At 42.0% G+C, this 41,300-nt stretch carries 29 protein-coding genes and 1 pseudogene (1 of these 30 only partly in view); 13 read left to right on the forward strand and 17 right to left on the reverse strand.

Features of this window, described 5'->3' with window-relative positions; translation table 11 throughout:
- From JMX13_RS08620 to fmt, 4 genes are all read right to left on the reverse strand, one after another.
- On the reverse strand, window positions 1–108 hold the beginning of the coding sequence (locus JMX13_RS08620; RefSeq protein WP_227686267.1) for a LysM peptidoglycan-binding domain-containing protein. 990 nt of this gene lie to the left of the window's left edge; only the first 108 of its 1,098 coding nucleotides appear in the window; its start codon is at window positions 106–108; its stop codon lies beyond the left edge, outside the window.
- Window positions 109–454: 346 nt separating this feature from the next.
- The gene (thrC, locus tag JMX13_RS08625; protein WP_201612115.1) at window positions 455–1,876 is read right to left on the reverse strand and encodes a threonine synthase; all 1,422 of its coding nucleotides are present in this window, start codon (window positions 1,874–1,876) and stop codon (window positions 455–457) included.
- A 41-nt stretch (window positions 1,877–1,917) separates the two neighbouring features.
- Window positions 1,918–3,492, reverse strand: coding sequence for a transcription antitermination factor NusB (locus JMX13_RS08630; protein ID WP_201612116.1), 1,575 nt, complete (start codon window positions 3,490–3,492; stop codon window positions 1,918–1,920).
- A 70-nt stretch (window positions 3,493–3,562) separates the two neighbouring features.
- Complete coding sequence (fmt, locus tag JMX13_RS08635) at window positions 3,563–4,654, reverse strand: methionyl-tRNA formyltransferase (protein WP_201612117.1); 1,092 nt, start codon at window positions 4,652–4,654, stop codon at window positions 3,563–3,565.
- Window positions 4,655–4,887: 233 nt separating this feature from the next.
- Between fmt and JMX13_RS08640 the strand changes: the two genes are divergently transcribed.
- Window positions 4,888–7,839, forward strand: coding sequence for a response regulator (locus tag JMX13_RS08640; RefSeq protein ID WP_201612118.1), 2,952 nt, complete (start codon window positions 4,888–4,890; stop codon window positions 7,837–7,839).
- Between the two features lie 47 nt (window positions 7,840–7,886).
- Here the strand turns inward: JMX13_RS08640 and JMX13_RS08645 are convergent, their stop codons facing one another.
- From JMX13_RS08645 to rpmH, 8 genes are all read right to left on the reverse strand, one after another.
- Complete coding sequence (locus JMX13_RS08645; protein ID WP_201612119.1) at window positions 7,887–8,561, reverse strand: riboflavin synthase; 675 nt, start codon at window positions 8,559–8,561, stop codon at window positions 7,887–7,889.
- A gap of 476 nt (window positions 8,562–9,037) precedes the next feature.
- Window positions 9,038–10,093 carry a bifunctional diaminohydroxyphosphoribosylaminopyrimidine deaminase/5-amino-6-(5-phosphoribosylamino)uracil reductase RibD gene (gene ribD, locus JMX13_RS08650; RefSeq protein WP_201612120.1) on the reverse strand — a complete coding sequence of 352 codons (1,056 nt, stop codon included), beginning with the start codon at window positions 10,091–10,093 and terminating at the stop codon, window positions 9,038–9,040.
- 125 nt (window positions 10,094–10,218) lie between these two features.
- Window positions 10,219–10,677 (reverse strand): transcriptional regulator NrdR, encoded by a 459-nt coding sequence (gene nrdR, locus JMX13_RS08655; RefSeq protein ID WP_149490272.1) that lies wholly within the window; start codon window positions 10,675–10,677, stop codon window positions 10,219–10,221.
- 113 nt (window positions 10,678–10,790) lie between these two features.
- A complete protein-coding gene (gene mnmE / locus JMX13_RS08660) occupies window positions 10,791–12,236 on the reverse strand; it encodes a tRNA uridine-5-carboxymethylaminomethyl(34) synthesis GTPase MnmE (RefSeq protein ID WP_201612140.1) in 1,446 nt (481 codons plus the stop codon).
- Between the two features lie 208 nt (window positions 12,237–12,444).
- Window positions 12,445–14,127: a membrane protein insertase YidC gene (gene yidC, locus JMX13_RS08665; protein WP_201612121.1), complete on the reverse strand. Its 1,683-nt coding sequence runs from the start codon at window positions 14,125–14,127 to the stop codon at window positions 12,445–12,447.
- A gap of 216 nt (window positions 14,128–14,343) precedes the next feature.
- Entirely contained in the window at window positions 14,344–14,718 is a 375-nt protein-coding gene (gene yidD, locus JMX13_RS08670) for a membrane protein insertion efficiency factor YidD (RefSeq protein WP_201612122.1), read from the reverse strand.
- A 1-nt stretch (window position 14,719) separates the two neighbouring features.
- Window positions 14,720–15,091 (reverse strand): ribonuclease P protein component, encoded by a 372-nt coding sequence (gene rnpA, locus JMX13_RS08675; RefSeq protein WP_201612123.1) that lies wholly within the window; start codon window positions 15,089–15,091, stop codon window positions 14,720–14,722.
- 200 nt (window positions 15,092–15,291) lie between these two features.
- On the reverse strand, window positions 15,292–15,426 hold the full coding sequence (gene rpmH, locus JMX13_RS08680) for a 50S ribosomal protein L34 (protein ID WP_007394757.1): 135 nt from the start codon (window positions 15,424–15,426) through the stop codon (window positions 15,292–15,294).
- 639 nt (window positions 15,427–16,065) lie between these two features.
- On the opposite strand from rpmH, the gene dnaA reads away from it, so the two are divergent.
- The 5 genes from dnaA to JMX13_RS08705 all read left to right on the forward strand — a co-directional run bounded on the left by dnaA (window position 16,066) and on the right by JMX13_RS08705 (window position 24,157).
- On the forward strand, window positions 16,066–17,511 hold the full coding sequence (gene dnaA / locus JMX13_RS08685; protein WP_201612124.1) for a chromosomal replication initiator protein DnaA: 1,446 nt from the start codon (window positions 16,066–16,068) through the stop codon (window positions 17,509–17,511).
- 206 nt (window positions 17,512–17,717) lie between these two features.
- The gene (dnaN, locus tag JMX13_RS08690; RefSeq protein WP_201612125.1) at window positions 17,718–18,893 is read left to right on the forward strand and encodes a DNA polymerase III subunit beta; all 1,176 of its coding nucleotides are present in this window, start codon (window positions 17,718–17,720) and stop codon (window positions 18,891–18,893) included.
- Between the two features lie 83 nt (window positions 18,894–18,976).
- The gene (gene recF, locus JMX13_RS08695) at window positions 18,977–20,227 is read left to right on the forward strand and encodes a DNA replication/repair protein RecF (RefSeq protein ID WP_201612126.1); all 1,251 of its coding nucleotides are present in this window, start codon (window positions 18,977–18,979) and stop codon (window positions 20,225–20,227) included.
- A 595-nt stretch (window positions 20,228–20,822) separates the two neighbouring features.
- On the forward strand, window positions 20,823–23,408 hold the full coding sequence (gyrB, locus tag JMX13_RS08700) for a DNA topoisomerase (ATP-hydrolyzing) subunit B (protein ID WP_201612141.1): 2,586 nt from the start codon (window positions 20,823–20,825) through the stop codon (window positions 23,406–23,408).
- A 140-nt stretch (window positions 23,409–23,548) separates the two neighbouring features.
- Window positions 23,549–24,157: a manganese efflux pump MntP family protein gene (locus tag JMX13_RS08705; RefSeq protein WP_201612127.1), complete on the forward strand. Its 609-nt coding sequence runs from the start codon at window positions 23,549–23,551 to the stop codon at window positions 24,155–24,157.
- A 107-nt stretch (window positions 24,158–24,264) separates the two neighbouring features.
- On the opposite strand, the gene rlmF is transcribed toward JMX13_RS08705, so the two are convergent.
- On the reverse strand, window positions 24,265–25,302 hold the full coding sequence (gene rlmF / locus JMX13_RS08710) for a 23S rRNA (adenine(1618)-N(6))-methyltransferase RlmF (RefSeq protein ID WP_201612142.1): 1,038 nt from the start codon (window positions 25,300–25,302) through the stop codon (window positions 24,265–24,267).
- Between the two features lie 65 nt (window positions 25,303–25,367).
- Window positions 25,368–26,105, reverse strand: a complete 738-nt coding sequence (locus JMX13_RS08715) for a LysE family translocator (protein ID WP_201612128.1) — start codon at window positions 26,103–26,105, stop codon at window positions 25,368–25,370.
- Between the two features lie 204 nt (window positions 26,106–26,309).
- Here JMX13_RS08715 and JMX13_RS08720 point away from each other — a divergent pair, with 204 nt between their 5' ends.
- The 4 genes from JMX13_RS08720 (at window position 26,310) to JMX13_RS08740 (ending at window position 32,262) form a co-directional block, all read left to right on the forward strand.
- Complete coding sequence (locus JMX13_RS08720; protein WP_201612129.1) at window positions 26,310–27,137, forward strand: crotonase/enoyl-CoA hydratase family protein; 828 nt, start codon at window positions 26,310–26,312, stop codon at window positions 27,135–27,137.
- 45 nt (window positions 27,138–27,182) lie between these two features.
- Window positions 27,183–29,330, forward strand: coding sequence for an McrB family protein (locus JMX13_RS13680; RefSeq protein WP_227686268.1), 2,148 nt, complete (start codon window positions 27,183–27,185; stop codon window positions 29,328–29,330).
- The gene (locus JMX13_RS08735; RefSeq protein WP_201612130.1) at window positions 29,314–30,723 is read left to right on the forward strand and encodes an McrC family protein; all 1,410 of its coding nucleotides are present in this window, start codon (window positions 29,314–29,316) and stop codon (window positions 30,721–30,723) included. The genes JMX13_RS13680 and JMX13_RS08735 overlap by 17 nt, the downstream gene beginning before the upstream one ends.
- Before the next feature lie 363 nt (window positions 30,724–31,086).
- Window positions 31,087–32,262 (forward strand): MalY/PatB family protein, encoded by a 1,176-nt coding sequence (locus JMX13_RS08740; protein ID WP_201612131.1) that lies wholly within the window; start codon window positions 31,087–31,089, stop codon window positions 32,260–32,262.
- On the opposite strand, the gene JMX13_RS08745 is transcribed toward JMX13_RS08740, so the two are convergent.
- The 3 genes from JMX13_RS08745 to JMX13_RS08755 all read right to left on the reverse strand — a co-directional run bounded on the left by JMX13_RS08745 (window position 32,255) and on the right by JMX13_RS08755 (window position 37,361).
- Complete coding sequence (locus JMX13_RS08745) at window positions 32,255–33,823, reverse strand: FGGY-family carbohydrate kinase (RefSeq protein ID WP_201612132.1); 1,569 nt, start codon at window positions 33,821–33,823, stop codon at window positions 32,255–32,257. The genes JMX13_RS08740 and JMX13_RS08745 overlap by 8 nt on opposite strands.
- Window positions 33,824–33,867: 44 nt before the next feature.
- Window positions 33,868–35,532, reverse strand: coding sequence for a glycerol-3-phosphate dehydrogenase/oxidase (locus tag JMX13_RS08750; RefSeq protein WP_201612133.1), 1,665 nt, complete (start codon window positions 35,530–35,532; stop codon window positions 33,868–33,870).
- A gap of 80 nt (window positions 35,533–35,612) precedes the next feature.
- Window positions 35,613–37,361 carry an FAD-binding oxidoreductase gene (locus JMX13_RS08755; protein ID WP_201612134.1) on the reverse strand — a complete coding sequence of 583 codons (1,749 nt, stop codon included), beginning with the start codon at window positions 37,359–37,361 and terminating at the stop codon, window positions 35,613–35,615.
- Between the two features lie 670 nt (window positions 37,362–38,031).
- Between JMX13_RS08755 and guaA the strand changes: the two genes are divergently transcribed.
- The 3 genes and pseudogenes from guaA to JMX13_RS08770 all read left to right on the forward strand — a co-directional run.
- Window positions 38,032–39,609, forward strand: coding sequence for a glutamine-hydrolyzing GMP synthase (gene guaA / locus JMX13_RS08760; RefSeq protein ID WP_227686269.1), 1,578 nt, complete (start codon window positions 38,032–38,034; stop codon window positions 39,607–39,609).
- A gap of 142 nt (window positions 39,610–39,751) precedes the next feature.
- Window positions 39,752–40,798: an RES family NAD+ phosphorylase gene (locus tag JMX13_RS08765; RefSeq protein ID WP_201612136.1), complete on the forward strand. Its 1,047-nt coding sequence runs from the start codon at window positions 39,752–39,754 to the stop codon at window positions 40,796–40,798.
- Window positions 40,799–41,022: 224 nt separating this feature from the next.
- A pseudogene (locus JMX13_RS08770) lies at window positions 41,023–41,283 on the forward strand (transposase); the annotation flags it as partial.
- Between the last annotated feature and the right edge of the window lie 17 nt (window positions 41,284–41,300).

A 41,300-nucleotide genomic window follows, 5' to 3' on the forward strand; every position in this document is an offset into this window, starting at 1 on the left:
TTTAATGGTCGGCGGTGGATTATTAGCATGGGCAGTGGTCATCAGCATTGCACCACTAAATGTCGTCACCAATAGTGCTTTTACTATCTTTTCTAAGCTCATCTTCATTGTTATATCCACAATATGTACCGCTATTAATGCCATAGTTAGGGATATCTAAGTTTATTTTTTACGTCTATGGCTTATTTCTAATTAATAAGTATCAGAAAACATAAATGTAAAAGACTTAAAATACCGCTATCATAATGTCTATAAAGCAGCTATTCAGTATTATTAACTGATGTGATTGACGGGTTTGATTGCTAAAAAAGCGTCTAGCTTAATGATGACCTGCCGACGCTGTTTCTAATATTACAATTATATCTACCATAACACAATCATAAACACTTTATTACAATAGCGTAACCTTCAATTGGATATTAATTTCAACGAATATTCGATATATATGGTCTGACTACACTGGATTTGGCGTAACATGTTGGCGTATTTGCTCAGCGACCAATTCGGCATTATTATCTAATACCACTACGTGCTGCGGTAAATCCTCTAAGCCTTCGGTATGGGTTGGGCGGGCGATTTCTATTTGACCAATAGCCTCAACGATAGTATCCGCAAACTTAACTGGCAATGCCGTTTCTGCACAGACAATCACCTCGCCCTCGCGCTGCAATTCTTTAGCGACTTTAATACCATCAGCAGTGTGAGGATCGACTAGCTCACCATGCTGCTCATAAAGCGCTTTAATGGTTTGCAGGCGGTCACTATGGGTCGATTTACCCGCCGCAAAACCATAACGTGTATTAACCGCTTGCATCAAATCAGACAAGTCAAAACCTTGACCGGATTTCACTCCTTCAAATAACTCATGAACACGCGCGCTGTCTTTATCTAATAAGAGATAGACAAAACGCTCAAAGTTAGAGGCTTTAGAGATATCCATTGAAGGACTTGAAGTGATATAAGTTTTGGCAGTCGGACGCGGCTGATAAGCACCTTGATTAAAGAAGTCATTGAGCACGTCGTTCTCATTGGTCGCGACGATTAAACGCTCAACTGGCAGCCCCATTTCACGGGCGATATGACCGGCACAAATATTACCAAAGTTACCTGATGGTACACTAAAGCTAACTTTTTCATCATTATTCGTAGTAACGGCAAAATAGGCTTTAAAGTAGTAAACAATCTGCGCTAGGATACGACCCCAGTTAATCGAGTTGACCGTACCTAAGTTATAAGCGGCTTTAAATTCTGCATCTTGCTGTAATGCTTTGACGATATCTTGGCAATCATCAAACATACCATCGATGGCGATATTATGGATATTTTTATCAGTCAGGCTATACATTTGCGCGCGCTGGAATTCGCTCATTTTGCCATGCGGTGACAACATAAAGACTTCGATATTTTCTTTACCGCGCAGTGCATATTCCGCCGCACTACCCGTGTCACCACTGGTGGCACCAATGATCGTTATACGCGCGTCTTTTCTTTTCAGCACGTATTCAAAGGCGTTACCTAAGAATTGCATCGCAACATCTTTAAAGGCTAGCGTTGGACCATTCGACAAGCCTAAAATATACAAACCATCTTCAAGCTTGCGGACAGGAACAATCTCATCAGAACCAAATACCTCAGAGGTATAAGTGCGCTCAATAATATCCTGTAAATCAGTCGCAGGAATATCAGTGGCAAAACGCTGCATAATCGCCATTGCCAACTGTGGGTAGCTAAGCGCGCGCCATTCCGTAAGCGTCGCACTATCAATATTCGGATAGTGCTCAGGCAACATCAAACCACCGTCTGGTGCAAGACCCATTAATAACACATCACTAAAATCCATCGGCGTTGTCTGACCACGGGTACTGATATATTTCATTAGATTGTCCTGTCTACAATGAGATGATTAATTAAAACAGTTTATTCAGCAGTTTTTTGCAGCAAGGCATAATAAAAGCCATCGCCGCTTTCGCTATCTATTGGTAAGCACTGGCGACCAATCGCTTGTTCTATACCCCAATTGCAATCGTCGCTAAATTCAACGGCTACTACATTATTATAGTAAGTCATAAAATCCTGCATCTGCTCGACGTTCTCTTGCTTCAAGATAGAACAAGTGACATACAATAAATAACCACCAACTTTAAGTTGTGGCCAAAGGTTATGCAAGATATCAGCTTGTAACAATGCCGTTTGCTCGACGTCTTCTTCGGTACGCAAGATACTGATATCAGGATGACGACGAATCACACCAGTCGCCGTACAAGGTGAGTCTAATAATATAGCGTCAAATACGAGTTTGCTCTTTTTCTTGCCAGCCCCTTGCCATGTCGTCGCGTCAGCACAGACAATATTGAGCTCAATATTTTTCTCAGCTTGCTGCAAGTCATGCTGACTTAAGTTTAGGCGCTGTAAATTAGTATGAATACGCTCGATACGTGGCGCTTCATTATCTATCGCAGTCAGCTTTACTTTCGAAATCACAGTCGACGTTTCAGCATTGTCTTGTTTCACGTGAAACAACGGAGACTCATTTGAGCTGATTAATTCTAACCAATGAGCTAATTTACCACCCGGCGCGGCACAAGCATCTAAAATGCGGATCTCGTTGTTATTCGTGTCTGTATCGCCGTCTGCATCATCGTTTTTAACACTCAGCTTATTAAGTAGCGCACTACGGATAAGCGGCGCTGCAAGCTGGGCATGCATGTCTTGTACGCTAGCCGCCCCTTCAGCGAATTGCGGTAAGGCATTGACTGCGGTACTTTGATATAATCTTAACCCTTTGGTTAATATGCTATTAGCTGTGACTGTATCAGATGAGTTGGATAAATTAAAGCCACTTGTTAGCTCAACCAAATCCGCCTCAACTTCAGCTTCTACTAGTGCTTGCTGATAATCCTCTACCGAGGTAACCGCTGTATTCACGCGCAAAAACATAGGTGCAGGTTGACGTAGACCCTGCATCAGATCGTCATACTGCTCACTCCAATCTTGCTTAAGCTGATAGGCAAGCCAATTCGGTAAGCTGTGCTTTTTATCACACTTCTTACGGAACTTACTTGGGTTCTTAGCCACTTTACGCAAGATGGCATTAATTAAACCCGTCGCATGCGCAAACTCAATTTCTTTCGCTGCTTCAACCGTTTCGTGAATTGCCGCATGATCAGCCACTTGCAAATAGAGCAGCTGCGTCAAACCTACTTGAATAGTCGTACGCACTTCTTTTTCATCAATCGGGTTATCAGCCAGACTATCGAGTAAGCGCTCAAGGGCATACCATTGGCGCAACGTTGTGAGCAATAACGCATGAGCAAAACCTTTATCCCCATCATGCAAACTGTTTAATAGCGGATCAAGGACGCTCGCTAGCGACTGACCATTCTGAATCGCCAGTAAAGTGCGAATGACGCGAACGCGGACGCTACCATTCATGATAAGGTTGCTTGACGGTTTAAGCTTATTGTTTCTTGGCGCAGTACTGGTTTGTCTCATTAAATTGAATTTCCTTGACGCCTAATAGTTAGCGTCTTGTGCGATTTGGATTGTGTGTAGTTAGATTAAATTATTTCGTTTCTTTACTGAACTGGTCGCCATCATTGAGCTGATTTCCATGGCAAATTTGTTCGGCGCTCACCGGCTTGCTACCTGAAAACTGTAGCTGAGTAATAGCTAAAGTAGTAGCTTGTTGATCATGATTACTTTCTTTGCCACAAGCTACTAAAATCGCCTTGCGTCCAACGCTTATAACCGTGCCTGCTGGTTTATCGGTTAGCTGCGATGCATTCACAGGCAAGCTGGCTAAAATCTTGACACGCTGTCCTACCAAAAAAGTATAAGTACCAGGCCAAGGGGTTAAGCCACGAATTTGTCGTTCAATTTCAGTAGCTGATTGTGTCCAGTCAATTTCGCCTTCAGTTTTGACCAGTTTTTCAGCATAATTGGCTTGGCTGTCATCTTGTACTATAGCCTGAGCTTGATAATATGGTAAATCTTTTAGCACAGTAATAATGGCGGTCGCACCAAGCTCAGCGATTTTATCATGTAGGCTGGCAGCCGTATCATCAGACTCAATAGGTGCGCTGACTTTATAAAGCATGTCACCAGTATCGAGTCCTTTATCCATCTGCATAATAGTAATGCCAGTCTCACTATCACCTGCCAGTAATGCGCGGTGAATAGGTGCCGCACCGCGCCAGCGTGGTAATAAGGAAGCATGAATATTCAGGCAACCATAAGTAGGTGTGGTTAATACGCCAATCGGTAAAATAAGCCCATAAGCAGCAACAATCATCATATCTGGCTGATAACTACGCAGGGTCTCGCGCGCCGCCAACCCTTCTATGCTAGATTTTTTAAAGGTAGCAGGTTGTTCCACTACAATATCATTTGCCAATGCCACTTGCTTGATCGCCGACGCGGCCAGCTTTTGCCCGCGACCTGCCTTACGGTCAGGCTGCGTATAAACGGCAACGATATCTATATTAAGCGCTGATTGCTGCTTGATAAGCGCTTCAAGGCTAACAGCAGCAAACTCAGGCGTTCCAGCAAAGACCACTCTGAGTGGCTTAGCGACAGCCGGCACTGCGATTACGGCGCTTTGCTGAGGTTGAGTGGCGTCAGTAGATACATCAGTTTGTGCAGCAAGTGTGGTCATAGTCAGGCATTATTTATGGTTAATTTGCCTATTATAGGTGAGTTTGTGGTGTTGTGCCATGATTGTAATAGCAGCAATCATGCGCTACTAATGAGGCGTTTTATCTCTATAATAGTAAGTAAGCTCAGCTATTTATCTATCACATAAAGTATAGCCAGAAAATCTGTCAGATTTATCATTATTTTACGACGCGCTATCACACCGACTTACAGTCGATTTAGGGTCATGCTTTTATGCAACAATTTCAATCTCTACAACGCTTGCTGATTTTTTATACACTGACATTATTGGCGATGTTGACGGTGTATTACGGCACCATGTTTTATGAGATGAGGCAGCATAATGAGCAGCACAGTATAGAGAGCTTTTATTCATTAGAGCATGAGGTTACTGGACTTACTAACCCTACGAATGCTGAGATTAAAAAGATATTAGAAAAGCCTTTTTTAAAAGATATCAGCTATCAGCTAATTTTTATGAAGCCGTCTGGACAGACATATATTCACCGTCATACCCGTCCTAATGAACGGGAATTTACCGTTATCACCTTTCCCAATGTCATCACCTCACTACCTTCTAACAGCAATCACTATAGTGCCTATACGCTGAGAAATCGTAATTTGGTCGGTACCATTGAGCTCAAAAGTGGTCATAAAATTTACACGATATTGCGTCATGAGCCGCTTGATATTAATTGGATATCGTATCGCTATTGGCTACCTTTGATGATAGCCATTATGTTTTTCACCCTAGCATTATTATATACGCTAAAGCGCAGTGCTAATTGGCAACAATTGCTTATTTATACCGATGAGTTAAGTAGCCATGCCAAAGATGCTTACATCACGCCGCCATTTATTGAAAAGAAAACCACGGCTGAGTTTTTGCGCTTGGGGCATGCGCTCAGCCGTATCAGCTATCAGTTGCATAATAACCATCGACACATTACCACGCTAAAACACCGTCTAGAGCGTTTGGTTGATCATGCCCCACTGCCGATGCTAATGATTATGAGACACGGTCAAATCAGCTTTTTTAATCAGCGTTTTGAGCAAGTATTTGCAACGCCTTTTCAAAGCGATAGCCATTATCAATTGACCGACTTTGTCTTTGCTGAAGATGAGGCCACTCAGTCACTACTACAAAAATTGGCAGATTTGCGGGTCACGCGCACGCTGCTGGTTTATGGATTGCATAATAAAAAAGCTTATCAGTTGCATGTTACCCCGTGGTTTGGCGAGCATGGACAAGTACATGGCTTTACAGTACTGCTAAATAATATCCATGAGTTGGTCAATCAAAGCGAGCAATTACAACAACAAAACCAGCAGCTACAACGCCAACTTGATGATTTTAATACACTTAAATCAACCATGGGTCACGATTTACGCCTACCGTTAGAGGCAATGATTGACACCTTAGAGCCGATTGACCCCGAAACGTTAACAGTTGCTCAAAATGAGATTTTAAACACCTTAATTCAGACCAGTCATTCGATGCTTACCATGCTGAACGATATGCTAGATATCGGTGAGATAGAGGTCCGTAAAACACGCTTAAATATTAAAGCAGTCGATATTTATAAGCTTGGGCAAGAGGTCAGTCAGTCACTCATAGATAGAACTAGGCAGCAAGGGTTAGAGTTACTTTATTTCTTTACACCTAACAGTCCGCGTTATATTGATACCGACCATAAGCGCCTGCAACAAATCTTGCACAATCTATTAGACAATGCGGTTAAATTTACCAATTCTGGTTATGTGGCATTAACCATTGATACGGTAAGTAACGCAGAAGTATTGGCCACTAAAAACAGAACTTTGATAGGTGTTAATAAAGACCCTAACATTTCTAAAATCAATAAAGATAATAGCAGTCATGCAGCATACGACTGGGTTCGGTTTAGTATACAAGATAGCGGTATAGGCATCGATATAGCAAAGCAGCATCAGCTGCTGACTTATCTCAATCAGAACAGTAATAACAGCCAGAACAGCAATCAAGTCAATAACCCAAGCAGAAGTCAAAGCGTTAACTACATGCAAAGATATACGACTGAGAAAGGACTTGGGTTAAATAACGCCAATAGTTTTGCGCGATTACTAGGTGGTTTTATTGAAATAAAAAGTACGGTGACTAAAGGCAGTACTTTTAATCTTTATCTACCTTGCAAGCGTCCAAATTATCAGCCAATTTACCATCTTAATCCCCATCTAAGCCAGATTCATCTGCTTGCGGTAATCAAGCAGCCACTACGTGCCAAACATCTTCGCGATTTGTGTGCTTACTTATCTATACCAGCCACTATTTCGACCTTTATAGACAGAACAGCGCTACAGCAAATAAATGATAAATTGACGCAAGATGAGCAGAGACTTGCTCCTATTTTGCTACTAGATTATGAATATTATGAAGAAATCACGCTCGCATTATCGCCTCAAATAATCGCTGACGATAAAAATATAAAAGCTGAAAATGAATTAGAAGAATTAGAAAAGAAAGCACGCGTAGATATTGATAGACAGCAAGCTTTAAACAGCTTACTGGCTAATGCTTCATTGCCAAAGATATTAGTTAGCATGAAAGCTGAACGGCGCATTCCGTCTATATTGTTAGATAGATGTGATGGCTTTTTAAACAAACCGCTAGATGTGGCGTTATTACTCTCTGAATTATTGCGTTTGACGTTGTCCGTTAAACAAACCCTAATACAACCAGAAAATATTCAAGATAATACCAAAGATGAAACCAAACAGAACAGCCAAGAAAATACTAGCCAATTAGACGCAGTTATAAATGAATCTAACAGCGAAACTCTAGCGCCATTGATTTTAGTAGTAGAAGACAGTTTAACCAACCAAAAAATAGCCTGCAAAATTTTGGAAAAAATCGGCTATCGTAGTGTGGTCGCAGAAGATGGGCAGCAAGCGCTAGATAAATTAAAAGAGCAGCGCCAAGAAATTGCGCTTATTTTGATGGACTGCCGGATGCCAGTGATGGATGGACTACAAGCAACCCAAGCGATTCGCGCGCAAGGTGATGATATTCCTATCGTGGCATTGACGGCAAATAATACCGAAGAAGATCGCGCCGCCTGCTTGCAAGTCGGCATGAATGAGTTTTTAGCCAAGCCTATTAATAAACTTAAACTACAAGAGATTTTGCAAACGTTTATTAAAAGCTAGGGCGTGTCCTGAATTCAATCGATAGACATTACTTTAGACTTTAGCCGCTACTTCATAAAACCATTATCTGCCAAAAATGCCTCGGTAATCTTGCTCTCTGGACTGCTTGTATTTGAGCTATCCGCTTGTGATTTATTCAATAGTCGCTCTAAATAACGCGCCACGATATCCACTTCCACATTGACTTTATCACCTACCAACCAATGCTGCGCTATATTGGTCACTTGCGCGGTATGCGGAATGATATTCAGGGAAACGATATTGTCACGTACTAAATTAGTGGTCAAGCTGATGCCATCAAGGGTGATAGAACCTTTGGTCGCCGTGTAATGCGCCAACTCGTGTGGTATCTCAATTTCGATATAAAGTGAGCGCGCATCTTTTTGCAGCTTACTGACCACGCCTACGCCATCGACATGACCGGCGACGATATGCCCACCAAAGCGCGTGGTGGGTAGCATGGCTTTTTCTAAATTCACGATATAACCCGGCTTTAATGCCGCTAAAGCAGTACGAGCTATCGTTTCACGTGAAACATCAACAGAGTAATAATTACTGCCAAATTCGACCACAGTCAAACAGATGCCATTAGAAGCAATCGAATCTCCCAGTTTTACATCACTAAAATCCAAACCATCCGATTCTATCGTCAGACGGATATCACCGCCAGTCGGCTGCATAGATTTTACTTTTCCAACGCTTTCTATAATTCCGGTAAACATATCAACCTCTTTTCATTTTTTATTGCCGTTATAGGCAGAATATATTATTTGAACCTATTGTTTCATCTGAACTCATCAATCAATCCATCAATAATGGCAACTGTCAGCCTTTATGCTAGCCATGACATTTATTATATGCTTAACAAAAATAAGAATAATTATGGGATAAGTTGTGGATAACTAAGAATAATTCAACACAGCGTGGTTAAAACCTTGGTATTTAAATAGTTATCCACAGAAAGTCTATTTCTTGCTCAATTATTAACCAAGCTCAAATACTAGATGCAAGTATTTGATTTTGAATTAATTATTATAGAAAACCATTACAATAACTCCTCATAAGTTTCATGTGAAACAGAGTTATACACAGTTTCATGTGAAACCTCTGATAAATCATTATATTTATCCACACCAGTCGTTCATGAGTGTAATCTTGTGGATAAAGTATTGAAAAACAAGAGTTTCCGTTAGAAGGTTTATAAAGGCAGTAAGGTAAGCTTAATATCAGAATCCAGTTGCTCATGCCTTTGAATATCAAAACGCAGCTGCTGTGCTAAAAGTAACGGATTAATATCAACCATAGGCCGTGCTTGTGCTCCTAATAAGCAAGGCGCTTGATAAACAATGAGCTCATCCACCAGCTGCTGTTGTAAGAAGCTACCAGCCACGCTTGCTCCTGCCTCTACCAATACGTCATAACATTGATACTCAGTCACTAGGGTTTTTAATAACTCAGTCAAACTATCTTCACGCCAATATAGCGTATCTGCTTGAGTGCATAACTGATAGTCAGATTGCAAATCGTATTTTAGTCGCTCTCGTCTATCAAGTATCACCACCTTAGCAGATGGTATCTCCTCAGGCGCTATACCCAATCGGCTTGAACGTACGTTTAATTGAGGGTTATCGACGATAACGGTTTCGCTACCAGTGATAATAGCGCCACTCTGCGCGCGTAATTTCTGCACATCTTCACGTGCGGCTGTACCCGTAATCCATTTCGACTCTCCAGATGCCATTGCTGTACGACCATCAATACTGGTGGCAATCTTAAGTCTGATATAAGGCATTTGGCTGCGCATCGCCCTTAAAAAGCCTTTATTCAACGCTTCTGCTTGCGCTGTTAGCACGCCAACGGTAACAGCGATGCCCGCTTGTTCTAACAGTTCCACCCCGCGACCAGCCACTTGAGGATTAGGGTCGAGACCAGCGATGACTACACGTTTCACACCAGATTCAATAAGCGCTCGCGCGCAAGGCGGAGTACGTCCAGTATGACTACAGGGTTCTAACGTCACATAAGCGCAAGCACCCACGGCGTGTATACCTGCATCTTTTAAGGCGAAAACCTCAGCATGCGGCTGCCCAGCTTTAGGGTGAAAGCCTTGACCGACTACCTGGTCTGCTTGCACAATCACACAACCTACTGCTGGATTGGGGCGTGTCGTATACAAACCACGCTTGGCCTGCTCAATGGCAAGCATCATAAAATAGCGGTCTTTGGCATCTTGAGAGTGATTCGAGTTCGGCATAAAGGCGTACTTAATAGAGTTTGGAAAATGGTTTTTATAAATATTTAATAGTTCCAGAAAGTTTGAATTAAGAAAGTTATTCAATATTTAGTCAAATTTCTCGACTGATTAATATTTAAATCAGTCTATTTTTCGTTTGGGCGGATGTTAGCAATTTCTTGATGAAAGGCGTCGATATCTTGAAAGTCTCGATAGACACTGGCAAAGCGCACATAAGCGACATCATCGAGCGTTTTAAGCTCGCTCATAATAATTTCACCCAACACTTTACTGCTCACCTCGCGCTCACCCATTTGCCGTACGCGCTTTTCGATACGGCTAATCATTGCTTCTTGTTCATCAATAGTAATCGGACGCTTTTGTAAGGGTAACAAGATCGAGCGGCGTAGCTTGTCATTATCGTAAGGTTCGATTTTGCCACTCGATTTGATAATACGCGGCATCACTACTTCTACCACTTCAAAGGTCGTAAAGCGTTCCTGACAGCTATTACATGAACGGCGACGGCGTACTTGCGCGCCTTCAGCAGCTAACCGTGAGTCGATAACCTTAGTATCTGACGCATTACAATATGGGCAATGCATACGCTTTTCCTTAGTTTAATAATGAAGGCACACATAATTATTGATAAAACTAAATTTTCTAGAAACTGATATTTCTTATCAGGCAATTCAATATACAAAGAGCCTTTTGCTCATTATTTACCAATACAAAAACTACCAAAAATCTTACCTAATAAATCGTCAGCGCTAAATTCACCGGTAATCTCACCCAAACTATTCTGCGCTTGGCGCAAGCTTTCTGCGACCAACTCTCCCGCTTTAAATACCGTGAGCTGCTCATGCGCCTCTGCTAACGAATCAGCGGTACGTCTTAGCGCGTCTAGATGACGCGTACGGGCGATTAAGCTGTTTTCTGGCGGATGAAAACCTACTTTAGCACATAAGCTTTCGACTAAGTCATCAATCCCTGCCCCTGTTTCACATGAAACATTGACCTGTTCGTAGCCACGATTTTTTATTTCAGCCTGCGAAATAGACGTTATTTCTTTGCTGCTATTATCGTTTAATAAATCGCTTTTATTGGCAATAATCAGTAAGCGCTTGGCTTCTGGCAACTCACCGAATAACTGCTCAGCGAGCTGTAGCGGTGTGCTGTCACTTTCAAGATCACGAGTCACATCATAGACCATCAGCAGCATATCAGCCTGCGTGATAGCCGTACGAGCACGTTCAATACCGATACGCTCGACCGTATCCTCTGTCTCGCGCAGACCTGCCGTATCGGTTAGATGCAACGTCAAACCATTAAGAACCACGGTTTCTTGCAGGGTATCGCGCGTTGTCCCAGCCACATCGGTAACGATAGCACGCTCTTGCCCTGCCAGACGATTCAGCAAGCTTGATTTACCAGCATTTGGTCTACCAGCAAGCACCACATGAATGCCGTCGCGTAATAGCTGACCTTGCTTAGCGGTCGCTAGCACTTGCTGTATTTTAGCTTGTGTTTGCTCAAGCTTATCTTGAATAACCCCATCAGATAAAAAATCAACGTCTTCTTCATCGGGGAAATCAATCGCTGCTTCAACATGTAAGCGCAGATGAATCAACTGCTCTAATAACTGATTAATTTTTTGTGAAAACTCACCGCTAAGTGAGCGAATCGCACTACTGGCAGCGGCGGCGCTGGTGGCATCAATCGCGTCAGCGATGGCTTCTGCTTGCACCAAATCCAATTTATCATTATCAAAAGCACGGTAAGAAAACTCCCCTGCGCTCGCTTGTTTTGCGCCCAATTCAAACACCCGCGCTAGCAGCTGATTTTGCAATATAATGCCACCATGACCTTGCAGCTCAATCACATCTTCGCCAGTGAACGAGTGCGGACCTTTAAAGTACAGCACCAAACCTTCATCAATGGTTGTACCATCAGCCTGATAAAAACGGCAAAAACTAGCCATACGCGGCGTGAAAGCCGACTTACCAGTGAGCTGACAGGCAATATCATAGGCACGTGCGCCCGATAGACGAATAACACCAACGCCACCACGCCCAAGCGGTGTTGCAATCGCCGCGATAGTCGGAAGGCGAGATAAATTAGAATTTTTAGGTGACTCATCTAAATTATCAGCGGCTAGTGCCATCTCTAAAGAATCCACAATCACTCTCAATAAGTAAAAACCCCATTATAGACGGCTTGACGCATACTGACAAAGCAAACTTTAATAAGCTGTTTTCTAAAAAATTAGAATATGGCGGTTTTCGTCAGTCATTAATGGAAGAAAATACTAAAATTTAGTACATAAAAAAACCACCGCCGTAGCGATGGTTTTTTATCAATTTAAAAGCTATTTAATCTAGAACCTTAACAGTACGACGTTTTTGCTCTTCTTCAACTTTACGGTTGATTAAGTACTGCTGCGTCATACTGAATAAGTTATTCACAGTCCAGTATAAAACCAAACCTGCTGGGAAGAACAACATAAACGCGGTGAAAATAATCGGTAAAAATTTCATCACTTTCGCTTGCATTGGATCAGCTGGTTGCGGGTTTAATTGCTGCTGCACAAACATCGACGCACCCATTAGCAGGGGTAAAATGAACCACGGATCCATCGCTGATAAATCTCGAATCCACAAAATCCAAGGCGCATGACGGAGCTCAACACTTTCAACCAATACCCAATATAGCGCTAAGAAAATCGGCATTTGCATTAAGATAGGTAAGCAACCCGCCATCGGATTGACCTTTTCTTCTTTATAAATGGCCATCATTTCTTGCGACATTTTCATACGATCGTCGCCGTGCTCTTCTTTTAATATAGCAAGCCTTGGGGCAATTGCTCGCATCTTCGCCATTGAGTAGTAGCTTTTATTAGAAACCCACATCAAAGCGATTTTAACCAGCAGCGTCAACAGGATAATTGACCAGCCCCAATTACCGATGACTTTATGAATACCATCCAAAATCGCAAACAATATCTTTGATATTGGCCATAGCAATCCATAATCGACGGTTTGGTTCAGTCCTACCGCAACTTCTTTTAGCTCCGACTGGACCTTTGGACCCGCGTACAAGGTTGCTTTTAAGGTAATTTGCTTGTTTGGCGCCACATTAATAGGCTGGCTGTTAAAGCCAATAAAGTAATCATTACCTGTTTCACGGCTAAAGAACTTACCAGTAAAGTTTTCAGGCGTCCAAGCAGAAACGAAGTAATGCTGTACGATGCCCACCCAGCCTTTATCACTGCTAGTGGTCAACTCACCATCATTAAACTTACCAAACTTCAGCTTATTATAAGGATCGTCAGGTGTGCCCCAAGCGCCGCCCAAATACGTCGCCATGCTTAGCGCGCCTTTATCAGACATCCCAGGATCTTTACTATCGTCACGCTTTAACTGCGCAAACATCTGCCCTTGCCATGAATTGGCAGAAGCGTTTTGGATTTGATAGCTAATATCAATCGGATACTTATCTTGAGTGAAGGTAAAGGTTTTAGTAACCGTCACACCGTCTTTTTGATAAGTAAGCGGTACGGACAAGGTTTGCTGACCCTTTTCCATCACATAATTGTTAGCCGTGTGGCTGTAGGTGGCGCGACCTTCTGCGGTATCGATACCGTTTTGACCAATCAGACCCGACTGAGCCACGTAAACGCGATTGCTGTTATTTTCTAGCAAGACAAAAGGCTTATCGCTATCGAGCGTCGCATCATACTGCTTTAGCGCCGCGTAAACGATATCACCGCCTTCTGGATTGATTTTGATGTCATAGCGATCAGTCGTGACCGTGATTAGGCCTGTATTTTCAGCAGGTGTCGCTGTTACAGTACCGGAATCAACTGGCAATGTCTGTGTTGGAATATCGCCTGCTGCACCAACCGTAGAAGGAATATCAGCTCCTACCGAGGTTGCAGTTTTTGGCACCGTGTCTACAGCTGGCGCATCGGCATAATCATCTCGCCATGCCAAAATCAGCAGATAAGCGGTGATTAGCATCGCAATGATGATCATCACCCGAAATATCTTTTGCATAAACCTTTCCTAGATTAAAAAATTAGGGAATGAAAAATCAGGCATGTATCATGACCACCACACAGTATCAACCCCTGTTCTCAGCGGTAATATCAGCAGTCAATCACATAAAATGTTCATCATTTTACTAAAAAACCACTCTAAATGATACCAAGAGTGTGGATAACTTGTGGGTAACTCCATAGATATCCACAACTGCCCAGTGCATAACAAAACTCAAATCAATTTCATCAACTGATTTAGGCGTGAAACATAGCTTGTCGTATCTCTAAAAACACATAAACCTTGGGCTTTGACGCTAGCAAGTGCGATAGGGGGCAAATATTGATAATAATAAGAAGATAAAGGTAATGGCACAAAATCAACGCCATGTCCGCCTAACGGATGACAGCTGCTAATACGTTTTAATAACAGCCAACTGCCTGACCAAACCCCATGCCACGCTAAAGCTTGTTTACCATAATTTGAGCACGTTGGATAATAACGACATCGAGCAGGTAAAATAGGACTAATTATCTTTTGATAGAAAACAATAAAATAATAAAATAAAATATAAAAAAAATTATTTATTGTTTTCAATAAATATTTCATTCTATTTTCTTTCTATTTTTTTAAAAATATTATTAATTTCATTAATCAATTCTTTAGTACTTAAATCTTTTATAGATTTTTTGACAATGAAAACAATATCTTTGTTTTCTAAGTTACTAGCTTTTACGCGAAATTGCTCACGTACTTGACGTTTGATTAAATTTCGCGCAACAGCAGTAGGTACTTTACGTTTAGTAATCGCCATACCGACTCGAGGTTGCTCATGAGTATTGGTACGTACAAACGCCATTAGGTGGCTCTGATGAAGCTTACGCTCAGGTGCATCAAATACCTCACGGAAGGCAGTAGGCGTGAGTAGGCGCTGCGCTTTGGTGAAGCGAGCATTAGGTAGGTCTGAAACAGTATTAGACATAGTACAACCTAGTGTAGGAGCTAATAATATTAGCAGAAATAATAGCGTAGAAACGAAGGTAAATTATAGAGACAAAAAAAGCGCCGATATGGGCGCTTTTAATATATGACTAAGTGTCAGTTGTGATGATTGACGATCGCAATCTATAAATAATAGATACACAACAAGCACTAACAGCCATGCTTATCGCAATCTACTGATTATACAGTAAGGCGATGACGTCCTTTAGCGCGGCGACGAGCTAAGACCTGACGGCCTTTTTTAGTTGCCATACGAGCACGGAAACCGTGAGTACGTTTACGCTTGATCACGCTTGGTTGGAATGTACGTTTCATAACTCACCTATCAAAATAATGGACTAAATTCGTAATAGCGAAGGATTATACCACTACACAGTATTTTGGTCAATAAACTAATTGAGCTCATGTTTTTACATGATGGGTTTTATAACAGATAAAATGTTTTCAAAGTTATTCATATTTACTTATTTGGTGTTAAGGATATTAATCGTTACTAGCTCTATTTAACTTCTTAGAAAATCTATTTTAGTTTTTGAGTGATGGAAGTTATCCACAGTTTGTTTCGGTCTCTATAATAATTAATTATTAATATAGATATAGATATTGTTGTTGTTGGGAGCGGTATTATCTGTGGTTAAGTCTATTTTTCTCTTTAATATCAAAAAACTAGACTATGGGTAAGGTTGTGGATAACCTGTGGGTGAAATATGGATAACTCATGTTGTTTACTTATCCACAAAACTATCCACAGTCTTATCCACAAAAAACAAGGTGTTATCCACAGGCTGTTTGTGTTAGATTAGCCCCCTAGCTGGTGTATGATTTTAAGTAATCTCACCGTAGAGACTTTTAGTTGAGAAACGAGAAGCTCTACGGGTAAAAATTCAGTGATTTTCACAATAAAAAAAGTTGTTTTTTGACCAATTATTTTGGACTATGGGGTTAGTATTTTTCATGATTGATACAGCAACTATTTGGGATAAATGCCTAAATGATCTACGTTATCACGTTAAAGACAATGTCTTTACGATGTGGTTGAGACCATTATCCGCGCATCAAGAAGCCAATAGCTTGATTATTCTTGCTCCTAATGATTATTTTGTAACCTATATCAAAAAGAATCATTTGCAAGATATCCAGCAGCTAGTCACTAAACATAGCCAAGGTAGTATCGAAGAGGTTATTGTACGTGTTGATAATGCTGGTCGTGACATAGATGACATCAATCAATCACAGTCAGGCTCATTGTTTGAAGACGATAGACCCTCCCCTTCCCCTGCAGATCACAATTTCCAAACCACGCATAATAATATTGCTAGAGCCGATATTGATGCCAATATGCGTCATGCAGAACTGATTGAGTCTGCCGATGCCAAATCATTAAGCTATCTAAATCCTGATTTTACCTTTGAGACCTTTGTTACTGGTAAGTCTAATAATCTGGCTTACAAGGCTTGTTATGAGCTTGGAAAGCGCCAATCAAAAAATCGGCACAATCCTTTATTTATATATGGACCTTCTGGTTTGGGAAAAACGCATTTAATGCATTCTGTAGCGCATCGCTATTTAAAAAACAATCTAAGCTTTTATTATTTCACTTCTGAAAAATTTATTAATCAATTGGTTTATTCATTAAGAAATAATAAAATTGAAGATTTTAAAAAGAAAATAAAAAAAGTAGATTTATTAATTGTAGATGATATTCATGTATTAGCAGGAAAGACAAAAAGTAGTAATGAGTTTTTGACTTTGTTTGCAGACTTTACTAGCGGTGACAAACAATTGATTTTGGCATCAGATCGCCATCCATCACAAATGACGGAGTTTGATGAACGTTTTAGATCGCGCTTTTCGTGGGGCTTAACGGTTGCGGTTGATCCTCCTGAGATTGATACACGCGTGCAAATATTACAAAGAAAAGCCGCATCGTACGGAATGAGTCTTCCTAAAGAATGTGCCTTATTTATTGCTCAAAATGTGGTTTCTAACGTCAGACGTTTAGAAGGTGCGCTAAATCAAGTATTTGCCAATGCCAATCTAACCGGCGCGCCCATTACGCTTGAGATGGTGCAATACGCGCTAAAAGACATCGTTGCGATGCGCGTACAAGCGGTAAATATGGATAATATTCGCAAAGTAGTCGCTGAATATTACGATATTACGATCAAAGATATGATGGGACGAAAACGTACGCGCAGTATTGCAAGACCGCGTCAAATTGCAATGGCATTGTCACGCGAGCTAACCAGTGATAGTTTTCCTGAGATTGGGCAGTCATTTGGTGGTCGCGACCATACGACAGTGATGCATGCTTGTGATAAAGTAAATGAGCTACGCGCCGCCGATCCGGCGTTTGATAAGGATTACAAAACCTTAGCTTTGATGTTGCAAGCAGGTTAACAGCTTGTGGTGTGACGATGTTGTTATGAGCAGTCATAGTTTATAATAATTAGATTATCAGCAGACATAAGCTGTATGGATTATCATTAGTAGACAGGGTATTATTGAGCAATCACTTTAAGACCATATAATTTAAAATCATATAATCTAAGACCATATAAAAAATCCTTTTAATAAGAGCAACTAATAAACAAGAGTAACTAAGCATGCAATTATCGATTAATCGAGAGTCGTTATTAAAAGCTATTAACTTGATCGCCAAGGCTGCTGACAAGCGCCACAATATGGTTATTCTGGGTAATATTAAGCTTCAGTTGTCTGAATCAGCGCTGATTTTGACCGCATCTGATTTAGAAGTAGAGCTGACATCGACGTTGAAATTGCCTGCTGGTGCTTGTATTGAAGCCGGTACAACGACGTTACCTGCGACCAAACTTAAAGATATTTGTAAATCACTGCCGTCGCAAGCGCAAGTCAATCTTACCACTCAAGAAAATGAGCGTTGCTTGTTGACCAGTGGCAAAAGTCGTTTTACTTTAGGGACATTACCTAGCGAAGATTATCCAAGCCTTGGTAATCCTGAAAATATCACGCCTTTGACCATTAGTCGTAGCCGTTTAACCGACTTGATTCATAAAACCCAATTTGCGATGGCTATCCAAGATGTCCGTTATTATCTAACAGGTATGTTGTTTGATGTTTCACAGCAGCAGTTGACGACGGTTGCAACCGACGGCCACCGATTGGCGTTAGCACGTAGCGTTATTGACGTTAGCGCAGATTTAAATATGCAGGCGATTTTACCACGTAAAGCTGTAATTGAGCTTGAGCGCTTAGCTTCTGAGCTTGGCAAGATGTTAGGTGATAAAGACAATGCAGTCACACTAAGCTTTGGTCGTGAATTCTTGCAAGTTAGCTTGCCGTTTGGTGATGTGGATAGTGCAGGGCAGGTGAGTGATAACTTAATGGTGACCTTTACCGCACGTCTCATTGACGGTAAATTCCCTGATTATCGCCGCGTTATGCCAAGCAATACCGATAAATTGGCGTTGTTTAACCAAGAAAAAATGACTGATGTGCTGCGCCGTGTATCGATTTTAAGTAATGAGAAATCTCGTGGCGTGGTATTTAACTTTGCCAGTGATGGTATGGTAGAAGTACGTGCCAATAACGCTGAGCAAGACGAAGCAGTTGAGATGATACAAGCGAAGTATCAAGGAGAACCAATGGAGTTGTCCTTTAATGCCGCTTATCTACAAGACGTGCTTGGTGTCATCCAAGGTGACTTACAAATGCATATGAGCCAATCAAATGCTTCAGTACTGGTCAATCAGCTCAATGACGACTTCCATCAGTATGTCATTATGCCAATGCGCATATAGTGCGATTCTATTATAAAATTATTTTTTTTAATAAACTTTTGCCTGCTTATTAGTAGGCGGTAATATAGGCGGTTATCACTGTTATGATTGAACGTCTACAAATTTCAAACCTGCGTAATCTAACTCAAGTGAATCTACAATCTGCTGCTTGCAACGTTATTATCGGTACAAATGGCAGTGGTAAAACATCCTTACTTGAAGCGATATTTTTGCTTTCAAGAGGTAAAAGTTTTCGTCATCATCAGCCTAAACGCTATATTCAACATCATCAAAAATACGCAACGGTGCATGCTAGGCTCAATGACAGCAGTACCTTGGCTATCCAAAAACAAGCCGATGCGACGACGGTTCTACGTCTAAATCAAACCACGGTTTATAACCAAAGCATCTTAACTGAGCAGCTACCCACACTACTGATAGATCCATCGACGATGGATATGCTAGAGCAGGGTAGTGCCAGTCGTCGGCAGCTATTAGATTGGCTAGTGTTTCACATGAAACAAGGTTTTCACCCACAGTGGGTAGCCTATCAACGTTTACTAAAACAGCGCAATAGTTTGCTAAAAAAGAGCCGCCATCTAACACAGGTACAGCTTGCTGAGCTAAAATCCTGGGATAAAGGGCTTAGTAATCATGCTGCGCTTATTCATCATTACCGTGAGCGTATCTTTACAGAATGGCAGACTTACTTTGCTGATAGTATCGCGCAATTATTGCCTGCCTACGCAGAGCAATTAAGCCTGAGCTATAATGCTGGCTATGACGCCAGTGTAGCGCTTGAGGTGCAGCTTAACGAGCGCTTAGAACAAGATTTACAACTGGGTTATACCCGTATTGGTAACCATCGTGCTGATATTCATGTACATTGGCGCTCTAGTGATTTGTCAGAAACGACAAGTGATGATAAAAAGGATGTTAGTTCGAATCCCACCGCAAACACAGACCTCAATACCAAACTACCAATTTTAAAAGAACAAGCGGCCAATGTGTTGTCTCGCGGTGAGAAAAAATTGTTAATTACCGCTCTACGCTTATCACAATTGCCGTTATTGCTTAATGACGAAAAGACCGCGCTTGCTATAGAAAAAAATACTAATAGTACGACTCTATCAAACGACCATATGAAATCAAGAGCCACGCCAGTGGTGCTGCTCGATGATATTACAGCAGAGCTAGATGATAGGGCGATAGATATTTTATTATCGACGTTAGCGCAGCTGCCATGTCAGGTGTTTATGACCAGTTTAACCGAAGATATTTTGCCGTTGGTGCATAAGTATTGGTCAGAACCTAAGATGTTTCATGTGAAACAAGGAAGTGTGACACTTTTATGAACAACAATTTATAAAAGTCATTTCCAATGACCAATATCAGCTGAATTTGCGCTTAATTCTTAGCATATGTTACTTATATTCCCCCTCAATTATCATTATTCTGCTTATCTTTTTAGCAAAGTAATGACCATCCCAAAATACTTGCTCAATATCGATAAAACTGTCAGTAAACAGTGACTTAGCGGCGAAAAAATGCTAAAATAGAGCTTTATTTTTGTCCTATTATCAGCAAGTTATCTTACAAATTTTCATCAGTATTGTTTAAGGTTTTCTTAACACTTATAAGTACCTAAGTGTTTGATAAATATATGCTTAATTTTACTTGTCTTTAACGATAGGTAAAATAAAATAGAAGCAGATATGAAAAACGGTGATCTAAAAATAGATTAGGCTTAGAGCTGATTTTATAATCCTTTAAACAACATCTGATAACGTTTTAGCGAATACTATAACTAAATATTTTAACCCTAAACGTTAAATCTAAGATAACGTCATTCAGTATTGCCGCCGTGGTGAACTGATGACAAATAGCTGACGATGGCTAGATTAAGGAATGCACATGAGTGATTCATTACCTACCGACCACGAGCAACTGATGCCAGACAATGCTCTAGATACTATTGCACCCGCTGCCGTCCCTCAAGGATTACCCTCTGATTATAGCTCCAAAGATATTCGTGTATTGCGCGGATTAGAAGCGGTGCGCGTACGTCCTGGTATGTATATCGGTGATACCGACGATGGTACCGGCTTGCACCATATGGTCTTTGAGGTGGTGGATAACTCGATTGATGAGGCGTTGGCTGGTCATTGTGACCAAATTGACATTATTATCCATGAAGACGAGTCTGTCAGTGTCATGGATAACGGTCGCGGTGTCCCTGTGGATATCCATCCAGAAGAAGGGGTGTCGGCAGCACAGGTTATTATGACCGTACTGCACGCCGGTGGTAAATTTGATGACAACAGTTATAAGGTATCAGGCGGTTTACATGGCGTCGGTGTTTCTGTTGTTAACGCCTTATCTAAAAAGCTTGAGATGAATATCTGGCGTGAAGGCTATCATTATCATCAAACTTATACCGATGGCGTTCCTGATGCTGATATTCAGCAGATGGAAGCGACGAATAAAACCGGTACCCAAATCCGTTTTTACCCAAGTAATGATGTCTTTACAGGCACTATCTTTGAATATGATATTTTAGCTAAACGTCTACGTGAGCTGTCTTTCTTAAACTCGGGTGTGCGCATTGTTTTGACCGATGAGCGTATCGATAAGCGTCATGAGTTCGAACATAAAGGCGGTCTGTCAGAATTCGTCAGCTATATTAATGCCGGTAAAGACGGCATCAATGATGTCTTTCATTTTGTCAGTGAGCAAGATGACGGCATTAGTGTCGAAGTGGCGCTACAGTGGACAGATACTTATAACGAAAAAGTATTGTGCTTTACCAATAACATCCCGCAGCGCGATGGTGGCACGCATTTATCAGGCTTCCGTTCGGCGCTGACACGCGTTTTAAACAGTTATATGGACCGCGAAAACTTATTTAAAAAAGAAAAAGTGGTCGCGACTGGTGATGATGCGCGTGAAGGTTTGACGGCGATTGTTTCTGTGAAAGTGCCAGATCCTAAGTTCTCAAGCCAGACCAAAGATAAGCTGGTTTCAAGCGAAGTAAAATCTGCTGTTGAATCAGCAATGCATGATAAGTTTAACGATTATCTGTTAGAAAATCCAAGTACTGGTAAAGCAATCGCTAGTAAGATTATCGATGCTGCCCGTGCCCGTGATGCGGCGCGTAAAGCCCGCGAGATGACACGTCGTAAGACCACGTTAGACATCGCAGGTTTACCGGGGAAATTGGCGGATTGCCAAGAAAAAGATCCCGCATTGTCAGAGCTTTATATTGTGGAAGGTGACTCTGCTGGCGGATCAGCAAAGCAAGGTCGTAGCCGTAAGACCCAAGCAATTTTGCCGTTAAAAGGTAAGATTCTTAACGTTGAGCGTGCTCGTTTTGACAAAATGCTGTCTTCTGCTGAAGTGGGTAACTTGATTACGGCGCTTGGTTGCGGCATTGGTCCGGATGAATATAATCCTGACAAAGTACGCTATCATAAAATTATCATCATGACCGATGCGGACGTTGATGGCTCGCACATTCGTACGTTGCTGTTAACCTTTTTCTTCCGTCAAACGCCAGAATTGATTGAGCGCGGTTATATTTATATCGCTCAGCCACCGCTATACAAAGTGAAAAAAGGTCGTCAAGAGTTGTATTTAAAAGATGATGAAGCCCTTAAAGCATATTTATTATCATCAACGATTGATAATACTAGGCTGCATATCAGTGCTGATGCGCCTGCCATTACTGGGCAAGCGCTTGAGACGTTGTTAAATGACTATAACCAAACCCAGCTTATCAAAGCTCGTTTGCAGATTCGTTATCCAGCGGTGTTATTGGATGCGCTGACGCATACGCCAAAGCTCAGCACCGATATGACCTATGATAAGTCAGCGATGGAAGCGTGGAAAGCATCATTACAAACGCAGCTTGAGCACTTCGGTAGTGATTTAAATCCTGAGATTGAACTGATCAATATACATGCGCCGCAACCAAAAAATATGGATGCTGCTGCGGCTGATTTATTGGGTATGAGACCTGTCATCGAGCCTGAACAGAGCGTCGCGTTAGATAATGACGGTGAAGCTCAGTCTATTAAAGCCCAATGGTTGCCACGTATTACCCTTTATGTGCATCAACTGGCGCATCATTATCTGCTAGATGCCAGCTTTATCAATTCAGGCGAGTATACCAAGCTGCTACGCTTATCAGCTGAATGGAATACATTACTTGCAGAGGATGCCTTTATCCGCCGTGAAGCAACTGTAGGTACGATCAAAGACATCCCAGTACGCGACTTTGATTATCTATGGCAGCAAATGATGCTTGATGCGCGTCGTGGTCTGGCGATTCAGCGCTATAAAGGTCTGGGTGAGATGAACGCTGATCAGCTGTGGGATACCACGATGGATCCTGAAAACCGTCGTATGTTACGCGTAACGATTGAAGATGCGATTGCCGCTGACCATATGTTTACCTGCTTAATGGGTGATCATGTCGAGCCACGTCGTATTTTCATCGAAGAGAATGCGTTGACAGTATCTAATTTAGATATCTAAACTGGCTGTGAAAAGTTGCTTAATGATTATTAATTGATTAATAAAAACCACCGTCTTGGCAATCAAGGCGGTGGTTTTTTAATGTTAGAGTTGTTTCACGTGAAACTTATGGTAATAAGCAAAAAGAAGCGAAGAATAAAATGATTGAAGTCATATTACTTGCCATTGCGCTTGCGATGGATGCGTTTGCCGTCGCGATTGGGCTAGGGGCTAAATCGCAAAAACAAGATAAGCAGTATGTGCTGCGCTTAGCCATTTATGCTGGTTTGTATTTTGGTATCGCGCAGGGCGTGATGCCACTGATAGGTTATTTATTGGGCGCAGCCTTATTAGGCTGGTTGGCTGCAGCTGCACCTTGGATTGGCGGATTTATTCTTGTCGGTCTTGGTGGCAAAATGCTTTATGAAGTGTTTTTAGGAGATGGGGAAGAGGCTGTAGATAAGGCGCTGCATATAAATAGTGATGCAGTTTCCATAAGTGAAAGTATAAAGAAAAACATCAATCATCGCACCATGTTTACCCTTGCGATTGCGACCAGTATTGACGCAATGGCGGCAGGGTTTACTTTAAACTTACTGGCGCTTAATGCATGGTTAGCTTGTTTAATTATCGCTATTATCACCGCTGTTTTTAGCATCTTTGGTATTTACTTGGGTAAAAAATCAGGTACGCATCTTGAGGATAAGGCGGAAGCACTTGGTGGGCTGGTTCTTATAATTATTGGCTTAAAAGTAATGTTTTTCAGCTAGTTTATTAACTTCTATCTTTTACTCTATAAAAAAACACCGCTTTGTTTATCAAAGCGGTGTTTTTTTTGTTTCACGTGAAACTATAACCGTTCTATATTAATTATTGTTTATTCTTCGTCAGTATCAAAACGCCATGCCAATATACGCGTGCTTTTTTGACCTTGGCTCATCTCTATGATACGCATTTGGGCAACACCAAGTTGTTTTAATAGCAATTGCATTGGTTTCACGTTTTCTGATTTTGACACTAAACTTGTGAACCAGCCAACATGCTCAGCAAAGTCTTGACTCTCTTTTGCCATCTTGGTTAAGAAGGCAATCTCACCACCCTCAGACCACAGCTCTTTATGCTGACCACCAAAGTTTAGGTTTTGCGCGGCATTGCCAGACTTTGTTGAGCTACGGCTAATTTGTGCGTTCTCATTCTTACCACGATGTCGTTGCAAATTATGCTGCTTACGACTATTGGCTTCCATCGCTTCTTCCAAAGAGGCGTGGAATGGAGGGTTACAAACCACCACATCAAAGTAATCTTGGCGACCGATGATATTTTTAAAAATGCGCTTAGGCTCAGGTTGTAGTTTTACTTTAACTGCGCTTTTGAGCTTTGGATTGGTTTCACAAATCAGCGCTGCAGTATTGACCGATATTGGGTCAATATCGGTGGCGGTAAAGCGCCAGCCATAACTTTGACTACCAACAATAGGATAAATAGCACTGGCACCGGTACCGATATCAAGGGCGTGAATTTCTTTGCCAGTTGGCGGCGTATTCTCTTTATTAACATGCGTGGTTTGCGCGAGTAGGTCAGCAATATAATGAATGTAGTCGGCACGACCAGGGATCGGTGGACAGAGATAACCTTCAGGAATATCCCAAAATTTAACCCCATAATAATGAGCTAGTAACGCCTGATTAAGGACGCGCACGGCTGCACTGTCCGAGAAATTAATCGTCGACTCACCTTTAGGATTGGTAATGGTGTGCTTAGCAAGCTCAGGTAAGGCACGGGTCAATAATTCAAAGTCATAGCGACCTTGGTGTGGATTGCGCGGGTGTAGCTGCCCTAATTTTTTGGCAGTTTCAGGCGATCTGTTTCTGTGGTTGTTGGCGGTCGGGCGATGGTTCATAGGCTTACTGGTCATAGTATCGGGCTTTGATGTTTGAATATAATGCACCATTTTAGCAGATTTCACGAGTCACTAGCGCCTTATCGACTACGTAAAATAAGATTTAATCCCAGTACTATCATCGCTGTACCCAATATGCGGTCTATCCAATGCTCAAAGCGCTGAAAGCGACGATGAATGGCAGGAATAGACAGTAACATCACCACGGTACTAAACCATGCCATCTGTAAGACCATCATCCATACGCCATAAATAGCCAATTGCCACAGCGGTATATTGGGTGATAGTACGAGAGTAAATATCGCCACAAAATATACCGGCGCTTTTGGGTTAAACACATTACAAAAAAAGCCACGGCGCAGAATGGCAGCGGCCGATTCAGTGTCAGTAGGCGGTCTTTTGGTCGAGATGGCTTTATCAGAAAGCGCTGTGTGAGTGTTAAGCGTCGTTTGCTTGGCAAGTGCGTCTTGTGAAATATCGAGGCTTGAATCTGTTGCACTTTCTGAACTTGCTGAGTCTAATGGCTTTTTAGGTTTGGCTTGAATACCTTGCCATCCTAGATAAATAAGATAACTGCCACCTAACCATTTAATAGCGGTGAGTAATGGTTGCGAATGAGCAATCACCGTCGCCAGTCCTAGCACCGAATAAGTGATGTGAACGGCTAAACCCAAAGTAATACCAAGGCTACAAATCAGACCCGTGCGTCGCCCTTTTGCTAGGGTTTGCTGCGATACCAATACAAAATCAGGACCTGGGGAGGCGGCAGCGAGTAGATGGACGCTAGTGATAAGAAAAAAACCGTGCCAAAATTCCATAAAATGCTCTGAGTCATGTCTTGAGTTGGATAATAGTTGCACATTAGCGTAAATGAGGTCAACTGATATTGATATTGCCGCTGATATGGTGCTTGCGTTGCACCGAACGTATGTCTATATTGAAAGGAAGGTTTATTAGCTGTAGTAATATCAATTTAGTGTAATTTGTACCCTATAAATGAATGCTTTAAAAAGGATAAAACCATGACTACGGAAAGCCACAATAGCAATGATGCTGGAAATAACACTGGCAATGACACTCGCATTACCTATGACATCCAAGATTACATCTGCTTGATCGGGCTCAATCGCGCCGATAAACGCAATGCCTTTGATAGCTATATGATTAAGCAACTCTCTGAGGCACTCACTCAATATGAAAATGATGCCAATCTGCGCTGTGCGTTAATATTCGCTCACGGTGAGCACTTCACCGCAGGGCTTGATTTGATGGAGCTGCAAGATAAGTGGGACAAAGGCGCGTTTGAGTTTGCTACCGATGAAATAGATCCATGGGGAATCGGTGGACAATTACGCAGTAAGCCAGTCGTCGTGGCAGTACAAGGCACCTGCTTTACCGCTGGGATTGAATTGATGCTGAATAGTGATGTAGTGATTGCCAGTGACAACTGCAACTTTGCGCAAATGGAAGTCCAGCGCGGCATCATGCCGTTTGGTGGTGCAACGGTACGCTTTGTCGCGGCAGCAGGTTGGCAAAAAGCCATGCCATATCTATTGACGGGTAAAAACTTTGATGCGCAAACTGCTGATAAGCTAAATCTCGTTAGTGAAGTGGTCGAAAATGGACAAGAATATGAGCGCGCACTAATTATCGCCAAAGAGATTTGCAAGGCAGCACCACTTGGCGTACAAGGGTTACTGTCCTCAGCACAAGATGCCAGTCGTAATGGCGCAAAAGCAGCGTTAGCCAATATACATGGCTATCTGCCGCATTTGTTCCATTCAGAAGATGCGAAAGAAGGTGCGATGGCGATGGTTGAGAGAAGGGCGGCTGAGTTTGTGGGAAGGTAGTTTTAGAAAAAAATAATAAAAATTAGTTATTTATAGGAATAAAGTATGCAGCAGATAGTTGTTCAAAGTGATGATTATAATTCTGAGTCGCAGGTAACTAAGGATGAGTGGCTAAAGATATTATCTGACGATAATTTTATGACCAACAACTATAAGTATGCGCTGAGTATCTTTTATTTAGAACCCAACCATAAAGCAACCTGCAAATACTTAGCAGAAAAATATAATACGTCTCCTTTTTCACTCAGTGGATTTATTACTGGTTTTAGCAGAGGTGTTCAGGAACGTTTGAATAGGTTTGAAATAACTACAGAAGAGGGTGAGAAAACTTACTGGCTAATTACAATGCTTGGTACCAAGGTATCGAGTAAATTATTTGAATGGAAATTGCGCGACGAATTAGTTGAAGCAATGCAAGAGCTAGACTACATCGATGCTAACGCTATAAAAGTTGATAGCATTGGTCATTTAGTTAATCTTATAAACCAAGACGTTGGTGGTCTTAAAAAAGACTTTCTTACCGCTAGAAAAGAGCTAGCAGGTAATCAAAGAATTACCAACTCAAAATTATTGTTCAAATATGATAGCGAAGATAGAGAGTGGGCGATCAACGAAGGTGCGGGTACCGAAGTCCAATATCACATCTACTTATCAGACAATAAAATTGGTTACGGTTTAGGGTTTAATACTCTCTATGTCAGATTTAAAGAAGAAAAGACACCGATAGAGTATATTAAGCCGTTTATGGATGCTTTTACGGCTTTGAAAGACAGTGACGAGATGACCAAGCTTGCCGATAGAGGCTTTGCATTGAATACGGATGAAGCTGACTTCCAAAGTCCTGTCAAAGATGAGCATTACTTATTTGGTCGAATAATAGCGTTAAATCATGAACAAAAACTGTCTTTGATTGATTACTACAGTATCATTAATGATCTAAAAGGCGATTTGTTTGACGCCTATAAAAATGTCTTTAAGCTTGCTAATAAGTCAATTATGAATGAACAAGTAAGTACTTCAAACGCTCAACCACCTATCATCAATCCTTTGCTACAAGAAATCAGCGAGCTACTCTTAGCCAATAAGAATCTTATACTTACAGGAGCACCAGGAACGGGTAAAACCTACTTAGCAAAAGCGCTGGCTAAAGCTTGGGACGCAGAGCACAAGCTCATTCAATTTCATCCGTCCTACGACTATACTGATTTTGTCGAAGGTCTAAGGCCTATTCAAAATGAAGAAGGTGAGGTTGGCTTTGAGCTAAGAGATGGAAGCTTCAAGAAGTTTTGTAAAGAAGCACTCAAAACTGAAAAAAATCAAAATATTAGTAATTTTGAGGAGGTTTATGAACTTTTTATTGATGATGTAGTCGAGAATGGTTTAACGCTCGAAACACCTTTTCATAAAAAACGTTTCAAAGTAGATATTAACTCTAGAAAAAGCTGTGTAGTTACTCCTGAAACAGATAGACAAACACAAATGACCGTTAGAAAAGAGTTCTTTAAGGTCTATATTGAAACTGACGAAGTACTCGACTGGAAACCGTACACTGTCGCAATTGGAGAGTATATAAAAAATAAATACGATTTGAAGGTTACTTCAGTTGATGATCGAAACAAGAAATTCATCCTTATTTTAGATGAAATAAACCGTGCTGAAATCTCCAAGGTCTTAGGTGAACTTTTCTTCTCTATTGACCCCGGCTATCGAGGCGAAAGTGGCAGAGTCACTACCCAATACGCTAATTTGCAAACGGAAGAAGACGTATTCAAAGAGGGGTTTTATATTCCAGACAACGTTTATATTATCGGTACCATGAACGATATTGATCGTAGTGTAGAGTCGTTTGATTTTGCAATGCGCCGCCGATTCGCTTGGAAGGAAATCAAAGCAGAAGATAGGCTTTCAATGTGGGAAGGGCAAATAGATGAATGGGCAGAGGAAGGCAAGCAGCGGCTAATTAATTTAAATAGTGCTATCGAATCTGTGCAAGGCTTAAGCGCTGCCTACCATGTCGGCCCAGCTTATTTCCTAAAACTAGCTAACTATAATGGTGATTTTGATAAGTTGTGGATGCATCATTTACAGTCACTACTGTTTGAATATTTGCGTGGCTATCCTGATGCGGATGAACAGCTTGCTAGTTTGAAAAATGCTTATAACTTGGTTAATGCTGATGCTAGTTACGACTAATAATAAAGTTTTAGAGCTGACAGAAGCGCATCAGCGAGATAAAGATAATCTAAGTATTATTGCTAATAAAAGTATTGGCGAGCTGGTAAAAGCAAATCCTGAGCTATTAATATTTCCTGATCATCTTAAGGATAACGAAGACGATATTGCTAGCGATCCAATATTTGAGCTAAGCTTAACAGATGCCAAGACGTTACTGACAACGGGTAATGTCATGGGTTTTATTGGCGTACAAAATACCCAACTAAAAATCCAATCGCGTTTTGCTCAAAGTGTTGTCAATAATGCTAGTAACGTTGGTGACCTAGCGAATAATCAAGAAGCCAGTCCTGAAGATTATTTCTTACACTACATGCTACAAAAGGTATTGTGCTTTAATTTGTTTGATTTAAAGCATAGTCGCAATCAAACCAATGTGTTTGATTTTTTGGTGTATTTGTTTCCTCATTTACTAAAAAAAGCGCTCTCGCAAGGCTTGTATAAGGAGTACCAGAAGAAAACTTACAATGATAGCAACTTAAAAGGCGCTATTGATATTAAGACTCATCTGCAACGAAATTTACCTTTTCGTGGTAGCGTTGCCTACCGCGTACGTGAGCACAGCTTTGATAATCCGCTTACTCAGCTGATTCGCCATACTATTGAGCTAATTAAGCAAAAACCAAATTTGCGAGACGTACTGCACAGCGATAGCGAAACTCTTAATTTCGTTAATTTAATAGTCCAACACACTCCGTCACATCATACGCGAGATCGGCAAACTGTCATTAATGCCAACCGCAAACCTTTAGTTCATCCCTATTTTACGGAATATACTGGCCTGCAAAAAATCTGCCTACAAATCTTACGTCATGACGGTCTTAAATACGCTCATAATGACGACAAAGCTTACGGTATATTGTTTGACGGGGCGTGGCTGTGGGAGGAGTATCTGAACAAGCTACTGCGTCCTCTCGGATATGACCATCCCACTAATAATACCCAACAAGGTGGTATCAAAGTCTATGCGCAGAAATTTTCGGGTAATAACGTGCGTCGTTATCCTGATTTTGTGAAAGATAACGATATTGTTTTAGACGCCAAATATAAGCGTATGAAAGACAATGAAATCAGTCGAGATGACCTAAACCAAGTTATCTCGTATTTATTTTTGTATCAAGCGACTATTGGTGGTTATATTGCTCCTACAGTAGATGATAATTTGGCTTTAAATATGGGATTGCTTAATGGGTTCGGTGGTAGTATTCACAAGTTTAAACTAGCAATACCGCAACAGGTTTCGAGTTACCAAGCATTTAAAAACGCTATTGCTGAGAATGAAATAGAGCTCATTGAAGCTGTTGGAGAGCTGTCTTCTGAACAGAATAATGATGAGCCGCTTGCAATTATTTAAAGTTCATTATCATTTTAATAGTCGCCTCGTGACGCGTTTTAGTCCTGACATGAGAGCCGTAAAAAAACTGCACTGCAATTTTAAGCTTGCAAGTGAAACTCTCTTAAATGAGAGTTTCTTAAGGCTATCCTGATCGAATACCCTCGCCATGCCTATATAAGCAGATAACAGCGGATGGCAGGATTGGCTACTCACACACCCAACTCTAATCAAAATGTTAAATCTCCTTTCTAGTATTTCACAACATCAATCTTCTAGCGTTAATCTCAGAGCACATCTATGCAAACGCCATAAAGCGATTGGCGATGACGTCATTCATGTTGTACTCTAAGTTATTATTTTTGTCTAACTCAGGAGAATACGGTGCTGTACAACTTTGATGAAATAATAGACAGACGTAATACAGGTTCTTTTAAATGGCATTATACCGATGACACGATTCCGCTATGGGTCGCGGATATGGACTTTAAGACTGCCCAGCCTATTTTAGCGGCGATTGAGCAAGTAGCGCAGCATGGCATATTGGGTTACACCTTACCGACCGAGCCGTTGTATCAAGCGATTATTCAGTGGCATGGCAATCGTTATAAATTATCACTTGAGCAGCAGGATATTCTGTTTTCGCCGGGCGTCGTGCCAAGTTTGGTGCTGATGATGAAAGTATTTACCGAGTCAGGGGATGCGGTACTCATCAATGATCCTATCTATACACCTTTTATGACCAAGGTTTTGGACAATAATCGTAAGCTAGTGACTTCTGCATTACAGGAGAATAAGGGGCGATATCATCTGGATTTAGTCGATATAGAAGCTAAAATTATCGAACATAAAGTTAAGCTGTATTTGTTCTGTAATCCGCATAATCCGGGCGGACGTGTATGGACAACTGATGAGCTTGAAGCGTTGTTTTTAATCTGCAAAAAGCATGATGTGGCAATTGTGAGCGATGAGATTCATCAAGATCTAACTTTGAGCGGGCATACATTTATTCCTTTTTTAACCCTAGCAACAGGCTATGAGCACAAAGTAGTCAGCCTAACCTCGATGACTAAAACCTTTAATATTGCTGGTATCAAAGGCTCGATGATATTTGCTAAAGACAGCGCATTACTGAGTAAAATCAACCAGCAGCAACGTTTAAGTGACGAGCATGAGCTGAATTTATTTGCTTATGCCGCTATGCGTAGTGCTTATGAGCAAGGTGGTGAATGGTTGGCACAGGCGCTGACTTACATTGAAGCCAATATTGAATTAACCCTGGAATTTTTAGAAGAGCATCTGCCTAAAATTAAGGTGATGCGCCCAGAAGCCTCATATTTGATTTGGCTTGACTGCTCGGCATATGAGCAAGACGATCAAACGCTTTATGACAAATTGAGATCCGCTAAAATTGAGCTAAGTGCAGGCATTAAATACGGCGCAGAAGGGCATCTTAAAATGCGCCTTAACGTGGCATGTCCTAAAGAGCTGCTGTTAGAAGGGCTAAACCGTATGCAAACAGCCTTGAATAGCGATGTTTTAAACAATAATGTCATTTAGCAGGATAACCCGTGATATCTTGAATACTTTGATATAAAGGTTTTAAGCGCTCATACATTTTTAGATAAACTTCATTATAAAGGCGTTTGTAGAGCTGGACATTGGCCTCGATAGGTAAGAACTCATCGCCCAAATGACTCATTGCCTCACTTGCGGTTGCGTGATCAGGATAAATGCCAAGCCCCACCGCACAGTTAATGGCAGCGCCTAGTCCCGAGGCTTCATAAGTATGCGGGCGATAGGCAGGCATACCGAATATATCTGCCGTCAGCTGCATAGCGGAGTCGCTTTGGGAGCCACCACCTGAGACGCGCAGATGTTTGATCTTTTTACCTGTTCGCTTTTCAATGGTATCAAAACCAAGTTTTAGCTCGTAAGCGAGCCCCTCTAAGATAGCGCGATAAACATGTGCTCTAGTATGCACATCGCCAAAACCAATGAGGGCGCCTTTACCTTCAAGACCCGGATGACGGACGCCGGGTGACCAATACGGCTGCATCATTAATCCCATGCAGCCTGCTGGAATATCTTTCACCGCTTGATCGAGGAGTTTTTCGGTATCAATGCCCTGAGTTTTTGCTAGGTGCTCTTCATATTGAGCAAATTGTTCTTTAAACCAGCTGACCATCCAAAAGCCGCGATAGATCATGTACTCATGATTGTAGTAATCTGGTGCGGCGGCAGTGTAGGCGGGCATATGCTTAAGGACTTCGACATAATTGCTCGATGTGGTATTGATAGTCGCAGTAGTGCCAAAACTTAAGCAGGCGGTGTCTGCTGCGAGACCCGCAGAGCCCAATGCTTCACAAGCCTTATCACTGGCGGCAGCAATCATTGGTGTGCCTTCAAGAATGCCGGTAGCTTTAGCAGCTTGGGTGCTGATGTGACCGAGCGGTTGCCCCGGAGGGACGAGTTTAGGCATCTGCTCAGGTCGGCAGCTAAATAGACGCCACTTGATATTGTTGGGCTTCATCCACGCTTGTGCTTTATAGTCATAAGGCAGATAGCCAACCGAATGGCCTGTCGAATCGGCGAGTTCGCCGGTGAGCTGATAGGTGAGATAGGCAGAGAGATTGACATAATGCGCCGTCTTTGCCCAAACCTCAGGCTCGTTTTGCGCGAGCCAATTACAGCGCGCTTTTTGCTGCGCTTCTTGTACCAGCTCACCCAGGCCGATGATTTTGGTTAGTGGATTTAAGAAGCCGATATCATTGGTATCGGCGCGGCGCAAGTCCATCCAGACGATAGCAGGGCGTAGCGGTTGTTTATCTTTGTCCAAACATATCATGGTATAGCGTTGGGTAGCGAGACTAACGCCTGCAATTTGCTCAGGGGTTATGGCGCTGGTCTGCCACAATTGCTGACAGGCCTCCGTCAGCTTTTGCCAATAATAGTCGGCATGCTGTTCAGCAAAATTAGGCTGCGTCGAAAAATACGGCTCAATAGGGACACGAGCTTTAGCGATCTCAGTGCCAAACTGATCAAAGATAAGCGCTCTGACACTTTGGGTGCCATTATCAATGGCTAAGAAATAAATAGAGTCATCAAAAGTAGTGGTCATAGTCATCCTTAACTATGTAGTGATAAGCAGTAATAAAAAAAGGCTTAAGCCGCAGGTAAGTGATAGTAGCGTTGCCATAAGGCTTGATAACGTTCAACTTCTTGCTGCCATTTTAGCTCATTCCAGCCCAGCTCTTGCTGGCATATTTGTTTAAGCCTATCGCTAATCAGCGGCGTCATAGCACCATCAGGTAGTATCAAGCCTAAGCGCGTACGCCGCAGTAATAAATCATCTAAGTGAATGACCTGCTCGTAGTGCGCGGCAAAGCGAATCTCTGCCCAAATGGTATTGCTATCGGTGATGTAAGCTAAGTCTTCTTCATGGGCGAGTTCAAGTAACCTATCGAGCTGTAGACCGTAAAACCCTTGTAAGCGCTGTTGTAAAGTTTTTGGTAAAGTCGCAAACTTAGGATTGGTTGGGATTTGGTTGCTAAAGACTTGGTCGCTGTCTAGGTTGTTGTTTTGAATAACTGACTCATCAAGGGCAAGCACTTCTTGACACTTTTTGAGGACATCAAGGGCGATTAGGCGAAAGGTAGTCAGCTTGCCACCGCTGACAGTGACCAGATTATTATCCAACCAGACGCTATGATCACGCTTTTCTTTACTCGGGCTGACGCGCTTGCCATCGCCGCCATCAGAAATGAGTGGACGCACGCCTGCCCATGAGCTGATGACATCCTTGCGGCTAATGTCTACATCATCAAAGAGATTATTGGTCGCTGCCAATAGATAATCCACCTCTTCATTAGTGATACCGACTTCGTTATCATCTAATGGCGGATGATCCAAATCGGTAGTACCAAGGACGGTGCGGTTTTCCCATGGAAAGGCAAAAACCGCTCTTTTATCGACAGGATGTAAAAAGGTATAAGCTTGATTAAGCGGTAGGCGCTCTTGACTGACTACCAAATGACTGCCGCGCGACGGACGAATTTGCTTATGAAAGCTCTGTTCTGTTTGTTTACTTGCTTGCATCCGTAAGGTATCCGCCCAAGCCCCCGTAGCACTTACTACCACTTTTGCATGGACATCGTAACTATGAACCTTGTCTTCAGAAGAAGTATCTTTTAGAGTAGCACCCGTCACCAAGCCTTGCTCATTGGTGATTAAAGACTCAGCTTTAAGGTAGTTAATCGCATGCGAGCCATCATGAATGGCTTCGTCTAATACCCGCATCACCAAACGTGAGTCATCGGTCACTGCATCACTAAACTGACTGGCACCCAAAAACTTATCTTGTTTAATATGAGGGTTAAGGCTAAGAAAGGCATCTTTCTTAAAGTACTTAGAGTAGCGCTTACCCGCCAACCCATCGTAGACGCGTAGCAAGGTATTGAATATCCATGGCGGTGGAAACTTGCCTTTATAATGCGGCATGACGTAATGCATCTCGTTGACGAGACCACTCGCTTCATTGAGCATACGCTCACGCTCACGTACGCTCAATAAGGTGGTCTTATAATCGCCTGAAGCAATATAGCGCAGCCCGCCATGTACCATTTTACTTGAGCGACTTGACGTACCCCAAGCAAAGTCTTTTTGCTCAATTAATAACACTGCTAAGCCGCGCCTTGCCGCTTCGCGAGCAATACCAGCGCCAGTAATCCCGCCACCGATGATGAGCATATCCCATGGCTCAGCGCGAGATAGTGGCGCTAATGCTTGCGTGCGTTGCTGGCATTGCTGATGTTGAATGGCTGGGTTCATAAAATATCCGTCTCAAATTACACTCAAATTAATCGATGACTCAACAATATTAAGCCATCTTGCAGGGCTACGGCTGCCTCTTAATTTTTGATTAAAACGCCTGGATTCATACGCTGCTCAGGGTCTAAGCTTTTGAGCATATCACTGGTCACTTGGATACCTAACTCACCCTTTTCAGCAGTGAGATAAGGTGCATGGTCACGACCGACGCCATGCTGATGTGATATCGTCGCTGTGCCATTAGCTAGACTTAAACTGGCAGCATGTTTGATTTTTTGCCAGCGTTTTAAGGTCGTGGCGTGATCTTTGGCTGCTCTAAAGAAGTAGGTGGTATAAAGACTGGCACCTTGTTTATAGACGTGTGAGATATGAGTGAAGGCCATGACGTTTTCGCCTTCGTCTGCCAAAGCGTTTTGCACTGCCTCTTGCATCTGCTGCATCTGCTCGTCGATATGATTCCAGTTGGTTGCGGTCTCAAAGGTATCGACCATGATGCCTTTTTCCCACAAAGTGCCGCGCAAATAAGGGAATTTAAAGCGTCCATGTGCCCATATATTACCCATGATATCGGTTAGCTTACCCGTGACACTATTTTGCTGCTTTAATAGCTTATTAAACTGCGTCAGCGCCAGTTTATTCTGTGCTTTATCACCTGATACACCATAAGTGAGCATGACTTTTTCTGAGCTCAGTCCGCGCGCTTTTAGATAAGTGCTGATGGCCATAAATTGGCTGGGCGTCGTGCCCAAATGTAGATGCGCGTCAGTCTCTACAGCATTACTCAAGCGCAGCATAGATAAGCGAATATTTTTTTGCACGGCTTGTCTAAGCACTTCTTTACCCGCTTCCCAGTTGGGTAAAAAGGCGACTTTAAACAGCTCTTCTTCTGGTTGCGACTGCACACGCATTTTCACTTCGGTAAAAATACCAGCGCGACCTTCAGTGCCCATCATCATCTCGCGCAGATCAGGCCCTGCCGCTGACGCTGGAATATCAGCAATGTTGAGTACCCCTTGCGGCGTCACCAACGTACCACCGGCAAACATCTGCTCGATACGTCCATAGCCTAAAGACTGCTGACCACTAGAGCGCGCTGCAATCCAGCCACCCAGTGTCGATAGCTCCCAAGACTGTGGATAATGCCCCAAACGATAGCCGTGTGCGTCCAGTTGGGCTTCGACTGCTGGCCCTTGCGTGCCTGCGCCAAAGGTGGCAATTTGGCTTTCGTTATCTAAGTCAATAAGCTGAGCCATCTTGCTCATGGCAATGGTCAATACAGGGCGTGAACCCTTTTGTGGATTGATATGACCCGCTACTGAAGTGCCGCCGCCAAAAGGAATGACGATAAGGTCGTGCTCGCTCGCTAGCTTTAATAAGGTTTCGACATCAGCGGTCGATTCAGGAAAAGCGACGCCATCAGAAAAGACTTCAAAGTCGCCACCATGCATGGCTATCCAGTCTGGAAAGCTTTGGCCGCGGGCGTGTCTGAGTCTGACTTCGTTGTCGATAGATACCGTATCCAGCTTAGTCAGGGCAGCAGGCAAGCGCGATTTTGGGACGGTTTTAAGTACCTGCGCCAAACTGACAGAGTTTAGTTTTTTGGTTTTACCGATGTGTGATTTGATCAATTTTGCGCCATGTGGCGAAACTTTTTTATTGATATTGATATTGCCCCAACCATTCCAGCGCGTCTGCTCAATAGGAGTATTGGCGGAGGTATTAGCAGGTGTATCCGTGGGTTTGTTATCTTTTGAAGCCGTATCTAAAGAGGTGTTATTAGTATTAGTAAGGGTAGCTGTTTTACGAAAAAGAGATTTGATGTTGCTCATAGGGACATACCTGTCAATTTTTTATATAGTCAAACTCTATATAAATCGGACACAGGTTCAGGCGCGCGCAGTCTACTATCCTGTAGTAATATTACTCGTCTTCCATGTGTCCAAATTATCTTGAACCGACTATCAGTGTTATTTAAGTTTGGATTTAGGTGTGGTTTAGATAATTGGAACTAATTTAATTAACCACTTCTTAAGCGCTGATCGTTAGCTTGGGTAAACCATGCACACTCTACAGCGTTAAAGCCAAGTGCTGATAATCTGAGCATAGCACAATATAAACAAAAATTTCATACAGACTCGTCATTTGTATAATAAAAATTCATGACTTTTTGTTTGGTTGTTAATTATCAATGCTTTTTCAGGAATACTATTCTTATCACTGCGTAGCCATGCGTTAAAAAAAGTCTTATGAAGCTTTTGAATGTATTGTTGAGGTTGCGGCTTAAGTTATACGCTTACCTTCCTAATATTCAAACAACCCTGAAGATCCGCTAATAACTATCAATAATCACCCATAAATACTAATAACTCGCAAAAATCATGGATAATTAACCATCTAATAGCCATTAATGCGCGCAAACTTGTTAAAATAGGGCACTAATTTTTTCTTGATGGACATCGATTTATGACCACTGCCGCTGCCACTCCTGCAATACCTACTATGCCTATAATAAAAGCAGACCGTATCTTAATCCTTGATTTTGGCTCACAATACAGCCAGCTTATCGCCCGCCGTGTACGTGATTCAGGCGTATTCTGTGAGATGTTCCCGTATGATATCGATACCCAGCGTATCACTGATTTTGGTGCAAAAGGTATCATCTTATCGGGCGGTCCTGAAAGCGTTCACGCAGAAAACAGCCCACGTATCAACGATGCCGTATTTGAATTAGGTGTACCCGTACTTGGTATCTGCTACGGTATGCAAGCGATGGCAGAACGCTTCGGTGGTAAAGTTCACGCCAGTGATATCCATGAGTTTGGTGCTGCAACTATTAATATCGATGGTAAATCTACCTTGACTGATGGCATTGAAGACGCCGCCGGTAAGCTAAATGTCTGGATGAGTCATGGCGATAAAGTAGTCGATGCGCCACAAGGCTTCGATATCGTTGCCAGCACACCAAGCTGTCCGATTGCTATCATGGCAGACGATTCGCGCCATTATTATGGTTTGCAGTTCCATCCTGAAGTCACGCATACCGCACAAGGTTCTGCATTGCTTGGTCGTTTTGTCCATGATATCTGTGGCTGCGCGGGTAGCTGGACGCCTGATAACATCATCGACATGCGTATCGAACAGCTGAAAAAGCAAATCGGTGACAAGCAAGTCTTGCTTGGTTTATCTGGCGGTGTTGACAGCTCAGTCGTCGCAGCATTGTTGCATAAAGCCATTGGCGATCGATTAACCTGTGTGTTTGTTGATACTGGTCTGCTTCGCCTGCACGAAGGCGACCAAGTGATGCAAATTTTCGCTGAAAACATGGGCGTAAAAGTGATTCGTGTCGATGCCGAAGAATTATTCTTAACAGCATTGGCTGGCGAGTCTGACCCTGAAGCCAAGCGTAAAATCATCGGTAAAACCTTTATTGATGTATTCGCTAATAGTGCTCGCGAAGTCAGTGAGCAAAGTGATGGTAAAGTCATCGAATTCTTGGCGCAAGGTACGATTTATCCTGACGTTATCGAATCAGCCAAGTCGCATCAAGGTAAAGCACACGTGATTAAGAGTCACCATAATGTTGGTGGTTTGCCCGATGATTTGGCGTTTGAATTGGTTGAGCCGTTACGTGATTTGTTTAAAGATGAAGTGCGTAAACTGGGTATCACCCTTGGCTTGCCTGCGAAAATGATCAACCGTCATCCGTTCCCAGGACCGGGCTTGGGCGTACGTATCCTTGGCGAAGTGACCAAAGAATTTGCCGATATCCTACGCTCTGCTGACGCGATATTTATGGAAGAGTTAGAGCGTTCAGGCTGGTATGAGAAGACTGCGCAAGCGTTTGCGGTATTCCAACCGATTAAATCGGTCGGCGTGGTCGGTGATGGTCGCCGTTATGCGTGGGTGATTGCGCTACGTGCCGTTGAGACTGTAGACTTTATGACTGCACGCTTTGCCCATCTGCCATATGATTTGATTGAGACGGTATCGAATCGCATTATGAATGAGATCGCTGAAGTATCGCGCGTGACTTATGATGTGTCGAGCAAGCCACCTGCTACGATTGAGTGGGAATAATCTCTACTTAGTTTTTAGCTAAAATAAAAAACACTCAACTTGGTTGGGTGTTTTTTTTGGTTTACTTAGCCTAATTAATTCAACTTATTTAACTAATATATAAGGTAAAATTAAAATAATATTCGACATTATTGGTGTGAAAATGAAAGAGTCATTTGTTCTATGCTCAAGTTGTTTTTCCAATCAAGGTTTAAGAATTTCAGCACAGAAGCTCGGTACTAAAAACAATATGAGATGTAAAGGTTGTAATGAGAGTAAGGGCTATAAACTGACAAAAAGTATTTTAAATGATTTGGCTCATCAGTTTTTTGTAATGGGAAGTAGCATTAAAAGTGATTATGGAGGTGCACCACGCATCCAGTTCAATGAGCATCAAGAAACAAGCATTATTTGTACTGATGATATTAATCAAGATATAACGCTATTTGAAAAATATCTTGGTGTGGGATTCTTTCACTATGGGCCTAGATTATGGACTCTAGGTTACATTACACCCTTAGAAGAACTCCAAGACAAAAACAAAAGAATGGATGTAATAAAGAGAATAATCAATGAATACCCTATTTTTGAACTTAACAGTTCAAAAGTATTTTATAGATTGAGAGTTGAGCCGAGTGAACCCAGTAATATAGGCGAGTATGATAGCTCGCCTTTCCCAGGAGAAGGCAGACTAGATTCAAAAGGATTCAAGGTATTTTACGCCTCACAGGATTTGGAAGTTTGCATTCATGAATGTAGAGTAAGCGTGACTGATGAGTTGTACGTCGCTACAGTTAGACCTGTAAAAAGCTTAAAGATGTTAGATTTGAGTACAGCAATTTTAGAACAATGTACTGAGTTTGAGAGTTTAAATATTTCTCTAATGATGTTGTTCTATGCTGGCAATCATTCTTACGAAGTTTTAAGATTGTTAAGTTTGGAAGCCTATGAGAAAGGTTTTGACGGTATCATCTTCCCATCCTTCTTTACACAGACTAGATTAGGAAAGCTACCATTGCCTTCTATATATCAAAGTTTAGATAATAGAATAGATGAGTTCAGAGAGATTGAAATCTCTGGTAAAATTCCGAACATTGCTATTTTTGGGCAACCTATAGAAGATAATCGGGTTGAGGTAGTAAGTATAAATAAGCTAGTTCTAAATAGAGTAGTATATGATTACTTCTTTGGCCCAGCAGATGTTAATTAACCTTATTCGTTCTTATTGAACTAGCACTTTCGAAGATTTCATAGTGGTGAATGAATACAAGTTTTAACTGTTTACTTGTTCACAAAAAAAGGCAGCACCTCAAAAGAGATGCTGCCTTTTTTATAATGTTCAACTGTTAGTCTAAAACCCTGGTAATCCCCCCAATAAATAAGAACACTTAGAAATAGAGATTAACTGCTAAAATATACTAGCAGGAGAATCCTATGAAAAAGACACGCTTTACTGACAACCAAATCGTTAACATCCTCAAACAAGCAGAACAAGGCGTACCTATCGCTGACTTGTGCCGTGAGCACAACATCGGTCAAAGCACGTTCTACAACTGGCGCTCTAAATATGGTGGCATGGATGCTGCGCTCATCAGCCGCCTCAAGGAGCTTGAAGTTGAAAACGCTCGACTAAAGAAGATGTACGCTGATGAATGTCTTAAATCAGACATATTACAGGATGCCATGTCAAAAAAGTGGTAGCGCCCCTCAGG

The organism is Psychrobacter immobilis, from assembly GCF_904846285.1.
Taxonomy (GTDB): domain Bacteria; phylum Pseudomonadota; class Gammaproteobacteria; order Pseudomonadales; family Moraxellaceae; genus Psychrobacter; species Psychrobacter immobilis_D.

Excerpts from the sequence above, each read along its gene's own strand:
- thrC (WP_201612115.1), bottom strand. The coding sequence starts at position 1,876 with ATGAAATATATCAGTACCCGTGGTCAGACAACGCCGATGGATTTTAGT.
- JMX13_RS08630 (WP_201612116.1), bottom strand. The coding sequence starts at position 3,492 with ATGAGACAAACCAGTACTGCGCCAAGAAACAATAAGCTTAAACCGTCA.
- fmt (WP_201612117.1), bottom strand. The coding sequence starts at position 4,654 with ATGACCACACTTGCTGCACAAACTGATGTATCTACTGACGCCACTCAA.
- JMX13_RS08640 (WP_201612118.1), top strand. The coding sequence starts at position 4,888 with ATGCAACAATTTCAATCTCTACAACGCTTGCTGATTTTTTATACACTG.
- JMX13_RS08645 (WP_201612119.1), bottom strand. The coding sequence starts at position 8,561 with ATGTTTACCGGAATTATAGAAAGCGTTGGAAAAGTAAAATCTATGCAG.
- ribD (WP_201612120.1), bottom strand. The coding sequence starts at position 10,093 with ATGCCGAACTCGAATCACTCTCAAGATGCCAAAGACCGCTATTTTATG.
- nrdR (WP_149490272.1), bottom strand. The coding sequence starts at position 10,677 with ATGCATTGCCCATATTGTAATGCGTCAGATACTAAGGTTATCGACTCA.
- mnmE (WP_201612140.1), bottom strand. The coding sequence starts at position 12,236 with ATGGCACTAGCCGCTGATAATTTAGATGAGTCACCTAAAAATTCTAAT.
- yidC (WP_201612121.1), bottom strand. The coding sequence starts at position 14,127 with ATGCAAAAGATATTTCGGGTGATGATCATCATTGCGATGCTAATCACC.
- yidD (WP_201612122.1), bottom strand. The coding sequence starts at position 14,718 with ATGAAATATTTATTGAAAACAATAAATAATTTTTTTTATATTTTATTT.
- rnpA (WP_201612123.1), bottom strand. The coding sequence starts at position 15,091 with ATGTCTAATACTGTTTCAGACCTACCTAATGCTCGCTTCACCAAAGCG.
- rpmH (WP_007394757.1), bottom strand. The coding sequence starts at position 15,426 with ATGAAACGTACATTCCAACCAAGCGTGATCAAGCGTAAACGTACTCAC.
- dnaA (WP_201612124.1), top strand. The coding sequence starts at position 16,066 with ATGATTGATACAGCAACTATTTGGGATAAATGCCTAAATGATCTACGT.
- dnaN (WP_201612125.1), top strand. The coding sequence starts at position 17,718 with ATGCAATTATCGATTAATCGAGAGTCGTTATTAAAAGCTATTAACTTG.
- recF (WP_201612126.1), top strand. The coding sequence starts at position 18,977 with ATGATTGAACGTCTACAAATTTCAAACCTGCGTAATCTAACTCAAGTG.
- gyrB (WP_201612141.1), top strand. The coding sequence starts at position 20,823 with ATGCCAGACAATGCTCTAGATACTATTGCACCCGCTGCCGTCCCTCAA.
- JMX13_RS08705 (WP_201612127.1), top strand. The coding sequence starts at position 23,549 with ATGATTGAAGTCATATTACTTGCCATTGCGCTTGCGATGGATGCGTTT.
- rlmF (WP_201612142.1), bottom strand. The coding sequence starts at position 25,302 with ATGACCAGTAAGCCTATGAACCATCGCCCGACCGCCAACAACCACAGA.
- JMX13_RS08715 (WP_201612128.1), bottom strand. The coding sequence starts at position 26,105 with ATGGAATTTTGGCACGGTTTTTTTCTTATCACTAGCGTCCATCTACTC.
- JMX13_RS08720 (WP_201612129.1), top strand. The coding sequence starts at position 26,310 with ATGACTACGGAAAGCCACAATAGCAATGATGCTGGAAATAACACTGGC.
- JMX13_RS13680 (WP_227686268.1), top strand. The coding sequence starts at position 27,183 with ATGCAGCAGATAGTTGTTCAAAGTGATGATTATAATTCTGAGTCGCAG.
- JMX13_RS08735 (WP_201612130.1), top strand. The coding sequence starts at position 29,314 with ATGCTAGTTACGACTAATAATAAAGTTTTAGAGCTGACAGAAGCGCAT.
- JMX13_RS08745 (WP_201612132.1), bottom strand. The coding sequence starts at position 33,823 with ATGACCACTACTTTTGATGACTCTATTTATTTCTTAGCCATTGATAAT.
- JMX13_RS08750 (WP_201612133.1), bottom strand. The coding sequence starts at position 35,532 with ATGAACCCAGCCATTCAACATCAGCAATGCCAGCAACGCACGCAAGCA.
- JMX13_RS08755 (WP_201612134.1), bottom strand. The coding sequence starts at position 37,361 with ATGAGCAACATCAAATCTCTTTTTCGTAAAACAGCTACCCTTACTAAT.
- guaA (WP_227686269.1), top strand. The coding sequence starts at position 38,032 with ATGCCTATAATAAAAGCAGACCGTATCTTAATCCTTGATTTTGGCTCA.
- JMX13_RS08765 (WP_201612136.1), top strand. The coding sequence starts at position 39,752 with ATGAAAGAGTCATTTGTTCTATGCTCAAGTTGTTTTTCCAATCAAGGT.